Consider the following 56,800-nt stretch of genomic DNA (forward strand, 5'->3'; position numbering starts at 1 on the left):
CTCTTCCGATTGATGAAAACGCGTTGGTTAATCCTTGGTATTTTCCTTTCACTGCGACTGGTGTTAATTCATTTACTAACGCTGGAATCGACGGAATTACCGATGCTTCACCGATTGTTAGTACTACCATTGATAAGACAAATCCTGGATAAGTTTTCGTGAAAATCAATGTAAAGAACGATAACCCGATGAATAAAATCCCCAAGTAAATTTGGAAGTATAAACTATCATGTTTTTGCGCAATCCAATTAATTACCAATTGGAAGATTACTAATAAAAAGGCGTTTAGTGTCCATAATAAGCTATACATTGATAATGGAATTCCAGATCCGGTAATGTAGACCGACATGTTGGATACCCATTGTTCGTAGACAATCCAAATGATTGATAATGTGAAAAAGAATGTCGCAATAATCGTAAGGTTAGGTTTTGGTAACTTCACTTTAACCGTTTTTTCCTTATCCCGTTTAGCAGGGTAAATCGATCCTGGTTTATGGTAAGTTAAAACCGCGCTAATGCCATAAATGATTAAAATAACGGTCGATAACATGAAGACATATCCAATCCCAATTGGATAAATGAAGCCAACCGCAATTGTTCCGAATACAACCCCCACATTTTGCGCTAAATACAACATGTTAAAGATGAATCGTCCCGATTTTAAATGGACAGTTGTTCCTAGCGAATTAATCATTGTTAAGTTCCAACCGGTCGTAAAACCAAATAAAACTAACCCAATTGGGTAAAATGGCCATCCATTAAAAAAGATCAATCCTAATGAGATTAAGATAGAACCTATAATTCCTAAAATTGTCAAAAAATAACGGTTATGACGGTCGAATAACTTACCTGAGATATAATTACCCAACACATTTGAAGACGAGTATAGGAATAAAATTATTCCCACCTCGGTTAAGCTCTTCCCCAATGCATCATGCATATATACCGTAGTCAGCGGCCATACGGTACTAACCGCAATATTATTAATTAACGAACCTAGAAATAACCAATGCAGCTTAATTTCATTCATCAAGTCACCCCCATATTTTTACAAAAAAATCCTTAGCTATGCTAAGGATTTAGTTTTCTCTAACCTTGATCATCTGGATTGTATGCAATCGATGAAAATTTATTATGCGATTTAATGAAAAGTAATTTAACGGTTCCACGAGGACCTGAACGGTTCTTTTCGATAATTACTTCAACTTCACCAACATCTTCATTTGTTTGTGTTTCTGAAGGTTCATCGTCATCTTCTTCACCTTCACGTTCATAATAATCATCACGGTATAAAAAGGCAACGATATCGGCATCTTGTTCAATTGAACCAGATTCACGAATATCAGATAAGACCGGACGCTTATCTTGTCGTTGTTCCACACCACGAGACAATTGTGATAGCGCAATTACTGGGACACCCAGTTCTTTGGCAATCTTTTTCAATTGACGTGAAATGTATGAAACTTCTTGTTGACGGTTTTCTTGGCTTCCACCATCAACTAATTGCAAATAATCAATAACAATTAATCCAAGGTTATTAGTATCTTTAGCTAAACGACGAGTTTTCGCTCTAATTTCGGAAATCTTAGTTCCGGCAGTATCATCAATGTAGATTTGGGCTTCACCCAAACTACCAGTAGCCACGTATAAATTGTTTAATTCTTCCGGACTCAATTGACCCGTTCTTAAGTGATTAGCATTGATGTTTCCTTCTGCACAAATCATACGACTAACTAATGATTCGGCACTCATTTCCAAACTGAAAATAGCAACTGCTTTACCGGATTTAGTCCCCACGTTTTGTGCTAGGTTAAGTGCAAACGCAGTTTTACCAACGGCAGGACGCGCAGCTAGGATGATCAATTCATCATCATGAAGACCAGTGGTCATCTTATCTAGCGCCGGAAATCCGGTAGATAGTCCGGTAATTTCTGATTTTTGTTTTGATAAATCTTCAATGTCTTGCATCGTAACTTGCAAAACATCAAAAATTGATCTGAAATCAGTACTATTACGATTTTCGGAAACATTTAAAATTGAGCGTTCCGCATTATCCAGCACTTCATCAATATTACCGTCATTGTTATAACCTTCAGCAACAATGTCGCTGGCAGTTTTAATCAAACGTCTTGCAATTGATTTTTCGTGAACTGACTTGGCGTAAGCTGCAACGTTGGCAGCACTAGGGGTGGTAGTTGCAATTTCAACGATGTATTCGATATTTCCTGCATCTTCTAAATTGTGTTCACCTTCCAATTGACTACGTAAAGTCGTAGCATCAATTGGATCACCCTTATCACCCAATGTTTCCATCGCAGCAAAAATCAAGCGATTTTTATGACTGTAGAAATCGTCAGAGGTAATAAACTCTTGTGATTCAGCTAATCTATCATTATCTAGTAAGACCGCCCCCAAGACAGCCTTTTCTGCAGCGATATCTTGAGGTGGCATTGAATTACTATTTGTTAAATTGTTATTCATATTACCCCTCGATTTCTTGAAACTTATTATTGTTCACTAACATGGACGCGCAAAGTTGCGGTAACTTCCTTGTGTAGTTTGACTGGAACATTAGTGTAACCCAATGTTCTAATTGGATTTCCTAATTCAATCTTTCTTTTATCAATCTTAATGTTATGTTGTTTTTCCATTTCTGAAACGATTTGTTTTGATGAAACTGAACCGAATAGACGACCGTCAGCACCAACTTTAGCAGTTAGTTCAATTACGCATTTGTCATCTTCGATTGTTTTCTTTAAGTCTTTTGCTTCAGCTAGTTCGGCAGCAGCTTCTTTGGCTTCAGCTTTCTTTTCACCATTTAATTGGCTCATTGCTGAGTTAGTTGCTTCCTTCGCTTTACCTTGCTTAATTAAGAAGTTTTGTGCATATCCGTCTGAAACGTTCTTGATTTCTCCACGTTTACCTTTACCACGAACATCTTCTAAAAAAATAACTTTCATTCAAATCACTCCTCTTAATGTCTTTATATTATTATAAACTCTCTAGGCGCTTTTTTAAATGAATTAATTGTCTTCAGATTCTTCTGGAGCTTCCTCATTTTTAACTTCATTGATTGAGTCCATTAGCATAGCAACAACTTCTTCAATTGTCTTGTCAGCAATTTGAGTGGCACCACTAGATAGATGGCCACCACCACCTAGTTCTTCCATCACTCTTTGCACGTTGACTTCACCGTTACTTCTAGCAGAAATCCCGACTAAGTCTTCTGGACGACGAGTAATTACAAATGAAGCATCAACTCCAGACATGTTTAACATTGAATCGGCTGCTTGCGCAGCAGTAACTGGGTCATAAGTTAAGTCTTGTTCACCAGCAACATACATCATGTTTTCATGGCCTTCAATCACTTGGGCTTTAGAGATCAAGTGCATTCTAGCCATATAACTGTCTGGGTTTTCACGCATAAATTGTTGCATTTCTTCCGAATCAGCACCCGCTGAACGTAGATATGATGCAGCATCAAAGGTTCTAGTTCCAGTTCTTAATGTGAATTGTTTAGTATCCACAAAGATACCAGTTAACATTGCAGTTGCTTCTAGCTTGCTTACTGGTTGTGCATCTTGTGATTGGTATTCGAACATTTCAGTAATCAATTCACATGTTGATGATGCGTATGGTTCGATATATACCAAGACTGGGTTTTCTGGGAATTCTTCACCACGTCTATGATGGTCAATAATCATGACTTTGTTTTCTAAACGTTCATATAATTCTTTTGAAACACTCATGGATGGTTTAGAGTGATCGACCATAATTAATAAACTATTATCAGTAGCGATTTGAAGAGCTTCTTCTGGTGTAATGATATCTTCAGATAGAGTCTCATCTTCCTTAGTCTTATCGATCAAGCGTTGAACATCAGAATGGAAAGTACCATCAGGAATAACAACGTAACACTTCTTATCATTCATTTCAGCTAAACGATGAATCCCTAAACCGGCACCAATAGAATCCATGTCAGGTTGACTATGTCCTTGAACAAAGATGGTATCGGCTTCTTTGAATAATTCTTGTAGCGCTTGAGAAATCATACGAGCACGGACTCTGGTTCTCTTTTCCATTGGGTTGGTTTTTCCACCATAGAAACGAGCTTCATGGTCTTTGGCTTTGACCACCACTTGATCCCCACCACGACCTAGCGCTAAGTCTAAATCACTTTGTGCTTGTTCTGATAAATCATTTAAGTTGTCTTCACCATAAGCAATCCCAATACTTAATGTTAATGGGTAGTTTTGTTTAGATGTTGATTCACGAATTTGGTCTAAGATACTGAACTTATCATCTTCGATGTTTTTCAAAATCTTAGAATAGGCCATCATAATGTAGTGATCTTCATCAACTTGTTTGATGAAGAAACCAAATTCTTGGGCCCATTTAGTTAATTCGTTAGTAACATAGTTATTCAAATTAGAAATTTCTTGGTCGGTCATTGATTGAGTAATTTCATCATAGTTATCCAAGAAAACTTGACCAATCGCGATTTTTTCATCGTTATAGTCTTTTTCAATTTGATAATACTTAGTAATATCCATCATATAAATGGTGCGATATTCCTTTTGGACTAACATTGTAAAGTAATGATCATTCCACTTAATGGTTGCGTAATCTGGATTATCCCAGTTGTTTTCAACGATAGTGGCTAATTCTTCATTTACTTCTTCAATTGTCTTACCAAGTAAATCTTGGTCACCAAAATAAGGGGTTAAGTATGGGTTAACCCATTCAATAGCTCCTGTTTCACTGATCATTAAGACACCGACTGGCATTTCCAAAAGGGTTTCTTGTTCGCCACGGTGCATACGATATGATAAATCTGAAATATAATTATCGGTACTGACGCTTAGATCATTCATCTTTTTGAAGATATAAGATAGTAATGAACAAACGCACACTAGAAATACGATTCCGGCAGTCAAGTTATATAGGAAGGATACAACCAATCCGAAAATTGACAATACCGTTAAAGCTAACGCAATCCACCTTAAAACATTATTCTTTAAAAATGGTGGGAGGTTAGTTAATGAGAACAATTTCTTCATTGTAACTCCTCTTTTGCTATTTTTTTATATCTATATTTTATCACATTCGGCGACTAATCAAAAAAATGGAATACAATCATTAATTGTATTCCATCTATTCTTGAAATATTATCACATAAAAAAACTAGGACTGAATAGTCAGTCCTAGCCAAAATTTATTTTTAGTCTTCTGAAACGAATGGCATTAAGCCCATGATACGTGCACGTTTGATAGCAAGAGTTAACTTACGTTGGTTCTTAGCACTAGTACCAGTAACACGACGTGGTAAAATCTTACCTCTTTCAGATACGAAACGACTTAATAGGTTAGTATCTTTGTAATCGATGTATTCGATGTGGTTTGCGGCGATGAAGTCAACCTTACGGCGACGACGGCCACCTCTTCTTTGTTGAGCCATTAGAATTTCCCTCCTCTTTTATTTACACATTAAAATGGTAAATCATCATCGGAAATATCAATTTGATCACCTGAATTAGCGAATGGATCTGCTGCATTCCCACCGTTTGATGGTTGTGATTCAAATGGATTGTTATTTCCTGCATTGTTTTGAGGAGCATTGTTGCCCATGTTGTTTCCGCCTTGGTTACTTGAACGAGGTTCTAGTAAAGCAAAGTTTTCAACAACAACTTCAGTAACGTATACTCTTTGACCTTGTTGATTTTCGTAATTTCTTGTTTGAATACGACCATCAATTCCAACCAAAGAACCCTTGTGGGTGAAGTTAGCAAAGTTTTCAGCGGATTTACGCCAGATAACACAGTTAATAAAATCCGCTTCTCTTTCACCTTGTTGGTTCGTAAAAGAACGATCAACGGCTAAGGTAAAGTTTCCAACGGCAGAACCGCTTGGAGTGTATCGCAAATCAACATCCCGTGTTAATCTACCTGTTAAAGTTGTACGATTAATCATGCTGAAAATTACTCCTCTCTTTTTAAACGTTTAAATTTAAATTATCTTCTTACAGTCATTTGACGTAGAATGTCATCACTGAATTTTGATTGACGGTCAAATTCGTCTAGAGCTGTTTTGTCAGCAGTAGTCAAGTTAACAATGTGGTATACACCTTCATTGAAACCGGCAATTTCGTAAGCTAGGCGACGTTTTGCCCAGTCTTTTGAATCAGCAATCTTAGCACCATTGTCAGTTAGGATTTTGTCGAACTTAGCAACTAAATCGTTCTTAGCTCCTTCTTCCATATCTGGACGAATGATGTAAGTAATTTCATATGTGTGTTCTTCCATGAATTACACCTCCTTGTGGACTTTAGACCCAACCTCTTGGGTTGAGTAAGGAGTACTAGTTATTTATAACAAATACTCACGTTCCATAAGTTTACCATTAAAAACTAAATTATTCAATACAAAAACGGGAATGTTTTTTCGCGATACGTTTGTAAATACGCGAAGCATCTCCGTTTCATTTTTTAAAAGTTTTCAATTGTAAATAATTGAGCACCACGAATGGTCATAATGTATCCAGTTCCGCTGCTAGTGAACGCTAATCCTTCAAATTCTAAATTAGTGCCGAAACGAGTGGTTCTGACATCTTTATTCTTTAAATGACCTAACTTGCTAACTGGAACAGATGTGATGACCCCATCCGAAATCAAATATAGACGATTGTTAGCTGGATTGTAACTCATCCCTTGAGTTTGCACCCCAGGACCGTTGGCAATTCCTTGTTTGATAGCTCTAAACTTAGCAGACTTAGTATAAATTTTTCCTTTAAAGATAACGATGCTTCCCGCATGTCTTCTGGATGGACGATACTTAACATAAGTGTATGCATTTCCATTATTATCAAACGCCAATTCATTATTGATTGAATATGAGTGGCTAAATGTGGTTTTAATTTCTTTAATTGGTGCCAATGTATTGGCGCTTACTTCTACAAAGACTGGGCGTCTAGTAACGACGTCCATTCGGATGAACCAAAGACGATTGGTTTTAGGGTTTAGTGCTAATGATTGGCCGTGACCAACATTTAAACTAGGACCAAATTTCACCGCTTCCATGATTTGCGGATCACGACGCTTGAGACCGTATCTTAACGCAGCCATATTAGTAGTGTTGACGCCTAAACTGTTTAGTTTCCATAAGTCATATCTCACAATCCCACTACTAAAACCAGGATACATTACGTAAGCGTATTGACCAGATTTTGAAACGGCAACACTTTGTGGGTTAGCCATATCACCACTAGAATTATATGAAACTGGTAAATAGTAACTAGTTTTGGCATTACGACGGAAGTTACCACCGATAGCTAACATATAATATGGTTGGTTTTGATAGGTACCACTTTCGTAATAACCATTACTGGATCCATAACTGTACTTTGGAACGATTGCGTAATTAGTGTTGTTAACGAAATAAGTTGCTGTTCCGCCACTAAGCGCTACGCCCTTTTGCGTGTAAGTTCGGACACCCGCGTGAGCATCTACGCCGAGTACCAATAGTACTAGTGTTAAACCTAAAAATAAGATAGTTAATAGTTCTCTTCTATAATTCATCTGTAATTTCCTTTCAAAATATCAACTATAATTCTAGCATTGATACCCTGTAACAAATAAAAAAATTAGGTTACATTTTGGTAACTAAAAAAGCCATCATCGCAATAATGACAGCTACTTTTTCATCATTTTTTTATAAACAACAAATAGGATGTAAACAAATACCATTTGCAGGCTAATTGATGGGAACGTGTATTTATAGAAATTAACTATAAAGATGATTACGCTCCCCAGAGGCCATTTTAAAACTTCTTGATCAATCCAATTTAAACCGACAACCAATAAATAACTTAGGGCAATAGATACAGTTGTATATATGATGAAACTCTTTGATATCACGATTTTACTCATATTGAAAAAATCATTTTTATCGAATGCGACGGCAGCGAAAATGACCATACTGGTGGTTGCTGAAATAAATAAGACGTTCGCTAAATCCATTTTGCCCCCACGCTCAATGAAGTCATAAATGTCATAGCATAGTGATAATAAAATGACGTTTGCAATCGCCACCTTAGTATATTGTAAAAACTCTTTAATCCGTTTTCTGACTTCTGGTGATCGTTGCATTTTTCCTTTGCGCATAGGCTCATCTCCTCAATTATTATCCATTATAAACTAAAAACGGTTAGATTAACTCCAACCGTTTTTTATTCATTAACTAGATGATTTTGAACATACAAATCGTCCTTTTTAATATTTTTAATAAAAGTTGAAACGCTAAATAATGCGTATATGATTAGTAGCACTCCACTGATAATCATAATGTAACTACCATCAGAGAAGATATCGAACAACAAAGTATAAACCAGTGTTCCAAATGGCATAATGGCGAAACCAACCGTGTATAGTGTTGAACTAACTCGGCCTAAAATATGATGTTCAACCGTGCTTTGGAGACGAATCTCAATTGCCAAATCAAAAATGGCGAATGATAATTCCATCATTAATGATAGTAACATTCCAATCACTGAAACAATCATTTGGTTATTGGTTAGGAAGAATAATACTCCTAATCCCGATAAGCTGACTCCGACTAGGATTAATGTCGTGATAATCTTAGTTGCGAAATGGCGTTGTTCCTTTAATTGGCTAGTAATCAAACTACCTAATAAATAACCGATTGAATAACCAGTTTCAGTCCAAATTACGACTGAATTAGGTAGTCCCAGTTGATTGACGATAATAAATGGACTTCCAGTTACCACCGCAGTATAAAAAAAGTTAACCACGATTTCAGCGATAATACTGTCACGAATAAACGGGCGCTTTTTAACATAATCGATAGTTTGTTTGAACTGTTCTTTTTGTGAAAGGCGTTCTTTTTGTTCGTTTTCAACACGATTGAAATGGAGAGTCATCATAATTGCCATTGCGATGATGGTAGCTAAGATTTCTAAGCCGATTAAGCCTTCGACACTAATTAAAGCGTATAAAGTGATTCCTAACACCGGCGATAAAATTCTAGACGCGGATGCTACAGCGGTCGTTAACGACGTTAGTTTGGCGACATCCGATAACTTCACTAATTGACGAATCGATGCAGAATAGGCCGTATTTCTTAAGTTCACTAGGATGGAATCTACGGCGATAAAGATTGCCACTGGAATCAATAATGCTGTTCCAGAGAAGAATGGCAATGCCAATGCAAGCAAAGCAAACCCAATCACTCTTAGTAAATACCCCCAAAAGATGATCCGTTTATGATTATGGGTATCAACGAAATTACCAATTGGAATAAACGTTAATAGACTAATCAATGGACCTACCGCAATATTCATCCCGAAACTAAGTGGTGAATGGGTGGCATGAAGGAGCATGAAACTAATCCCGTATTGGAAAATTCCATAACTGAAAGCACCTAATCCGTTACTAGTAAGCGACTTGATCATTTGAAGATTAGATTCGCTTTGTGTCATCTTCTTGTTTTCCATTTAATCACCACCGTTTCTAGTTTTTTTAGCATTAGAATTCAATTATAAATCAGTTATATTTCAATTACAAACAATTTTCTTTTTTATTTTAAATATACAAAAAAGCCACCCAACATAAGTTGAATGGCTTTTAATTTATTTCTAATTATTCTTCATCATCGTTTGATTCGATTTCAGTCGGTTCTGCTGGAGTAGAAACTTCTGCTTCTTCTTCTTCAGATTCTTCTTCCTTTTGCACTCTGGCAACAGTAGAAACTCTAGAATCTTCATCAATCTTGATTAAGTGAACCCCAAGGGTTGCACGTCCAGTTTGTGAAACGTCAGAAATACTAAATCTGATCATGACACCTTTGTCAGTAACTAACATGATGTCTTCATCACCGGCAACAGTAGTTAATCCAGCTAATGGACCATTCTTTTCAGTCACGTTAACTGTCTTAATACCTTTACCACCACGACCCTTGATTTGGTATTCTTCAGCTGGCGTTTGTTTACCATAACCATTTTCAGAAATTACAAAGACGTTATCATTTGGATTTAAGACATCCCCACCAACAACGTAGTCATTATCTCTTAGACGGATACCACGCACACCGGTTGCTGAACGTCCCATTGAACGAACGTCTGCGACCTTGAAGCTGACACAGTAACCCAAGTGAGTTCCAATAATGATGTTTTGGTCTTCGGATACAGTTGAAACACGCATTAGTTCATCTTCATCCTTAAGGTGAATTGCCTTTAGACCATTACTTCTAATGTTTTGGAATTCTTCAACAGGGGTTCTCTTTACAGTCCCCTTTAGGGTTGTAAAGAATAGGTACTTACCATCGTTATTTTCATTTTCATCAATGGTAATCACTGCTTGGATCTTTTCGTCAGTATCAATGCCTAGTAGGTTGATAATTGGAATTCCCTTGGCAGCACGACCGTATTCAGGAATTTCATAACCCTTCATACGATATACCTTACCTAGGTTAGTAAAGAATAGTAATGAATGGTGGGTAGTTGTTCCTAATAGTTGTTCGATGAAGTCATCATCATGAACACCCATTCCTTGAACTCCACGACCACCACGGTTTTGACTCTTGAATTCTGAAGTAGCTGTACGCTTGATGTATCCATTATGAGTTAAGGTAATCATAATGTCTTCTTCAGCGATTAAGTCTTCATCTTCAATACTTAAGACTTCACCAACACGTAGTTCAGTTTGTCTTTCATCACCATATTTTTCTTGAATTTCTAGTAATTCTTGGTAGATTAATTCGTTAATCTTATCACGACTTGATAGGATTTCTTTTAAGCGACCGATTTCTTCTAATAGTTCGGCATGTTCGCTAACAATCTTATCGCGTTCCAAACCAGTTAAACGAACTAAACGCATATCCAAGATAGCTTGAGCTTGTTTGTCACTTAGGTCAAATTCACTCATTAATTGGTCTTTAGCGATAACTGAAGTTTGTGATTCACGAATAATGGTAATCACACGGTCGATATTATCTAAGGCCACAATCAAACCGGCTAAGATGTGAGCACGGTTTTCAGCTTTAGCTAATTCGTATTCAGTACGACGTTTAATAACGTTAACTTGGTGTTCTAGATATTCGTTTAAGATTTCCTTCAAGCTTAAAATCTTAGGAGTTCCATCAACGATGGCTAACATGTTAAAGCTAAAACTAGTTTGCATTAAAGTTAGCTTGTATAGGTTGTTTAAAACAACTTGTGCTGATGCATCACGACGAACATCAATCACGATTCTCATACCATCACGGTCAGATTCATCATTGATATCAGAAATTCCTTCTAGTCGTTTATCACGAACTAAGTTAGCGATGTGTTCGATCAACTTAGCTTTGTTAACCATGTATGGAATTTCAGTAGCGATAATACGTTGTTTACCACTCTTTTGTTCTTCGATTTCAGTCTTGGCACGAAGCACGATGCTTCCTTTACCAGATTCATAAGCTCTTCTGATTCCAGACTTACCTAACACAACTCCTCCAGTTGGGAAATCAGGTCCAGGTAAAACTTCCATTAAATCAGCAGTAGTTGCTTCTGGGTTATTCATTAACACATGAATAGCAGAAATAACTTCACTTAAGTTGTGTGGTGGAATGTTAGTTGCCATCCCAACGGCAATCCCGGAGGCACCGTTAACTAATAAGTTAGGGAAACGAGATGGTAGTACTTCAGGTTCTCTTTCACTTCCATCAAAGTTGTCTTGGAAATCAACAGTATCTTTATTGATATCTCTTAGCATTTCCATCCCAATTTTACTTAGTTTTGCTTCGGTATAACGCATTGCGGCTGCGCCATCACCATCGACAGAACCAAAGTTACCGTGTCCGTTAACTAATGGATATCTGTAACTAAAGGTTTGAGCCATTCTAACCATTGAACCATAAACGGCAGCATCCCCATGGGGGTGATACTTACCTAGGGTGTCCCCTACGATTCTGGCAGACTTACGGAATGGTTTGTCCGGAGTAAGTCCTAGTTCACGCATATCATATAAAATTCTTCTGTGAACTGGTTTCATTCCGTCTCGAACATCAGGAAGGGCACGTGCCACGATAACACTCATGGCATAGTCCAAGAATGATGTTTTCATTTTTTCAGACAAGTCAACATTTTCAATACGATGGCTTGATAGGTCTTCATTATTGGCCAATGTTTTTACCTCCAATTCATGGTCACTACATTAAAATGTTTCATGTGAAACATTTGTCGTTAAATATCCAAGTTTTCAACAAATGTTGCGTTTTCTTCGATGAACTTACGACGTGGTTCTACCTTGTTACCCATTAGCATGTCAAAGATTTCTGAAGCTTTCGCTGCATCTTTGGCTTCAACACGTTGTAGACGACGGTTATCAGGATTCATAGTTGTTTCCCAAAGTTGTTCCGCATCCATTTCACCAAGCCCTTTGTAACGAGAGATACTTGGTTTAGGTGAAGCTGGTAGTTGTGCTTTCCATTGTTCTAGTTCTTCATCATTTGCGATATATCTAATCATCTTACCTTGTTGTAAACGATACAAAGGTGGTTGAGCGATGTATACATATCCCGCATCAATCAATGGACGCATGTAGTTGTAAATCAATGTTAATAATAGTGTTTGAATATGAGCACCATCGACATCGGCATCGGTCATAATGATTAATTTGTGGTAATGCACTTTTTCAATATCAAAGTCATTACCGAAACCAGTTCCCATGGCAGTAAACATTGATCTGATTTCTTCATTAGCTAGGATTTTATCCATAGTTGCCTTTTGAACATTCAAAATCTTACCTCTAATTGGCAAGATTGCTTGGGTCAAACGAGAACGACCTTGCTTTGCAGATCCTCCCGCGGAGTCCCCTTCGACGATGAATAGTTCTGAAATTTCAGGATCACGACTAGTATTGTTAGCCAATTTACCTGGTAGATTGGAAATTTCCAATCCTGATTTCTTTCTAGTAACTTCACGAGCACGTTTAGCAGCGGCTCTAACACGAGAAGCTAATGCCCCTTTTTCGACGATTTGTTTACCCAATGTTGGGTTTTCAAATAAGAACTTAGAGAAATGTTCTGAGAAAATGTGGTCAGTAGCAGCTCTGGCGTCTGAGTTACCTAACTTAGTTTTAGTTTGACCTTCAAATTGAGGGTCTGGATGCTTAACTGAAATAACGGCAGTTAGTCCTTCACGAACATCTGGACCAGTTAAGTTTTCATCTTTTTCTTTTAGTAGGTTGTTCTTACGAGCGTAATCGTTAATCACACGAGTTAATGCACGTTTGAAACCTTCTTCGTGAGTTCCACCTTCGATGGTGTGAATGTTGTTGGTGAATGTTCTCATTTCACTGTGGTAATCATCAGTGTATTGAAGAGCAACTTCAACTGAAATATCGTTTTCCATACCTTCAACGTAGATTGGTTCTTCAAAAAGTGGTTGCTTGTCTTTGTCGATGTATTCAACATAGTGCTTAATTCCACCTTCATACAAGAATTCTTCGTATGTAGGTTCTTCTTGACGATTATCACGAAGAGAAATCTTTAGTCCTTTATTTAAAAAGGCAAGTTCTCTAATTCTTTCAGTCAAAGTTTTGATGTTGTAAGTAGTAGTTTCTGTAAAAATATCTGGATCTGGAACAAAGTGGACCTTAGTTCCGTGATTATCTGGATCATCGTCACCAACGAATTTCATTTCAGAAGCAACGTGTCCACGCTTGAAGTCCATGTAGTACTTCTTACCATCACGGGTAACAGTAACGTCTAGTTCTGTTGATAAGGCATTAACTACTGAGGCTCCCACCCCATGTAGACCCCCAGAAACTTTGTATCCGCCACCACCGAATTTACCTCCGGCATGCAAGACTGTGAAGACAGTTTCTAGGGCTGGCTTACCTGTTTTCTTTTGGATATCAGTTGGAATCCCACGTCCATTATCGACAATGGTAATACTGTTATCTTTTTCAACAGTTACGTGAATGGTATCGGCGAAACCAGCTAAGGCTTCATCAATCCCGTTATCAATAATTTCCCATACTAAATGGTGGAGACCTTGGACACTAGTTGATCCAATGTACATCCCTGGACGCTTACGAACAGCTTCTAGACCTTCTAGAACTTGAATTTGGCTGGCATTATATTCGTCAGCTTTTTTTCTTTGTTCTTCTTTTTCTTTATCAGTCAACTTTATTCCTCCCTTAAGTCAGACTATTCTTCCGATTCGACTTGCCCGCTGGAAATATTGAAGATTTTAGGGTCCTCAATTAAGTCACGAGCAATGCCGCTTAGGCTGGTAGTCGTCAAAAACGTTTGCACTTTATTTTGAATTGATTTTAGTAAATGAGTTTGGCGATTATCATCTAATTCAGATAAAACATCATCCAATAGGAGCACCGGATATTCGTTGGTCTCTTCTTTCATTAAATCAATTTCAGCTAGTTTCACTGAAAGTGCGGATGTTCTTTGCTGGCCTTGTGAGCCGAACGTGGAAACATCTTTCCCGTTAATAATAAATTGTAAATCATCCCGATGTGGGCCGTATAACGTACTTCCCTGGCGGATTTCTTTTTGCTTATTTTCAGCAAACAGATTCGTTAACGCTTGGTAAATATCGTCTACGCTAGTTTGGTCTTTTTTCTTTAATGCACATACATATTTAAATTTCAGTACTTCTTTATCTTGTGAAATTCCAGCGTGGATTTTAGCAGCCCATCCCTGTAATTTTTCAAGTAATTCTAAACGTTGAAAAATGATTTTAGCTCCATACGCCGCTAATTGATCGGACAAGACATCTAAGTACAATTCGTCTTTAGCTTCTTTCATCTGGAGCTGTTTTAAATAATTATTTCGTTGTTTTAAAATTTTGCGATACTGAGCATTATTGTATAAATATTGATTACTCATTTGACCGAATTCCATATCCATAAAGCGGCGTCTTATCGTTGGTGCGCCTTTTACGATTGATAGGTCTTCTGGGGCGAATAAAATCACGTTCAATTCACCTACATATGAAGATAGCTTGGCTTGTTCAAGATGATTAACTTTAGCTTTTTTACCCTTTTTACCCAAATCAATTTCTAGTTTGGTCGTGCCAAGTTCCTTTTCAATTTCGCCATAAACTTGTGCAGATTCGCTCTGCCAGTTTATTAGGTCACGATTATTACTAGTTCGATGGCTCCTAGTTAGCGCTAACACGTAGATTGCTTCTAACATGTTAGTTTTCCCTTGAGCATTATTCCCTAATAAGACGTTAATCGAAGGTGAAAAGGTCACTTCAACATCGCTATAATTACGAAAGTGTCGTAATTTTAGTTCTTTTAAATTCATAACTAACGCCTACTTTTTGCGAATAAAAAACAAACCAACATCAATTACTTCGACGTTGTCACCGTCGTATAATTTCTTACCACGACGATCTTCAGGTTCGTCATTTAGCTTCACTGCATGATCTTTTAAATACCACTTAGCTTGGCCACCAGAAGAAACAACATCTTCTTCTTTTAACAACTGTCCTAAAGTAATATATTCGGTATCGATGAAAACATTCTTTTTCAAAACTTCACCCACCTTTACTTATGTATTATTATACCCTTTTATAGGCCAAAAGTATAGTTTACAAGCTAATTTTTGCCATTCTCAGCAATTCTAAATTTAACTAGACCAGTTGATTTAAATTACGTCAAAATCGCTAAAATCTATCAAAATTGACTTTATAAGCAAAATAAACCCCTTAGATTTCCATCTAAGGGGTTTATTTATTATAAATATTTAATTTCTTTAGGTGTGTGGGTAAATGGCTTGCATCCATCTTCAGTTACATAGACACAATCTTCAATTCGAACCCCAGCAAAACCGGGAACATAAATTCCTGGTTCAATTGAGAAACACATCCCTGGTTTGATTTCCATCTTGTTACCTTCCATGATTGATGGGAATTCGTGTTCTGACATTCCCATTCCATGACCTAATCGGTGAATGAAGTACTTACCATAACCAGCTTTATCGATAATATCACGCGCTACTTTATCAATTTGTTCAGCAGTAACACCTGGTTTAACGAATTCCATTGCAGCTAATTGCGCTTCTAAACAAACGTCGTAAATGTCTTTTTGTTTATCGTCTAATTTACCAACGGCAATAGTACGAGATGCATCTGAAATATAACCATCATGAACAGTTCCTAAATCAAATAGCACCATTTCGTTGTTTTGGATCAAGTTATCACTAGTAGCACCATGTGGTTCAGCAGCATGCGCACCGGCTTGAACCAAGGTGTCAAAACTCATTTCCATAACACCCTTTTGTTTTAGTGCATATTCTAATTCAGCTACGACTGATTTTTCTGATTTACCAGCTTGAATGGCTGCGAATCCTTTTTCAAAAGCAAAGTCAGCTTCCTTACCAGCTTCTTTTAATTTTTCAATTTCATCTTCTGATTTGATTAAACGCATTGTATTTAAGAAATCGGTAATGTCAGTTTCAAACTTCACATTTCCTAACTCTGCGTGTAAGTTTTCTAGTCGCGCAACTGTCAAACTTTCTTTTTCAAGTCCAGCGGCTTTAGGATTATCAACTCGTTGTTTTACATGAGCTGCAATCTTTTGCCATGGATTTTCATGGTCTAAATATCCATAGACATCATATGGAAAACCCGTATCTTTAATTGCTTCAACTTCCAATGCTGGAGCGAACATAAACGGTTCCTTTTCAGGGAACACAATTAAAGCTAGCACTCTTTCCACCGGATCACTGTAGAATCCAGTTAAATATTGAATCGTCTTTGGATCACTTAAATACGTGAAATCTAATCCATTATTGTAAGTCCAATCCTGGATTGACTTTATCTTAGACATGTAAATCCCTCCTCTTTTAATCTATCTTAGCCCAAATCAGTAAAAATTAAAACAAAAATTAGATTTTAAATTAAAAAAACACGCCACTTTATTAGATAAAGGACGAGTTTTATGAGAAATATTATTAGAAAGTACGAACTGGTGTAATCAATTCGATAAAGTTTTCAGCATCTTCGGATGGAACTAATGTAAATGGACGTAATGAAGTTGTGAATGACACATTAATCATTGAGTGACCAAATGCACGTAGCGCATCTTTCATGTAATCAGGGTTAAATGAGATTTCTAAATCATTACCTGATAATTCTTTGCTTTCAACGTCTTCTTCAACATTACCAACGTCTGGTGAGTTACCTGAAATAGTAACCTTTTTGTCATCAGTCTTGATACTTAGTTTAACAACATTGTTTCTTGATTCATGTGATAGAAGAGAAGCTCTTTCAATCGCACCTAGTAATTCGTAAGCTTCAAATTGAACTTGAGTTTCTGATTCATTTGGAATCAAACGAGAAGTATCTGGGTAAGTTCCTTCTAGTAAACGTGAGTAGAAGTATGTGTCACCAATTGTAAATAGCACTTGGTTGTCAGTGATCTTCATTTTCACGTTTTCGGTTTCGTCTGAAATCATTTTTGATAGTTCAGATAAACTGCTACCAGGAATGATAACGTCGTATTCACCTTGGTTATCAGGTAAAGCCACTTTACGTTGACTTAGACGATGAGAGTCTGTAGCGACAGCAAATAAAGTACCATCTTTTAACACAAAGTGAACCCCAGTAAGAATTGGACGACTTTCTTGAGTTGAAACCGCAATTACAGTTTGGTTAATGATTTCCTTGAAGACGTCACCTGAAAGTGAGATTTCATTATCATTATCAATTTCTGGTAAGTGTGGGTAATCTGCAGCATCTAAACCATTAATAGTAAATGATGATGTTCCAGAAGTGATTTCAGTTTGGAAACCATTAGTAACAGAAAGTGTCATTGTATCGTTAGGTAATTTTTTTACGATTCCACTGAAGAATCTAGCAGGTAAAACAATTGAACCTGGTTCTTCAATGATTAGTTGGTTGTCAGCATCATTTTTATCAATCACTGTTTCAATTGAAATATCAGCATTGCTTCCAGTTAGGATTAAAGCATCATTTGAAACTGTTAGTTTTAATCCAGTAAGAATTGGAATAGTAGTTTTAGATGAAATTGCTCTAGAAACCATATTAATTCCTTGAATGAAAGCTGATCTCTTGATTGAAAATTTCATTATTCATATCTCCCCGTGAGTGTATTTATATAAATTTAATATATATAGTTATATAAAGCAGTAATAGAACCTGTGTATTCTGTGGAAAAGTTAACTCATATAAAGCGTATCAAAGTTTTTCACATGTGGATAACTTGTGGATAACTTTATCATTTTTCCACATTAAGAATACTATCTTTCGATGGTTTCTTTCAATTCATCTACTTGATTTTTTAGTGTTGAGTCAGATTTTATTGCATCAGCAATCTTATCGTAAGCATGAATTACCGTGGTATGATCCTTACCGCCAAACGCAGTTCCAATCTTAGGAAGAGAACTGTTAGTCATAGTTCGGCAAAGATACATTGCAATTTGTCGTGGTGTGACAATCGTCTTAACTCGTTTTTTCCCTTTTAAATCATCAGTTGAAACATTAAAGTAAGTCGAAACTGATTTAATGATTTGTTCAACTGTAATTTCGGGTTTTGAATCCCCCTTATTTAATCCGCGAAGCGCTTCAGACACTAAATCTGTAGTAATTGGAACTTGTTTGAATCTAGCAAATGCTTGTACTCTCGATAAAGCACCTTCTAGTTCACGAACGTTAGAATCAATTTGACCAGCTATGTATGTAAGCGTATCTGTTGGGACTTTAATCATGTCAGCTTCAGACTTTGTACGTAAGATTGCGATTCTAGTTTCTAAATCTGGTGGAGTAATATCTACTGATAATCCCCATGCGAAACGAGAAACCAATCTATCTTGAAGTTTTGAAATTTCAGATGGTAGTCGATCTGAAGTTAACACAATTTGCTTTTGATTATCATATAAAGCATTAAATGTATGGAAGAACTCTTCTTGAGTGGCATCTTTATCAGCGAAGAATTGGATATCATCAACTAATAAAACGTCAACGTTTCGATATTCAGCTCTAAAGTTTTCCGTTTGGTGATTTTGAATTGCATTAATGAAGTCATTCGTAAATGATTCAGAAGTAACATATTTAATATCAGCTTGAGGATCTTGCTCTAGAATTTTATTTCCGATGGCGTGCATCAAGTGGGTTTTTCCTAGCCCCACGCCTCCATATAAAAGAAGCGGATTATACATTTTACCAGGATCTTCAGAAGCAACCAAAGCAGCAGCATGTGCTAGTTGGTTCCCTTTTCCGATAACGAAGGATTCAAATGTATAGTTTGGATTTAAAGGGGAACTGCGCAAAACTTCATCAACATGATTAGGTTGAGTTGAATCATCAGAGCTATTTTCATTAGTAGAATTTCGAAGTTCTCCTTCTAAAATGAAATTAGGAACGATATCTTTCTTAGTGATTTGGTATGCATATTCTACAAGCGAATCAGAAAGTTTATCCTTCCAATAATCACGATGGAGAGGAGAAGGAAGTTCTAATGTTAACTTATTATCAACTAAGCTAATTGGATTAACTGTTTCAATCCATGTTGAATAGGTAGTTGGTGAAACATCTTTTTCAAATGCTTCACTGATTGCTTCCCATAATGAGTCTTTATCCATGAATCATTTCCTCCCGTTAAAAATCTTTAGTAATTTTACCATTAAAAAAAAAAGTTTTCCACAAGTTGTTTTGATTGTGTATAAATGTTTCACACATTGTTGATTGAAAATCTCACAAACTGTGCATAACTTATGAAAAAACGAAAAAAATAATAGTTTTCCACAAAATGTTGTTAATAATCCACAGGCTATGATGATTGATATAATAATAATAACCAAAAGTTATACACATCCTGTTAATAAAAATAATAACAATGTGTTGAATTGTGGATAACTTGTGGATAACTATGTGGATTTGAAAAAATAAGTCCACAAGAAACCATCAAAAATGTGTATGAAACAAAATAAAATGTGGATAAAAAAGCAGATATTTAGCGATTAAATCTCAATTTTTATGTTCCATCCATTTTGGTTTTGTGTTATTATATTTAAGAAATGTATTTGACATAGAAAAGAAACATACAAAAAACATATAAGGGAGGGTTAGTAATGAAGAGAACTTACCAACCAAAGAAACGTAAGCACGCACGTACTCACGGTTTCCGTAGTCGTATGAGCACTAGCAACGGTCGTAAAGTTTTAGCTCGCCGTCGTAAAAAAGGTAGAAAGTCATTGACTGTATAGACCACTGACCATTCAGTGGTCTTTTTCATTATATTGAACAAAATTTAATGGAGATGGATTATGCGTAAGTCATATCGCGTCAAAAAAGAAGCAGAATTCCAAAGTGTTTTTGAAAAACATAATTCAGTTGCTAACCGGACTTTTGTCATTTATCAAATGGAAAAGCCTGATCAACCCCATTTTAGAGTCGGAATTTCAGTTGGAAAAAAGATTGGTAACGCCGTACACAGAAATTGGGTTAAGAGACGAATAAGACAAAGTTTGACCGAATTAAAGCCACATTTAAAGTCAGAAGTTGATTTCTTAGTGATTGCTCGCCCAAGAGCTGACATGTTATCAATGGAAGAAGTTAAGAAGAACATGGTTCATGTTTTAAAATTGGCAAACTTGCTTGATTCTGATTATGTTGAGGGAGAAGACTAATGAAAAAATTTAAGAAGTATCTTTCACTAACTTCAATTTTAGGACTAGTATTCTTTTTAACTGCATGTAGTAATAAACCAATTACTTCACACAGTACTGGTCTATGGGATGGAGTCATCGTATTAAATTTCTCAAGAGCCATTATTTGGTTAGCTAAATTATTTGGTTCTAGTTATGGAATGGGTATCGTTGCCTTCACTATTATTGTAAGAATTGTGATCTTGCCTTTGATGATTTATCAAACCAAGAGCATGAAAAAGACTCAAGAATTACAACCTAAGCTAAAGGAATTACAAAAGAAGTATTCTTCAAAGGATACTGAAACTGTTAAGTTGCTTCGTGAAGAACAACAAAAACTTTATGCTGAAGCTGGTGTTAACCCAGTTGCTGGTTGTTTACCATTACTTGTTCAATTGCCAATTCTTTGGGCATTGTATCAAGCAATATGGCGTACTGAAGCTTTGAAACTAGGTCACTTCCTATGGTTACAATTAGGACATCGTGATCCTTACTTCGTAATGCCAATCCTAGCTGCATTATTCACATTTATCAGTTCATGGTTGTCAATGAAGTCACAACCAGAACAAAATGGAATGACTAAAGGAATGACATATGGAATGCCACTAATTATCTTCTTTATGGCATTAAATATTCCTGCCGCTATTTCAATTTACTGGGTAGTAACTAATGCATTCCAAGCTGGACAAACATTAGTACTTCAAAACCCTTGGAAAATTCAAAAAGAACGAGAAGCAAAGCTACGTGCTGAAAAAGACCGTAAGCGAAATGTTGAAAAAGCAATTCGTAAAGCTAAGAAATCTCGTCGTAAATAAACAAAAGCGTCTGATTTTAATATCAGACGCTTTTTTATGTATCATTATGACGCGGTTTTATGATATGATAGTTAACATAGTTTATTTTTAAAGGAGTCCCCACATGTCAACATTTACTGCTGAAACAGTTAATGATGCGATCGAAGAAGGACTAAAGTCACTAAACATCGATAGAAGCAACGCTGAAATCAACGTTGTACAAACTAATCGTAAGGGCTTTCTAGGAATCGGAAAACGTGATGCAATCGTCGAAATCGACGTTAAAAACGTACAAACAGCATCAAACTCTCAAGATATCGCAACAACAACTAAAACCATTAACAAAATTGATTTAAAACCAAGTAACAACACCGAAAACACACGTAAACACTCTAATGAACAAGCCATTGAAGACTTAATGGCTTATTTGCAACCGATTGTAGAAGAATTAGGGATTACAGCAGAGCAACAACCTAAGATTATGAATCGTAAGTTTGCTCGTATTAACTTTAAGACAGAACAAGAAGGACTATTAATAGGAAAACATGGTCTAACTATCAATGCATTACAAGATTTGGCTCAAATCTATCTAAATCACATTGGCTACAGCCGTCTATCAATCCAATTGGATACTGCTGACTATCGTCACCGTCGGACAGAAATTTTGAAGAAATTAGCTGAAAAGACTGCCAGAGAAGCAGTTGCGACAGGGCAACCAGTGTATCTAGATTCAATGCCTTCTTTTGAAAGGAAGGTTATTCATACTCAATTAGAAGATAATGGATATGTTAATACCTTTTCATCTGGACGCGAACCCTATCGTGCCGTGGTTGTAGAACCACAAAATGTATAGTCATATAAATTGACAAATCAGATAAAAATTTTTATTATATACTATATAATTTAAATCAGATAATAAATGAAGTAGTGAAAGTGCTTTATTCATGCTGTGTTTTTGGCGTGGAGTGGGCACTTTTTTTGTGCATTTAGATTGAAAATAGATCTATTCGGATTTAGAAAGGAAGAATAAAATGGCAACAACAACAGATTTTGATACAATTGCAGCGATTTCAACACCACCTGGTGAAGGAGGAATCTCGATTGTTAGAATTAGTGGAGATGATGCCTTAAAGGTAATTAGTAAGATTTTCCGTGGTAAGGACTTGAATAAAGTTGAATCACATACCATTAACTATGGTCACGTTTTTGATCCGGATACTAAAGAAGATGTCGATGAAGTAATGGTTTCCGTGATGAGAGCACCTAAGACATATACTTGCGAAGACGTAATCGAAGTCAACTGTCATGGTGGAATTTTAGCTACTAATACTATTTTGCAATTAATTTTGAGTTATGGTGCTAGATTAGCTGAACCAGGTGAATTTACCAAGCGTGCGTTCTTAAATGGACGAATCGATTTATCACAATCTGAAGCGGTTATGGACGTAATTGATGCGAAAACAACCCGTTCAATGAAGGCTGCTGAAAGTCAATTAGAAGGAAATCTTTCAAGATTGATCAGAACGCTAAGACGACAAATTTTGGATGTATTAGCTAATGTTGAGGTTAATATTGATTATCCAGAATATGATGATGCAGAAGTTGTTACTTCTAAGTTGTTAAGTGATAACGCAATTGATTTACGAGCTAAGGTCGAAAAGCTACTAGAAACTGCTAAACAAGGTCAAGTTTTAAGAGATGGTTTAGCCACTTCTATCGTGGGACGCCCTAATGTTGGTAAATCAAGTATCTTGAACCACTTATTACATCAAGATAAAGCGATTGTAACTGATGTTCCAGGGACTACTCGTGATGTGCTAGAAGAATACGTTAACGTTAAAGGGGTTCCTTTGAAACTAGTTGATACTGCCGGGATTCGTGAAACTGATGACAAGGTTGAAAAAATCGGTGTAGAACGTTCTAGAAAAGCAATTAGTAGTTCTGATTTGGTGCTATTAGTATTGAACTATTCAGAAATTCTTTCTGACGAAGATCGTCAGTTGATTGAGTTAACCGATGATACTAAACGAATCGTTATTTTAAACAAGACTGATTTACCTCAACAAATTGATGTTGATGAAGTTAAAAAATTAGTTGGTGCTGAAAATGTGATTACCACTTCAGCAATTCAAGATAACGGAACTGAACCATTGGAAGAAATGATTGCGAAGTTATTCTTTACTGAGGGAATTCAAAGTTCACAAAATGATGTAATGGTAACTAATGCTAGACACGTTAGCCTGTTACACAATGCTAAAGAGTCACTAAATAACGTAATTAATGGATTAGAAGAAGGCTTACCGGTTGATTTAGTACAAATGGATATGCACGCATGTTGGGAATCATTAGGTGAAATTACAGGAGATAGCTACAACGGTGAACTGTTAGATCAACTATTTAGCCAATTCTGTTTAGGAAAATAGAAAAATGTTTCATGTGAAACATTTTGAATGGAGGAAGAAAAAATGAGTCAAGTCGTAAGTGACGAAACGATTCAATATGAAGCTGGTCAATATGATGTTATCGTTGTAGGTGCCGGACATGCAGGTAGTGAAGCAGCGCTAGCTTCAGCTAGAATGGGTAATAAAACCATGTTAATTACCATTAACTTGGACATGGTGGCATTCATGCCATGTAACCCTTCTCTAGGGGGACCAGCTAAGGGAATCGTTGTTAGAGAGATTGATGCTTTGGGTGGAGAAATGGGTCGTAATATTGACAAAACATACATCCAAATGAGAATGTTAAATACAGGTAAAGGTCCAGCTGTGCGTGCCTTACGTGCACAAGCGGATAAGCATGCTTACCATCGTGCAATGAAGGAAACAATTGAAAACCAACCAAACTTGGATTTAAAACAAGGGATTGTTGATTCATTAATCGTTGAAGATGGTGTCTGCAAGGGAATCGTTACCTACACTGGTGCGAAGTACTACTCAAAGACTACTGTTATTTGTGCCGGAACAGCTGCTCGTGGCCGTATTATCATTGGTGAATTAATGTACTCATCAGGTCCTAATAACTCTCAACCAGCAATGAAGCTATCAGAAAACCTAGAAGAATTAGGTTTCGAATTAAAGCGTTTTAAGACAGGTACTCCACCACGTGTTAATGGTCGTACAATTGACTTTTCTAAGACAGAAGAACAACCTGGGGATGAAGAAGTAAATCACTTTAGTTTTGAAACTTCAGATGATGACTACATTCCAGTTAAAGATCAACTATCATGTTGGTTAACTTATACTAACGAACACACTCACCAAATTATTAAAGATAATCTAGATCGTGCACCAATGTTCACTGGAGTGATTGAAGGGGTTGGTCCTCGTTACTGTCCATCAATCGAAGATAAGATTGTGCGTTTTGCTGATAAGAACAGACATCAAGTCTTTTTAGAACCTGAAGGAAGAGAAACTAATGAATACTACTGTGATAGTCTTTCAACTTCTCTTCCTGAAGAAGTTCAACAAAAAATGCTACACTCTGTTGCTGGATTGGAACATGCAGAAATGATGCGTCCAGGATACGCAATTGAATATGATGTTGTCGCTCCTTATCAATTAAAACCAACTTTTGAAACTAAGATTGTTAAGAACCTATATACAGCTGGTCAAACAAACGGAACTTCTGGTTATGAAGAAGCTGCGGGTCAAGGTTTATATGCTGGTATCAATGCCGCTTTACGCGCTCAAGGAAAAGATCCATTGATTCTAAAACGTAATGAAGCTTACATTGGTGTTTTAGTAGATGATTTAGTTACTAAGGGTACCAATGAACCATACCGTTTATTGACTAGTCGTGCTGAATATCGTTTACTACTTAGAAATGATAATGCTGATTTCCGTTTAACTGAAAAAGGGCATGAATTAGGACTAATTTCAGATGAACGATATAACGAATTCTTAGCTAAGAAACAAGCGGTATTAGAAGAACTAGAACGTTTGGATCATACTAGAATCAAACCTAGTGACGAAGTGAACGATTTTGTTGAAGAACATGGCGACAAGCCACTTAAAGATGGAATTTTAGCATCAGTATTCTTACGTCGTCCATATGTAACTTATAATACTTTATTGAAGTTTATCGAACCTGCTGAAAAACCATTAGGTCGTCGAGTGATTGAACAAGTTGAGATTAGAACTAAGTACGCCGGATATATTAAGAAGGCTGAAGAAAACGTTGCTAGAATGAAGAAGATGGAAGCTAAAAAGATTCCAGATGACATTGATTACAACGCCATCGATAGTTTAGCTACCGAAGCCCGTCAAAAACTTGAAAAGATTAGACCACAAACAGTTGCGCAAGCATCTAGAATTTCAGGAGTTAACCCTTCTGATGTTGCAATCTTAGGTGTTTACATTCAACAAGGCAAAATCGCTAAAGTCAAAAAAGACTAAAATAAAAACCGTCTAAACATTGTTTAGACGGTTTTTTTAATGTAAACAACTATTCATAAGAGAGAATAGAAATGCAGCAATAACTCCTGGAATCCAAAATCTTTTTAAAAGGATAATGTTGTATTTTAAGTATTCTGATGTCTTTTGGTTGTTTATTTTAATTGATCGATGTTTTAGAATTGAGTGGTTTGCACAAATAGTAAAACAAATAATCGCAATAGTTAATAGAATCCACATAGTACCCAAAAAAATAGCATACAGGTATTTTCCGGATATTATACAGATAAGAGGTGCGGAAAGATTTAAAGCGTCCACAAACACGACATATATCGAAATAAATGCTAAAAAAATTCTAGTTCGCATCAATGAGATAATTATGTATAAGATGCCGGCTTGAATGAGGATTGCCATTTGTGGTAACGCAGTATTTAAATCAATGCGGAATGTAATTCGTTCGGTTAATATTTCTTTATCAATTGCGAACAAACCCCATAGAACAGAGAGTAAAAACCACACTAAAAATGCACCTAAAATATTACGATGAATATTTAGTTTATTAATGTCTAGTCATTCCTTTATCATTTAGTGAAGATATTAACGATTAAATTATACTTATAATTTAACCTTAATACAAGAAATTTTATTTAATCAATTAGTTGAAATAATGATACAATGGTGTTATTCGATAATTAGGAGTAATAAAAATGAAAAATAAGGATAAAAAAAGTAGCTTATATAGAAATTTTTCTAGTTACATGAGCGAGCATAAAATTATAAAAGAAGTATTAAGCTGGGGATTATATGTTATTTTCTTAATTTTAGCATACTTAACTTTCACACACTTTGTTACAACAGCAAATGTAGACGGTCATTCAATGGATCCTAATCTACATAATGGTGAAAAGATGTTAGTGTTAAAAAAAGCAACAGTTAAAAGAAATAGCGTTATCGTTTTCGATGCGCATGGTGAAGATCCTACTGCTACTACTACTAATTACTATGTTAAGCGTGTTATTGGTCTTCCAGGCGATAATATTGCCTATAAAAATGGTAAGTTATACGTAAATAACAAGGTATTCAATCAAAGTTATATTAGCAATCAAGAACTAACTGTTGGAACGAGATATTTCGATGATAATGATAAGCAAATTAAGAATTGGGATATTGCAAGCCTATCTAAAACTAAATGGGTTTATAACCAAAACAAAACAGTCGTACCAAAGGGTAAGTACTTTGTTTTAGGTGATAACCGTTCAATCTCTAATGATAGTCGTTACTGGGGATTTGTTGATAAGGACAAAATCTTAGGGGTAGTTAAACTATTCCCATGGTCTGGAACGAAGACAGAACGTCATAACATTAATGATTTAGCACAATAAAAAAAGCACTCGATTAAATTCGAGTGCTTTTTTACTACTTGTTAACAGTGGTGTTGTTAGAACTGGCATTAGCAGTTGTAGAAGCGCTAGTTGCGGTTGTAGTTGTTGTGGGTTTATTAGGAACTTCAGGTTTCTTCTTATCATCATTATTTTTAGTGATGGTAATCGTCTTGCTTACTACAACAGTCTTAACTGACTTGTTCTTTTTAGTCTTAGTTTTGTATGTTTTGATCTTCTTTTTGACTTTGATAGTCACAGAATTATTTGATTGAGCTTCAGGGGATGCAGTTCGACGAGGCATAACCTTACGTAGTTGGTATTCTGGAACGTAACCACCTAACTTAGGAACAAATAAGAAATCGTAACCATTGAAGTGAACTCGACCACCCACACGGCTTTTACCAACACGCTTGTAGTATCTAAAACGTTTCATAGTAAAACCTTTACGTTGCTTGATGTATTTGTAAACATTAGTGAATTCACTGCGGTTAGTATATGTTTCAGCAGCTGAAGCCTTAGTTGTAGTTACCGTTACAAAAATGGTTAAAGCAGCAACTAAAGCAGTCGCGATTTTTTTCTTCATGTTGATCCTTCTTTTCCGTTATTAACTATAATTTATCTATACTATAAATGTACCAGTAAATCAGAAAATATCAACTGTAATTACTGATTTTTAAGCTTTTTTATCTAAATTACAAAAGTTGACAAGCTATTTTAGTAATATATAATTAAATTTAAATTAGAAAATGATTAGATATACATTTTTTAGTTTCAAATACTAATGGAGATTGTTTTGAAACCATCAAAACCATACATAAATTTAGCTAAATGTTTGTTAAAACAATATATTTTAACTATCATAAATGATATGGAATCAAGAATAGGGGTGCAATTATGGTAGAAACAAAGTTAACGCAAGCAGATTTTGATGCCATGCGTGAACAATATGATAAAAATCCTAAGAACAAGATATTACAACGTTCTGTTATGAAAAATGGAATCAATAAGACTGCTAAGGATAACCAAGTAGTCGCTAAGTTAAACCATACCTACTCAATTGAAGTAGATACTGGTAAGGTTTCAAATCAAAAGAGATCCGGCCGTTGTTGGCTGTTTTCACTATTAAATGTGTTAAAGCACGACTTTGCTAAGCGATATGATGTGAAGGACTTTGAATTATCACAAAGCTACTTATTCTTCTGGGATAAGATTGAACGTGCCAACATTTTTTATGACCGTATTATCGATACAGCAGACAAGCCATTTGATGATCGTGAAGTTCGTTGGTACTTAGAAGGACCAGGTGCTGATGGTGGTGAATGGGCAATGGCAGTTTCACTAGTGCAAAAGTATGGAGTAGCACCTACTTCAGCATTCCCTGAAAGCAACGTGACTGAAAATACGACTGACTTAAAAGAAGTTTTAAATCGTAAGTTACGTCGTGATGCTAAGGTATTACGTGATATGGTCAATGCTAACAAGAGCGATTCAGAAATTAAAGAACAACGTCATGCGATGTTAAAAGAAGTATATCGAATTGCGGGTTACGCATGTGGTGTTCCACGTGAAACATTCGACTTTGAATACCGTGATGACAAGCAAAACTACCATGTTGATATTAACATCACACCTAAAGAATTCTTCGATAAATACTTTGAAATTGACTTAGATGATTACACAGTATTAGGGAACTATCCTAACTTAAAAATGAATCAATTATACTTACACCCGGCCGGCGATAATGTCGTTGGTGGAAAGCATGTTGATTTCTTAAACGTGGAAATGGACGTTTTAAAACAAGCTGCTGTTGAATCACTAAAAGATGGTGAAACAATGTGGTTTGCTAATAACGTTTCTGAACAATCAGACCGTCAAGGTGGAATCTTAGATGACACCTTATACCGTCGTGGTGAATTGTTTGATATCGATTTAGATATGACAAAGGGTCAACGTTTAGAATACTTAGATAACATTCCTAATCATGCAATGACTTTAACTGGTGTCGACATCGTTGATGGCAAGATTACCAAGTGGAAAGTTGAAAACTCATGGGGTGAAAAGGTCGGCGAAAAAGGATACTTTGTAATGTCTGATAACTGGATGGATAACAACGTTTTTCAACTAATTGTTAATAAAAAGTACCTAACAGATGCACAAAGAGCATTACTAGATAAAGAACCAGTCGTCTTAAAACCATGGGAAGCATTATAGGAGGGAGTGTTTACAATGACTGAAACAAAGATTACAGCTGAAGATTTAAAAGATTTTAGATCAGCATATAACGAAAATACGATTAATCGTGTGTTAGAACGCTCTGTTACCGAAAACGGAATTAACAACGCTGCTTACGATGCGAAAGCAATCGAAAAATTAAATCCAGTTTTTTCTGTTGAAGTAAAAACTGGTAAAGTTTCAAACCAAAAACAATCAGGTCGTTGCTGGATGTTTGCATTATTAAACACATTAAAGCATCAATTCGGTGAAAAATACGATGTTAAAGACTTCGAATTATCACAAAATTACTTATTCTTCTGGGATAAGATTGAACGTGCTAATATTTTCTTTGACCGTATTATCAATACTGCTGATAAGCCATTAGATGACCGTGAGGTTGAATTTTATTTAGCTGGACCTGGTGCTGATGGTGGCCAATGGGCAATGGCAGTTTCATTGGTTCAAAAATATGGAGTGGTTCCCACCACTGTTTTCTCCGAAACTAGCGTTTCAGAAAGTACTGGTGATTTAAATAGCATTTTGGATTACAAGTTACACAAAGATGCAATGAAATTACGTAACATGGTAGATGATAAAGTCAGCGAAGAAGATATTCACGAAGCACGTGAACAAATGCTAGCAGAAGTATATAAGATTGCAGCATTTTCACTAGGTGTTCCACCAAAGACTTTCGATTTTGAATACAGGGATGATAAGGGTAATTACCACATTGATCGTGATTTAACACCAAAATCATTCTATGAAAAATACTTTAGTGACGCTGATTTAGATGATTACGTAGTCTTAAGTAATGCTCCTGATAAGGATTATGAAAAGATGTATCGTTTAGCATCTCAAGAAAACGTCGTTGGTGGTAGAAAGATTGAATTCTTAAACTTACCAATGGAAGACTTAAAGCAAGCAGCGGTTGCACAATTAAAAGATGGCGAAGCTGTATGGTTTGCTAACGATATTGCAAGACAATCAGACCGTCAAAAAGGATTTTTAGCAGAAAACCTATATCACTACGATGAATTATTTGACGTTGATCTTTCAATGACTAAAAAAGATCGTTTAGAATATCATGAAGCACAAGTTTCACATGCTACAGCACTAACTGGTGTTGATTTAGTGGATGATCAACCAACTAAATGGAAGGTTGAAAATTCATGGGGTGAAAAGAATGGTGTGAACGGATATTACATCATGGATGACGGTTGGATGAATGAATATGTGTACGAATTAGTCGTAAATAAAAAATATTTATCTAGCGAACAAACCGCACTGTTAAGCCAATCATCGATCGAATTAGACCCTTGGGATTCATTAGAATAAAATTAAAGGGTTGCATTTTTTATTAGAGGGTATTAGTATTAGTAACAATCAAATAGACGTTGAACAGGAATTTTAATTATTGAGTGTTTCACAGAAAGCTCCAAACAAGTGAGAAGGAGTATCACGGTAATTAAATCGTACCTGAGAGTCATTTTTCGAAATGAGTAGAAAAAATCGTAGGCGGCGTTAACGCAGAAGTTATTTAACTTCGTGAGCTGACATTCGTGAGAATGTTGGAAATTGAGGTGGCACCGCGATTTATTCGTCCTCTTGGAAATGTTATTCCAAGAGGATTTTTTTATACCTAAAATTAATAAACAAACGATGATTAGGAATTTTAATTACGCTAGTTATTTACAGAGAACTTAGTAAAACCGGGTGAGAGCTAAGGATAATCGTAATTAAATCGTACCTATGAGTTTTAATTTGAAATGAGTAGAATTAACCGTTAACGCGTTATAGTTAAAGTTTGTAAAAACTTTGTGAGCTGATGTTTGTGAAAACATCAGAAACTGAGGTGGAACCACGATATAATCGTCCTCTAGGAATTATTCCTAGGGGACTTTTTTAGTTTAATAAAAAGAAATTAGATCAAGAATTTAATTAAATCAATCATTTACAGAGAATTTAACATTGATGAGAGTTAATAATGACATTTAATTAATCGTACTTGAGAATGTTCTTCGAAATGAGTAGAAGAAACGTTGGCGGCGTTAACGTAGAAGTTATTTAACTTCGTGAGCTAGCATTCGTGAGAATGTTAGAAATTGAGGTGGCACCGCGATAAATTCGTCCTCTAGACATTAGTCTAGAGGACTTTTTTTTAAAAAGAAAAAGGAGATGTTTCATGTGAAACAATCAAAGAAAATTGTATTAGCTTACTCCGGTGGATTAGATACATCGGTTTCAATCGCTTGGTTAATTGAACAAGGTTTTGATGTTATTGCTTGTTGCATTAACGTTGGTGAAGATTATGGTGAACATAAAGATTTAAACCAAATCAAAACCAAGGCACTTAAGGTTGGTGCCATTAAGTCATATGTAGTTGATGCTTTAGATGAATTCGCTGAAGACTTCTTATTAACAGCATTGGATGCTAACGCTATGTATGAAGGTGAATATCCATTAAGTTCAGCTTTATCTCGTCCGTTGATGAGTCAAAAACTAGTTGAAATTGCTCATCAAGAAGGTGCCGAATACATTTGTCACGGTTGTACTGGAAAAGGAAATGATCAAGTTCGTTTCGATGTTGCGATTCATTCACTTGACCCAACCATTGAAGTGGTTACGCCGGTTCGTCAATGGCATTGGAACCGTGAAGAAGAAATTGAATTTGCTAAAAAATATAACATTGAAATTCCAATTGATTTAGATTCACCATATTCAATCGACGCTAACATTTGGGGTCGTGCAAATGAATGTGGAGTGTTGGAAAATCCATGGAACCAAGCACCAGATGATGCGTTCGATATTACTAAACCAATCGAAGATACCCCTGACACGCCAGCTTATGTTGGAATTGGTTTTCATCAAGGGAAACCAGTTAGCATTGATGGACAATCAATGAGTTTCGTTGACATCATTGCTCAAATTAATTTATTAGCTGGTGAACACGGAGTTGGTCGAATTGACCATATTGAAAATCGTTTGGTCGGGATTAAATCTAGGGAAGTTTATGAAGCTCCAGGTGCAACCGTATTGATTAAGGCACATCAAGCAATGGAAAACCTAACAATGGAACGTGACTTAGCTCACTTCAAACCAATGATTGAACAACAAATTGCTAATTTAACATACAACGGATTGTGGTTCTCTCCATTGATGCAATCTTTGAAGGCATTCATTAAGACATCTCAAGAAACTGTTAGTGGAGTAGTCAAATTAAAGTTATTTAAAGGAAACGTTTCAGTTGTTGCTTCTAAGTCAGACGAATCACTATATGATGAAAACTTGGCCACATACACATCATCAGATTCATTTGATCAAGATGCCTCAGTTGGTTTCATTAAATTATGGGGATTACCAACCCAAGTTGCTTCACAAGTAAAACAAAAGAATTTACAAAGTGCTTTTCTCAAAGATGTTTTAAAAGAACAATCAAAGGAAAAAGTATTAGTAGCTAACCAAACAAAGGGTGATGTTAATGAGTGAAAAATTATGGGGCGGTCGTTTTAGCGGCGATGCCAATGATTTATTTTTAAAGCTAGGTGCCTCCATCAACGTCGATATTAAGATGGCAAACGAAGATATTGATGGATCAGTTGCTCATGCTAAGATGCTCAACCACAGCGGAATTATCACTGATGATGAGCTTAATCAAATTGTTTCTGGTTTATCAGAAATCAAAACAGAATTTAACAACGGTGATTTGGAATTCAGCTACCAAAATGAAGACATTCATATGAATGTTGAATCTGTTTTAACCGAAAAGATTGGACCGGTTGCCGGGAAACTACACACGGCAAGGTCTAGGAATGATCAAGTGGCATTGGATTTTCACCTTTATTTAAAAAATCGATTGCCAGATATCATTTCATTAATCAAAAAGTTTCAAGATGAGTTAGTTAACTTAGCAGATCAAAATGTTGAAACGATTATGCCAGGATACACTCATTTGCAACACGCACAGCCAATCTCATACGCCCACTATTTGATGGCTTACTATGAGATGTTGCAAAGAGACGTGGAACGTTTTGAATTTAATCAAAAGCATACCGACTTATCACCAATTGGTGCGGCAGCACTGGCTGGGACAACGTTTCCAACCGATCCGCATTACACGGCAGGTCTACTTGGTTTTCAAAAACCATATAATAACTCGATTGATGCCGTATCCGATCGTGATTTCGCCATTGAATTTTTAAGCAATGCGTCGATTCTGATGATGCATTTATCAAGGTTATGCGAAGAAATATGTTTATGGTCTAGTTACGAGTTTAAATACATTGAATTATCAGATGAGTTTAGTACTGGTAGTTCGATAATGCCCCAAAAGAAAAACCCAGATATGTGTGAGTTGATTCGTGGTAAAACCGGCGTTGTCTACGGTCATTTAACGGCACTATTGGCAACGATGAAATCATTACCGCTTGCATACAATAAAGATTTACAAGAGGACAAAGACGGGGTATTTGATACAGTAGAAAACATTGCACCAATTTTAACTTTATTGACCGAAATGGTCGCAACAATGAAAGTTAATAAAGACAAAATGTTGGAATCTGTACAGACTGACTTTTCCAACGCTACTGAACTAGCTGATTATCTATCAGCCAAAGGGTTACCATTTAGGCAAGCACACCGCATTGCCGGTGAATTGGTAGCAGAATGTATTAACCAGGGATGCTACCTACAGGATTTATCATTAGAAAAATTACATAACTATTCAGAACTATTTGAAGCGGATATTTATGAGGACTTAAAACCAGACGTCGCTATTCAAAGGAGGCGAAGTTTTGGTTCCACCGGTTTTACCGAAGTCCAAAAACAAATTAATAATGCAAAATTAAAAGGAGATCATTAATTATGAAAAATATAATGAAACATTCAGTTATCGTTACGATTTTAGTAATGATGGCGACATTATTTATGACAGCTTTTAGCTCACCAAGTGTTAACGCTTCTGCAGCTGATAATTCAGTGCAACAAATTAAGAAAAAAGGATACATCGTTATGGGAACTGCCCCAGATTATCCACCATATGAATTTATTGGAAAAGATAACGGCACATCACATGTTTACGGTGCTGATATCGAATTAGGTAAACAAATTTCTAAAGACCTAGGCGTTAAACTAAAGGTTAAATCAATGGGATTTGATTCACTATTAGTTGCACTACAAACTAAGAAGGTTGATATGGTAATTGCTGGAATGAACAAGACTCCAGAAAGAGCTAAGAGTGTTGATTTCAGTAATTCATACTACTCATCAGGAACTAGTTTAATTATTAGTAATTCTGAAGTTGGTAAGATTAAGTCATACAAAGATTTAGCACATAAAACAATTGGAGCCCAAGTTGGTTCTGTTCAATATGATGAAATTAAGCAAGCAGTAAAAACAGCTAACATTAAAGGGATGGAAAACATCAACGATTTAATTTTAGCTTTGAAATCTGGTAAAGTTTCCGCAATTCCAATGGATACAGCGGTTGCTCAAGCTTATGCCTCACACAACACCGGTTTAAAAATCATCGATGCAAAGATGAAAGGTGTTAACAGTGATAACAACGTTGCTTTTGCTAAAGGAGCAACTGGTTTAGTAAACATTGCTAACAAGACTATTAAAAATGTTACCAGCCATAATTTATACATCAAAAAATTCGTCCCCGCAGCAGCTAAACATTTAACTAACAACAAGGATTCATCATCAGCTTCTAGCATGTGGCAATACAAAGGATTCTTCATTTCAGGTATCGAATACACAATGATCATCTCAGTGGTATCAGTATTCTTCGGTATCATCTTAGGGGTTATTTTTGCCCTAATGAGATTAAGTCACAACTGGCTATTACACGCAATTGCCGTTTGTTACATTGAATTTATTCGTGGGACACCTCAATTAGTACAAATTATGTTCATCTACTTCGGTCTAGGAACTGTCGTAAACGTTCCAGCGCTAACTTCTGGAATTATTGCAATTTCAATTAACTCAGGGGCATACGTTGCAGAAATCATTAGAGGGGGAATTAATTCTATTTCTGATGGTCAAAGCGAAGCCGCATTATCACTTGGTTTATCCAAACATCAATCAATGAAATACATCGTGCTACCACAAGCATTTAAAAACATTTGGCCAGCACTTGGTAATGAATTAGTTACTTTAATTAAGGATAGTTCACTAGCTTCTGTAATCGGTGTTGGTGAATTAATGTATCAAATGAGAGCTGTTCAAGCTGATACCTACCAAGGGGTCGCTCCAATTGCAGTTATTATGGTAATTTACTTCGTAATTACATTTACAATTTCAAGAATTATGAAACATTTAGAAGGGAAGATCAGCCATGGAACCAATGATTAAGATTGAAAACCTAAGTAAAAAATTTAAAAACAACACTATCTTTTCGGATATTAATGCAGAAGTGCATAAAGGGGATGTCATCTCATTACTTGGCCCATCCGGTGCTGGTAAGAGTACCTTCTTACGTTGTATTAATATGCTGGGCGAACCTACCTCAGGAAAGGTTTTACTAGATGGAAACGATTTAGTATCCAGCACTGATAAAGAACTAACTGAACTAAGAACTCATATCGGAATGGTATTCCAAAACTTTAACTTATTTGATAACAAAACAGTTATCGATAACATCACATTAGCACCTATTAAGGTAAAGAAAATGAGTAAAGAAGTTGCTGAAAAACAAGCACATGAATTATTGAAAACAGTCGGACTAGACGATAAAGCAAACGTATATCCAAGTAGTCTATCTGGTGGTCAAGCTCAACGTATCGCGATTGTACGTGCGTTAGCAATGGACCCAGAAGTAATGCTATTTGATGAACCAACATCTGCATTGGATCCAGAAAAAGTTGGTGAAGTTCTTTCAGTAATGAAAGACTTGGCTAAAAAAGACATGACAATGATTATTGTTACTCACGAAATGGAATTTGCGAAAAACGTTTCTGATGAAATTTGGTTTATGGATGAAGGAAAGATTCAGGAAAAGCAATCTCCTATAGATTTTTTCGCTAACCCACAAACTGAAAATGCACAACGTTTCTTAAGTAAAATGATTTAAATGTAAAAAGGCTTACCATAAGGTAAGCCTTTTTTGATTATTCCTTTTTTATTTTGTACAATGAAAGTATCAACGACACTTTTTGAGTTAATCCGAGGAGGAAATCAATTGTCTAAACGTTTTAAATTAGTTGAAGAATCATTTACAGGAGTATCAATTTATATTGATCAAAGAACCGGTGTTGAATACGGTGGTTATGGAAGTACATTAACTCCATTACGTAATCCTGATGGAACATTATTTGTGGACCCAGCTGAAATTGATGACGATTACGAACATAAAGAAAAAGACAAATAATCGAGGAGGTTTCCACCATGTTTTTATGGATACATTTAATCGCTGCGATGCTGCTAATTGTATTAGTATGCGTTTCTTTGCTTAAAAAGAGTGGTTATAAGCCTTATATGATGATGACTAGGATTAGTTATCTAGTTTTTATTGTGACCGGTGCGGTGCTATTTATGAAAGCATTTAGTCGCGATGCCATTTTCACAATTTTAAAAGTTGCAATGGCAATCTTTTTAATTGGGCTAATTGAAATGTCATATGCTGAAAAGACTAAACGTCATTTAACCAGAGGGTTAGTGGTTAGCTTAGTTTTAGTATTTGTTTTGGTGATTATCATCGGTTTAATTATTGCTGGTGGACGACCATTTATTAATTTCATCTAAAAAAGAGAACTCTGAAGAGTTCTCTTTTTTTATATGTGGAATTAGACATCATACTGTGGTTTTATTAATGTTGGATGATAAAAAGCCCGTTAAATTGCCATATACTATTAATTATTGGTAGAATATAGGTGTAGTTTATTAAGCAAAAAGAGAGCAACCCCTATGGGTTGCTCTCTTTTTTTGCTTATTTAAAATCTTGTAGTGCAAGTTCAGCGTAAGTTAATCTGGCAAAAGTATCGTCAGTTGCTAAACCAGCATTTTCAAACATGTTAGCGAATAAAATGTATTTTGGTTGATCACTGTATTCACCACAAATTTCAATTAAGCGTTGTAGTTGATTAATACGGTTAGCTAAATCATCGATATGATTTAAGTTTAAATCATTCTTAGCAGCATCGTAAATAATCTTGTAAGTTTCAGTATTTGTAAGTAGTTCTAAATCCTTAACTTGTTGCATGAAGTTATCAAATTGTTCGTTTGATAGTTGTTCACGAACTGATTGCAAGTCAACGATTTCTTCACTAAAATCTTGTGCCCATTCATTAATAATAGGTCTTAGTTGTATGTCTGACATTGTTAAAAAATCCTCTCCTAATTCAGATGATGTTTTAGACTATTCTAGTACAACAATCTAAAAGTGTGTTTAGTTTTTTCATTTATAATGTCATTAAATGGGTGCTAAAAATCAAATAACACCGATTGTATTATCTCACAGATTGGTTTAAAATTGCAAAAAAAGAGTCTGTGATTTTATAGATAAAACAATGGGATAGCTACCACAATACAATATAAGGATTGGTGATGGCAAATGGCAACAAGAGTTGAAAAGACACGTGCAAAAATGAAGGAAAACGGCATCGATAATTTGATTATCGTCGACCCCTTCAACTTGCAGTATTTAGCTGATTTTGGTGGATTAGCAGGTGACGGATGTTTGGTGATTAATGCTGATGAAGCAGTCTTAATTACAGATGCTAGATATGAAATCGAAATGGGCGAAAAACAATTAGATGACGTTCAAGTCGTAATTAATGCTAATTATTACGGTGAAGCCGTTAAACATATTAGGAGTGGCAGTCACAATATTGGTTTTGAAGATCGCATGCCATTTGCAATCTATGACAAAATTAATCAACTAGTTGATTTACCACTGGTTTCACAACATGATTTAATTGAAAAAATCAGAGTAGTTAAAGATGAAACTGAAATTGCTAAAATTCAAAAGGCGTGTGATTTAGTCAGCCAAGCGTATGAAGAATTATTAAAATACGTTCAAGTTGGGATGACCGAAAAACAAGTCAGTTTCTTCCTACATGAATGGTTGGTTAATCATGGTGCGCAAAAGCCTAGTTTTGATACGATTGTTGCATCTGGATACCGTAGTGCGTTACCACACGGGGATGCAACGGATAAAAAGCTCGCCCCCAATGAATTGGTGACCATTGATTTTGGTTTTTACTACCAAGGATATACATCAGATATGACTAGAACGTTTGCGATTGGTGATCCTGGCGAAGAATTAAAACACGCTTATGAAATTGTTTATGGCGCCCAAAAAGCAATGATTGCTTCAATGGTGGATGGCGTTGATGGAAAAGATGTCGATGCTGCCGCTAGAAACTACATTGTTGAACGTGGTTATGGCAAAGAATTTAATCATGGTAGTGGTCATAGCATCGGATTGGATATTCACGAAAATCCAATTACTAACCGTAGCTGTAAAGATAAGTTATATAACGGTTTCATCATGACAGCAGAACCGGGAGTATACATAGCCAATAAAGGCGGCATTCGAATTGAAGATGACGTCTTAATAACTCCAGAAGGTCCAAAAGTGTTAACGAGTGCACCCAAAGAATTAATTATTTTATAAATAAAAAACACCCTTGAATTAATCAAGGGTGTTTTCTTTTAGAATTTTAAAGTAATTGCGGCAACATCTAAGTGCATTGGCATTTGTTTTTTAGGTAAGATAATTACTTCTCCCGCAAAACCAATTGTAGTAATTGCGAGATCATTTAAGGTCTTATCATAGTCTTCGTCACTGATGTATAGAGTATCAATTTTACCTGAAATTGCATTGGAAATGATGTCTCTTAAATCGGTTGCAACTTGGTGGTTGCTGCTTGCGGATTCATACTTAATGTTGTTATCCTCCGCTAACTTGTTTAAGAATGATTGATTGAAATGTTCAATGATGTCATTTAATTTTTCAGCATCAATGTTCTTATCGTTAAAGTCATAGCTGATGTCTTTAGATAAGTTCTTAAGCGTAGTAAGTTGAGTGAATAATTGACGATTTTCATCATTAGCCACAATCACAGTTGGCAAGTAGTTGTCGTCGCCAAATAATTCTTTGACGTATTCATCAACTAATTTGTAGTATTTTTCTTTGTCGTTATCGACTAGTACTGATAGTGGCTTGTTAGCGGTATTAACAACACTGAAATTACCATTATCAACACGGAAAACCTTGAATTCGTCATCGAATAACGCCAATACGTGGTAATGTAATTGGCTTTGAATTTCCTTCACTAGTTGTGAAATATTCATGGTATCTTCGATGGAAATTTGTGTTTTCACAGGTTGTGCTAAATCAAATGAGTGAATGGCTTTAAAACTAACGTAGATCGCTACACCAGTACCGTTACCAATGTGTTTTGCACGATCAAAATTGAATCTTCTTAGTTTTCTTTCGTATCTAGGCCAGACAATTTCGTCGTGTTTTGTAGTGAATGCATCTTTGATTTTGTCGATTAAATTTAAGTATTCGTTTTTGTTACTAATTTCATTAAATGAAACAAATAATGAGATGAAAGGTCCTACTTCGTAATCTAAAGTAAGAGTGTTTCTAAGCTCGATAGTGGACGTCATGGTCTAACCTCCTAGTTTTTATATAACCATAGTATATCATGATGAGCTAAAAGCGAAATATATTGTGCTATAATTATCGCTATAAACATAAAAAGGAGGGATAAAATGCTAATAACAATTTTGGATATTATTGTTTTAATTAACGAAATTTTTGCTTTAATCACCGTTTTTAGAGAAGAACGTGATATTTCTGCAACTTGGGCATGGCTGTTAGTTTTATCGTTCCTTCCCGTTTTTGGTTTTTTGATCTATGCGTTTGTGGGTCGAAAACTGCCTAAAAAACGTTTATTCCGTTTCCAATATAAAGACAATAAACGAATGTTTCATCTTTTAAGAAAACAAGCCAAATTACATAACAACCCTGAAAAAATTAACGCTGATGAAGTTTCATATGCTTATCGAACACTAGTTAAGTTATTCAAGACTTCTGATGTTACCGACTTATCCCGTCGAAATCACGTTAAGATTTTTACTGAAGGAAATCACTTATTCGATCGAATTATTGATGACATTAAAAAGGCAACAAGTTCAATTAACATCGAATTTTATACTTTTTATGATGATCAAATCGGTCACCGCGTTTTAGAAGAACTAATCAAAAAAGCCAAAGAAGGCGTCAAGGTTCATGTCATTTATGATAGTTGGGGGTCAATGGGGAATAAGCACAAATTCTTTGACCCATTAAAAGAAGTGGGTGGCTTTGCTGAACCATTCCTACATACCCATTCAGCAATCATGGATTTCCGTTTGAACTTTAGAGATCATAGAAAAATCATCGTGATTGATGGTAAATATGGTTACATTGGTGGTTTTAACATTGGCGATCAATATTTAGGACGCAAGAAGAAATTCGGCCACTGGCGTGACACTCATCTACGCATTTCTGGTTCCGCTGTTCATCATTTACAAGCCCAATTTATTTTGGATTGGAACGTAACTGATATGGAACATAAGATTGATGTTGATGAAACCAAGGGCTTTTATTTCCCACGGGTTTGTCAGCAAGGTTCAACCAATATTCAAATCGTATCGAGTGGACCTAATAGTGACTTACAACAAATCAAATTAGGTTACATCAAGATGATTCAAAATGCTAAAAATTATTGCTGGATTCAATCACCATATTTGATTCCAGATGATAGCGCGCTGGATGCCATTAGAACAGCTGCTATGTCTGGTGTTGATATCCGCATTATGATTCCATGTATGCCTGATCATCCGTTTGTTTACCGTGCTACTCAATATTATGCTAAGCAACTATCTAAGTACGGCGTAAAAATCTACTTCTATGATGATGGATTTATTCATGCTAAGACGGTTTTAGTTGATGGTAAAATCGCATCTGTCGGTTCAGCTAATATGGACTTTAGAAGCTTTAAGTTAAACTTTGAAATCAACGCCTTTATGTACGATGAAGGGATTGCTGAACAACTACATTCAATCTATGTGAATGATATGCGCAGCAGTACCTTAATGACATATCAAGACTTTGATAAACAATCACATTGGTTAAAATTCAAACAAGTTTTCAGTCGACTATTTTCACCAATTCTATAAAAAAGACCGTTTCCGCGGCCTTTTTTATTTACCCCAATTCCAAGGGTCATCACGCCATTGGCGAAGAGTAGCTAAATCTGATTCAGAGATACTACCTTCACTTTGCGCTTGTTCAATAATGGTTGAATAGTTAGTTAGGGTTGCAAAATCAATGCCAGCTTCGGCAAAGTTTTTACGACAGTCAGGTAATTCGTATGAGAAGATTGCAACCACTCCAATGATGTTGTATCCATCGTCAGTTAAAGCTTTGGCAGCGTTTAGAACACTCTTTCCAGTTGATAATAAATCATCAATTAAAACAATTGATTGACGCTTGTCAATACTACCTTCCATTTGTTTTCCACGACCGTGATCCTTTGGCTTGGAACGGACATAAATCATTGGTAAGTCCATCTTGTCTGCGACGATGGCAGCATGTGGAATTCCGGCAGTGGCGACACCACCAATGACGTCTACTTCTGGGAATTTATTTTGAATTAATTCGGCTAAACCAGCTTCGATATGATTACGCACATCAGTAAAACTAATTGTAATGCGATTATCGGTATAAATGGGAGCTTTCATTCCAGAAGCCCAGGTGAATGGGTCGTTAGGTGCTAAGGTTACCGCGTTAATTTTTAGTAAGTCTGAAGCGATTTGATTTTGATTATTCATTAGTTATTCCCTCCGTTAATCGTGTTGTAAATGTCTTGATATGTTTTGACTGGGTCATCTGATTGGGTGATGGTACGGCCGACGACAATCCCATAAGTGCCTAATTGGCGTGCTTTTTCTGGGGTGACCACTCTTTGTTGATCGTCGTGATTGTTATTAAATAAACGAATGCCGGGATTGATACAGATAAAATCGGCATTTATTTGTTGGTGAATGAATTCATCTTCTAATGCTGAACAAATCACGCCATCCGCACCGTTGTTATGAGCTAAATTCGCTAAGTGGGCAACGGAATCTGTAATTTTACCTTCAATTTGTTCTTCTTGATTTAATTGTTCTTTTGAAGTGGAGGTTAATTGAGTGACTGCCAATAATTTGGGAGCAATATGACCGCTAGTTTTAGCACCGTCGTCTAGACCGGTTCTGGCTGCTTGAATCATTTTACTGCCGCCCAAGGCATGAATCGTGGTGTATTGAACATCTAATTGGCTAATTTGTTTGGCAGCCTGTTGTACTGTATGCGGAATATCGTGTAGCTTTAAGTCTAAAAAGACTTCAATGCCAAGGTCTCTCAATTCGTAAATAATGCTAGGGCCTTCTTTATAAAACAATTCCATGCCAACTTTGACAGCAAGATGGTCAACGTTTGCAAAAGGTTCTAAAAAAGAGATTGCAGTTTGCTTATTTTTGAAATCTAGTGCAATGAATACTGGTTTCATAAGTTTTCCTCCAACAAAAAAATCGTATAGCCAAGAGGACTATACGACAAATTAGGGTTCACTTATTCCGTTCGTCGATTTACTAGCCTCTCTGGACTAATTTAAAATCATATGTTGATTTCAATATACGCTTTTTTTTAAATAAAGCAACCCAAAAAAAATGAGGTTGCATTAAAAAAATATTAAGCGTATCATTTTATAAAATATCTTATTAAAAGATATGTCAAAAAAATAAGGAACGTCAGCGAGCGTTCTTTTTGGAGGAATTGAATATGGAAAACACGCAAGACCACGCTACAACGAATAAGACCCAAAAATGGGTTTTGGCATCGACATCAATTGGACAAATGCTAGAAAGTATGGATATTTCATTCATTTCATTCGCAATGTCTTCAATTATTATCGGTTTACACATTAGTACGGCAGCCGCAGGAATGCTTTCTACGGTGACTACTTTTGGTTCGTTGATAGGTGGTATTTTATTTGGCCTTTTGGCTGATCGTTTCGGTCGTGTAAGAATTTTAACTTACACCATTTTCATTTTCGCCATTTCAACTGCAGGGATTATGTTTGCCCAAAATTTCATTACTTTTGCTATTTTACGTTTTTGTGTCGGCTTAGGTGCCGGGGGTGAATATGGTTCAGGTGTTGCAATGGTAGCCGAATCATTTAAGAAAAAACAATTAGGAAAATCAGTGTCATTAACCACAATTGGTGGTCAAGTTGGTTCAATGCTAGCCGCTATTTTAGCAGCCATCATGATTCCAACATTTGGTTGGAGATCACTATTCTTAATTGGTATTATTCCTATCTTCTTTGCCTTCGTGATTAGAAAGAACCTTACAGAAAGCCAAGATTTCGTCGATACAATGGAAACTGGCAAACGTCCTAAGGTATCTGTAAAGAAGTTATTTGCTACTCCTAAGTTAGCATATCAAACTGTTGCTTTAATCATCATGGTAATTGTGCAAATTGCTGGATACTATGGGTTAATTAATTGGTTACCATCAATTATGCAAAAGAAACTTGGATTAAGTGTTTCTGGTTCATCACTATGGACAATCGTTACGATTGTTGGAATGAGTTTTGGAATGTTAACATTCGGTGCAATTTTAGATAAAATTGGCCCAAGAAAAGCGTTTGGATTATTCCTATTAGTTGCCTCAGTGGCAGTTTATGGGATTACATTTGCTTTCAATGGTTTTACACTATTATTTGCATCAACAGTGTTAGGATTCTTCTCTAACGGGATGTATGGTGGATATGGTGCCGTAATTAGCCGTCTATACCCAACAGAAGTTAGATCTACAGCTAACAACTTCATCATGGGATTCGGACGTGCGATTGGTGGATTCTCACCAGCCATCATCGGTTTGTTGATGGAAAGCCACTCATTGTTAGTAATTATGGCAATGTTATCAGTGCTATATCTAATCAGTTTTATTACTATGATGACAATTCCAGCATTCAAGGAATTATCTAAGTAATAAGCATAATTTAAAAGAAAATAAACGATTCATGTATAATGGATATAAATAAAAAGCCTCCCTTTTGGGGAGGTTTTCTTTTACATATTTAGGAGGCGCGAAAATGTTATTTGGGTTAGGGATATTAGCTGGATTGGTATTGCCAATTCAAACTTCAGTGAATACTAATTTGAAAAATAGAGTCGGTGGATCGCCATTTTTAGCATCAATGCTATCTTTTACGATTGGAACCGTCGCATTACTATTAGCTACCGTTATTAGTGGGCAATCATTATTGTTTAGCACTAGTTTATTTACCCATCAACCAATGTGGATTTGGTTAGGTGGAGTTTTTGGGGTCATTGGATTAACCACCAACGTGTTAATTTTTCCATATTTAGGAGCGGTACAAACAGTGATTATGCCAATTGCGGGCCAAATTATTATGGGGATGATTATTGATAACTTTGGCTTGTTTGATGCCGAATACCATGGATTTACCCTTTTAAGATTGTTAGGGGTTATTTTACTGATTGTGGGAATTTTGATGGTAGTAATGGATCGAAAAAATGGTGATCAAAGTGATAAGGCTAAACAACTACCATGGCAAATTTTAGGAATTGTTGCGGGTATGTTTCAGGCTTCTCAAGCTCCAGTTAATGGTCATTTAGGGGTAGTATTAAATTCTCCAATTCATGCAGCCTTTATCTCGTTTTTAGTGGGAACGATTATTTTATTTATCATCACAGGATGCGTTGACCACAGTTATAAAAAGACATTTGATGCAATCGGTAGTGGGAATCCATGGTGGATTTGGTTAGGTGGAGTGTTAGGAGCGATTTTTGTGTTAACAAATGCCTTCTTAAGTCCACAAATTGGTGCTGGTACTACCGTAGTATTGGTTCTATTAGGTAACTTGTTTGGTAGTATTTTAGTCGATAAGTACGGATTGTTGAATTCACCTAAAAAACCAGTTGGCGCAATGAAATACATTGGATTGATTGTAATGTTAATCGCTGTATCAATTATTAAACTATACTAAAAAAAGAGACCTTGATAGGTCTCTTTTTTATTTACAGATTAAATATCGCGGAAATTAATCTATCAATTAAATAACCCAGGAATAGTCCAGATTCAAATACTATTAGACTAATTTGATATTGCTTGTCTGTGAGTGGATAAAACTTTTTACAAGATTCATAAAAGATAAATAAGGCGAGAATAATTGCTGAAGCGAAAAAGATGGTTTGATAGATATCTAAAACATCTTTTGAAATAAAAAAAGCCTTAATAAAAATATCAATCAGTTCAAAAATTATTCCAGTTGATAGTCCTAAAATAATCATGTTCTTGATTCTTTTTGAATTTTTGTGTTCCACGATATATTTCCCCCTAATGAGATGATATCAATTTTGATTATAGTCCAAATTTAGTAACTTATCAGATTATTTAATAATTGTTTAATTTTCTTAAGAATAATTTATGAAAGTAAGCACATTTTCCCAATAATTTTTGTTAATTTGTCTATATAATTTTAAATTATTACTATTTAAAATTAATAGACATAATTATGAATAATAAAAAAACCTGATTAAAATCAGGTTTTTTTAGATTATCTTTCAGATAAAGTTAATTGCATTCGGTTTAAAATGATCTGTGTAGCAACAATCATTACGATGGTGATCAAAACGCCAATCCCGATGCTGGTAATATTGAAATTACCATATGCAATACTTCTTATAGCGTTTAATTGATATGTAAGTGGATTGATACTAGTAAGCATCTTTAATAATAGTGGTGCATGATGTGGTAATACGTATAGCGTTGGTGCCGCATATGAGACGGGGATGAAAACGAGAGTAATAATCAAGTCTCTTTTTTGGTATGAAGAAATTTTAGTACTTATTAAAATTCCCAGTGATGACCAAAACTCTAAAATGATTAAAGCAAAAACTAATGCGATAAAGTAATAAACAACGTTATAAATCCCACTAGAAAGAATTCCTAATATAAATAGAATAATTGATTGGAAAATAAATCCAAGTGATGGGAAAAGGCTCATACCGCATAGGTATTGCCAAGGTTGCACCCCGTTTAAGAACTTAATGGCTAATAAGCCATATTGCTTATCGACTGTGGCACGATACATGGCTTGTGACATTTGCGTAGTCATAAAGAAAGCCAAAATTCCGATCAATGCGTATTGATTATATGGAATCACGTGTCCTGCGTATTTAACTGAAGAAATATTAGTGCTCAATGCTAAAACTAACAGTCCATACATCATTACTGGTTGCATTAACATTGAAACTAAGACTCCCTTATTTGTTGTAAATGCGCGCCATTCGTTGTTAGCAACGATTAGAATTGATTTTAACCCTAATGAATGATGTCTAAATGTACTAGGATTCATGCTTATCACGCTCCTTTAAGTAAGTTTCTCTTAGACTCGCGTTAGCAGTGAATTCTTTTAATGAACCAAAGAATATTTGTTGATTGTGATCAATAAATAAGACTTTATCTACATATTCATCTAATAGTGTTAAGTCATGTGAAGAGGCAATCACTAAATTACCATTATCTGAACGTTCTTTTAGATATTGGAATAGTTTTTCTGATGACTCAACATCCAAACCAGTAGTCGGTTCATCTAAGATGTAAATATGTGGTTGACGAGCAATTTCACGGGCAATTTGAATTCGTTGTTGTTGACCACCAGATAAATGATCGACGGGTTTGTCTAATAAGTTGTCAATGTCTAACAAATTAGCGGCTTGTTTGGCGAATTCTTTAGATTCGTGAAAACTAAATCCAGCTAATAGCGGCCCTTGTAAAATATTATCGAATGCTGTTGTAAACCAATCGATAATCTGTGTCTGTGGACTGAATCCGGTAATCCTAAATGGATTATCAGCATTAAAGTCCGCCCAATTAATTTCGCCATCAATTATTGGTAAAACCCCAATTAATGATTTCAATAGTGTTGATTTACCGGCACCATTCGGTCCGATTAATGCAATAAAGTCACCCTTTTGAATCGAAAAATTCAAGTCTTTAACCACTACTTGATGATCATAGCCAATATTGGCATTAGTTACTTTAAGTGGCATATTCCACCTCCTAAACTTATGGAATGATTAGATTATACCATAATTATTAAAATTAGATTAGAAATATGTTAATGCTTTTTAAATTTGCTGTTATAGATGCGATAAAAGCAAACAAAAAAAGCCCGGTTTCGGACTTTTATCTAATTTTTCCAGGGTATGTTCCAACTAATAGTGCTGGAATATTAGCGTAAACTGGATTCTTGATTCTATTTTTAAGTTGTTTAATGGATTGATTGGCAATTTCCTTATTATTGCCTTTTAGCTTTTTAGCAATTTTTTGGACTTGCTCTAATTTTTGATTTGCACGTTTAGAATCGGGTTCATTGATAACCTTTAATTCAGCATTGATTAAATTTTTGAGTGCTTTTTTATTAACGTTAATGTTGTAAAAAGTTGTGATTGGATTAACCCATCTTTTCCTCCTAGTTTGCTTACTTTGAATTAAAGCAGTGGCGCCGTTTCTTATACTTTTTACTTCAATTACACGGTATGTATCTTTCTTTCCAGGAATTTTATAAGCGTATCCGGCACTGGCGAGATGGTTTGTCCAACTACGATTGTATTTAGGCTTGATATTATTGGCTTGAACCGTGACTACACTTAAAACGACGCTCATTGTTAGAAAAATAATAATAATGATGGATTTGTAAAACTTATACATACCTAATCCTCCTGAAAATTCAATATTTCAATTATAAAGAAAATGACTTTATAATTCAGTTTAATTCCGCGGATTTAATAAATTCTTAAAAAACAGCAATAAAAAAGACTGAAATATTTTCAGCCTTTATAAAATACCTTTTCCTATGAATCCACCTAGAACAATTGAAACATCGAATAGCAAAAAACTGGTTAAATACCGATAATTATACTTATAAGGATATTTCCTAACTACTTTTAAGTAAAGATATAGCAATATAACACTAACAATTGATAATGATAAGATTGACGCAATAAAATAAACTTTAGGACCTATTAAACTTTTGTTTGCCAATGAAAATAAAAAAGTTAACACCAACTCAGCAATAAAACCGATAGAAATTCCAATAATTGTGAGAATCACTGAACGGATTATGTTGGGATGCTTCATTTTTTGCGCCTCCTTACATTTTAACTAATTTGTAACGAATAAATTGTATTTAATTATAATTGAAAAATTATAATAATACATTAGCATTTTACTAAAAAAAGATTAAGATTTTCTTAACAAGACAATAAAAAATACGACTATAATTAATCGTATTTTTAGTTGTTGAAATATTTAGCTAAAGATTTTGCAATATCTTTAGCAACTGATTGTTGGTATGAACTGGATTTAATATATTTCAAATCATGACTACTGTCCATAAATCCCATTTCGCATAAAATGGCCGGGCGGTTATTGTCACGAAGAACATAATAATTACCGATGGAAACGCCACGACTGCTAACGGGGAGGTTATTTAAGCCATCGTTAATTGTATCGGCGACCTTGTCAGCGTCTGAGTAATACTTATATACCCCGTATCCGCTGGCCTGTCCCATACCGTTATCTGAATTGAAATGAAAACTAATAAAGAGGTCAGCATGTGCAGATTGCGCAATTTGCGTTCGTTTTTTAAGCGTAACATAGTGGTCAGAGGTTCTAGTTATGATGACGTTCACGTGTTTTTGTTTTAATTGTGCAGCCACCTTTTTAGCGGTTAATAAAGTATATGTTTTTTCCATATCCTTTTGATCCATGGATAAAGTACCAGAGTCGCCGCCACCATGACCAGGATCAATGACGATTGTCTTTTGCGCCAATTGATTTGCTCCTTTGGAATTATAACCATTAACTGATACTAACCATCCAGGAATCCAACCATGTTCATTATTATATTTTATGTACCACCAGTTGTGATTTTGTTTAATCACTTTTACTCTCTTTCCATGGGGGATTGCGGTTATAATATGTGATTCATCATTGGGGTTATTTCTCATAAATAAGTTTTTGGCTTCTACTTTGGGCCACGCAAGAAAGCGCGTAAATTCAATTGTTAGCATTAAGATTAAGATAAACACCACAATGATTCGATAAATTAATTTTTTTCTAGGTGTCTTTTTCAATCTTTCTATAATATTATTGATCAAATTTTCCACCTCGATTATGTAATGTATGTTAAAATCAATTATATAACAAATTTTAATATATATCTGATGTTTGATTGTTTCATTAATGAGACTACAATGTATAGATAAATAACCTAAAGATTGCGAGGATTAATTATGAATAACGAATCCAATGCACTACTTTCAATTAGCCACCTAGACGTTAACTTGAAAGATCGTTCATTAATTCATGATTTATCATTCGATATTTTACCATCCACACTGACATGTATCACAGGTGAAAATGGTGTTGGTAAGACGACTTTGATAAAGACTATTTTAAAACAATTTAATAAAAATGAACACGTAAAAGCACAAATTAAGCGAAGTGAAATGCAATATATTCCACAATTAAGACAAATTGATGATGATTATCCATTGACTGTCTTTGATTTTATCGGTTTGGGACTACAAAAATCATGGCTACCATGGTTAACTAAAAGAGAAAAACAACAAGTGCAACGCGTCATCGAAATGACTAATTTAAGTGATTTAGCCAATACGCCATTAGGCAGTTGCTCTGGTGGTGAACAACAACGTGTCTACTTAGCACAAGCACTGGTATCACAACCCAAGTTATTTATCCTAGACGAAAGTACCGCTAGTTTGGATAAGGAAGCAAAGTTTGTTCTACTAGATGCTGTTAAAAATGTCATCAAACAAACTGATGCAGCTGCGATTTTTATTACTCACGATCCAGTTTTAGTAAAAGAATATGGTGATTACGATTTAAATATCGCTAATCAAACTGGTCATATTAATCGCGTGAAGGAGGTCTAGAGAATGTTAGAAATGTTTAGTTATCCATTCATGCAATATGCATTTATCGCTAGTTTTTTCATCTCAATCTTATGTGGATTAATGGGTGTCTTCGTTGTCGCCAGAAAGACCGCCTTTTTCACCCACACCCTATCTGAAATTAGTTTTTCTGGGGCGTCTTTTGGGGTCTTCTTAGGCACTAATCCGATAATCGGAATGTTATTATTCACGATTTTAAGTTCTTTAATGATTGGAACGGTGGGTTCTAGAGTTAGTCGCCGTGAATCATCAATTAGTGTGTTCTCGGTTTTCTTTATTGGATTGGGAATTTTATTCCTATCTTTAGCGAATACACAATCCAGTTATGCTACCAATATTTTATTTGGTAGCATTGTTGGAATTAGTTTAGGCAACGTTCAAACCCTTGTAGGATTAAGTGTTTCAATTATTATTATCACGACTTTAATTTACCGAAAATTAAAATATAATTCATTTGATAACGTTGGGGCTTCGTTTAACTCACGTTCCAATACGTTCGTCTCAGTTATCTTTTTGATCTTATTAGCATGTACCGTTAGTGTGACAGCACAGATAGTGGGGTCACTTTTGATATTTGCGTTATTAACAATTCCAGCCTCATCAGCACGCTACTTTACGCATAGTATTAAATCAATGACGATTTTAACGTTTGTCTTTTCTTTAATTGGAACTTGGTTTGGTTTATACTTAAGTTATCAAACAAATCTACCCGTCAGTTTCTTTATTGCAACAATCGAAACGATAATTTATATTGTTGCGGTAGTTTATGATAAAGTAACAAGAATTTAACAAAAACTTTATGAATTTAATGTTTAATTTTTGTTATACTAAGCTCAAATAGTTTTATTTAAGGAGATGTCCGATAATTATGAAAGCATGGAAGAAAATTTTACCAGCAATCGCAGTATTAGGTTTAGTACTAACTGCATGTGGACAAAAAAATAGTGACCAAGCTAGCTCAAGTTCATCCAGTGAACAAAGTAGTAAGGTTAATTCATCAAGCTCAGATAAAATTTCAAATAAATTGGGCGATGAAAAATTACCTCAAAACAATGGTATTGATGAAAATAAGTCAGTTGACACAAAAGTAGACGGTGATAAAGATAACTTCACTATTAGTTACATTTCAAATGGTAAGACATATGCAACATATACTAAGCATACTTACGGTTCAGATAGTGCTGCAATGCAACAAGTTGGCTATGAATCATCAAATAATGTAACTGGTTTACCAAAGGTTGATTTAGGTAGCAATATTACAGGTTACTCAGATAGAGGAGCTGGCCAAGAATATATCCAAGCTAACTTCGGTAACTGGTCATTATTAACTCATGGTAGTAACTTCGGTAAGACTGAAGGTTTAGCAACTAAGCAAGGAAAAGATGTAGTTGCATTTATTCAAAATTACCAACTTCCAATTCCTAACAAGTACGGAAGTATCAGTGTTAACATTGATAACACTGCAACGATTACTTGGCAAAACGGTAATGACGTATACTCAGTAAAAGCAAATACTGTAGATATCGCATTGAAGATGGCAACATCACTTAAATAGTGAGAAAAACCAGGTTATGAGAGCCTGGTTTTGTTTTACATAAATGAGAGAGTTTAGAAAAGAGATAGAGTAATGAGTAGTGGAAATAAAATCAAAAACATCTTATTTTCTGCGGCATTAGGAACCACAATTGCGTTAAGTGCTAACGCAGTGAAGGCCAATGCTGATGATACCCAGACTTTTAAACCGTATACACCGGTCGCATATGATATTTCTGAGTATCAAGGTCGATTAACTGATCAACAAGTGATTAATCTGAAAAGTGAAGTTAAATTTGTGATTTTACGAATTCAAGATGGTCAATATCACGACCCACAAGTCGATAATAATATTCGATTGATGGAAAAGTATAACTTGCCATATGGTGTTTATAGTTTTAGTCGTTATACTAATGTTCAACAAGCGCAACAAGAAGCACAAAGACTATATAGTTTAGCACCTAGAGCGAAATTTTATGTTAATGATTTTGAAACTAAATACACTAATGCGTCTGACCAGTCAGCGGTCAGTTGGGCAGTTCAAATGAAGGGACTAACTAAACGTCCTGTTATTTTGTATGGTTCTCAATCAATGTTAGATCGTTTTAATGCGAATACCTTGAAATCATATAGTGCGGTGTGGTTGGCTAGCTACAATAAGTATATGCCAAACCCAAGTTACAACTATGATCTATGGCAATATACTGATAAGTATCAAAGTAACGCATTAGGGAAAAAACTGGATGCTGACACAATCCCAGTTGGTGCTAAAAAGATTACTTTTTGGACTGGGACAACTAGTCGTGTAAAGAAGACGGCAAAAAAAGCGGTTAAGCATACCGCTGTGGTACACACTCTAAAGAAGAAAACGACTAGTGCTAAACCAGCTACTTATCAAGTTAAGAAGACAACCAAACGAGTAGTTACCAAGACCACCGCAGTCAAACATAAGCCAAAGGTTAGTTACAGTAATTTAAATTATAAGCCTAAGCAAGTTGCCAAGACTCGTCAAAATGCGCTTAAGGTTACTAAGAAAGCGCCTGCGAAAAAAGTGGTAGCGGCTAAGCACGTCGCCACTAAGTATGTTGCAAAGCATGCGAAAGTGGCGAGACACGCTAAGGTAGCTAAACATGCTAAAACCACTACCGCAGTCCAAAGAACCACGACGAAATTTAATCGAGTTACCAAGCCCAAGACTAAAAAAGTAACTAAAGCTAAGTCAGTTGTTACCGGTAAAAAGATAGTTCAACATAAACAAAAGACATATACTGTTAAACCAACAGCTAAAATCAAGAAAACTAAGTTGAACGGTTATAAGAAAGTTTCAAAGACCACTACTAAACATCACTCAAAAGAAGTTAAGCCAAATGTTAATAACAAATAAAAGCTCACCACATTGGATGGTTGGGCTTTTTTTATTGCAATTTTAGAACTTATCTTATACAATAATGACCAATGGTCAGTTTAGAATAATAGGAGTTTACTATGAACATTAAAACCGCAGATCAAAAGCAACGAAAACAAGCATTAATTGCTAATACAGCATTAAAAATGTTTGCTGAAACTAATTTTTATGATATCTCGATCAATTCAATTGCCACCCGCAGTGGTGTCGCAAAAGGAACTGTATTTAATTATTTTAAAACCAAAGAAAATATTTTTATGCATCTTTTGTTGGTCGGATATCAAGAATTTTTCACGAAAACAATTAACCAATTTAATGAAAATAAAATCAGTGATTTGAATGGTTTAAAGACTTTCTTATTACGTAACACCGAAGACTTGATCGATAATCATTTAACACTCATCAAGTTAAACGCATTACGTGGTCCAATTCTAGAAGGTAAGGCGTCAATGGAAGAAACCATTCAAGGTCGCAAAGATTTATACCAAATTCACGAGAGATTAGCGACTGATATTCACGATTTATTTGCTGAAATCAGTGTCACAATGGCAAATAAAATCTTTATAGTCCAAAGTAGCATCGTTAGCGGTCTGATTAATTTGTCAGAATTAGATTCATTTAATCAACAACCAATTAATAATGACTTATCTGATTTCACTGTCAGTATTAAGGATGATGCTTTAACGACATTTGATTGTTATTTGACAGGTCTCTTTTTAAAACTAAAGGAGTCTTAAAATGAAACAAAATTTAATTCGTAATTTTTCCATCGTTGCCCATATCGATCATGGGAAATCAACATTAGCAGATCAAATTATGAAAATGACAGATACTTATGATTTTCGAAATCATCAAGAACAAGTATTGGATGACATGAAGGTCGAACAAGACCATGGGGTTACCGTCCGTTCTAAAACGGTGCGAAATATTTATCATGCCAAAGATGGCAATCAATATGAATTAAATTTGATTGATACCCCGGGACATGTCGATTTTCATTATGAAGTCGAAAAAAGCTTATCAGCCAGCGATGGTGTTATTTTATTGGTAGATGCAACCAAGGGAGTTCAAGCACAAACGGTTGCTAACTATCGGATTGCTAAAGACAATAATTTAGTGATTATTCCAGTGATCAATAAAGTCGATAATCAAAATGCCCAAGTTGATATGTGTGAACAACAATTATATGAATTGGATGAATTGTTTTTAGAAAAAAACATCATTCACATTTCAGCTAAGACAGGCTATCATGTCGATGAAGTTTTAGAATCTATTGTTAATGATATTCCGAGTCCCATAGGGGATGTGAACCAACCACTAAAGGCGTTGGTATTTGATTCTCATTATGATGCATATCAAGGAGTAGTCGCATACGTTAGAATCATTGATGGTCAGGTTAACACCAATGACAAGCTCTTATTTATGAATCAAAACGTTAAGTTTGAAGGTAATGAAATCGGGATTTTTAACCCGCAATTAGTACCGCAAGACCAGTTAAATCCAGGAGATATTGGTTATATTATTACTGGAATTAAAGATCCAAGCGAAGTGAGAGTTGGTGATACTATCACCACGGTTGCTAATAAAACCAGTTCTGCAGTGGCAGGATATCAACCAGCGAGCGCAGTTGTCTTTGCGGGAATTTATCCTAAGGATGCTGATTTTAAGGACTTAAGCAGTGCGATGGCTAAACTAAAGCTAAATGATTCATCAATTGAAATGGTCGAACACGTTTCTGAATCATTAGGGATGGGCTATCGTTGTGGCTTTTTAGGGATGTTTCATTTACAAATCGTCCGTGAAAGATTAGTTAATGATTTTGGTATGGAAGTAATCGTGACGGCACCAAACGTTAACTATCGCTATACATCAACTAAGGATGCGGAGTTTAAGACGATTAATAATCCTAGTGATTTACCGGATTTTTCTGATTTAAAGGTGGTTGAAGAACCAATCAACCAAATGATTATCGAAACGCCTAGTGACTCCGTAAACGATATTATGGCACTTGTAACCAAACATCGTGGTGTTTTATTAAATATGGATAATCATAATCAAATGGTGAGATTAACTTATCATGTACCATTGGCTGAAATCGCATTTAACTTTTTTAACCAATTAAAGTCCATTTCACATGGGTTTGCGACCTATGATAGTAGCTTTGATTCCTATCAACCATCTGATATTGTTAAGATTACGATTGATGTCAATTACGCTCCAGTAGAGGAATTAACGTTCTTAGCTCATCGTCAAAATGCATTTGATTTAGCACAAGAAATCGTGCATCAGCTAAAATACGTGATTCCGCGTCGCCTTTATCCAATGCCTGTGCAAGGATATATTGAAGGAAGAGTTGTTGCGAGAGTCGATGTTCCACCGTTGAGAAAGAATGCTGCGGTTAGTGGGGATGCGAAAAGTGTTTCTAAGAAGCAAGCACTATTACGTCGCCAAAGTTTGAATAAACGAAAGAGTGCTGCAGATGCAGTCCAATTACCACAATCAGTTTTTGATGCGATATTAAATATAGAATAAAAAAGACCCAAGCGAATGCTTGGGTCTTTTTGATCGATTAAGTTAGATTATTTAATAATTTGGCAGAATTCGATCTTTTCGTGATTAGGACCTTGAATATTGAAGAAACGAATACCGTTATCCCAGAATGATGGAATTGATTGGATTTCGTCATCTAAGACATCGAAGCCTTGTTCTTTAGCAGCTTCGAAAGCCTTGTCAACATCAGTACAGTTCATAGAAATGTGGTTGATTGAACCATTTTCCATAGCAACTGGATCGCCTTCCCATGTTTCAACAGTTAAATTACCGTATCTCATGAAGGCACAACGGTTATCACCGTTGTGGAATAAACCAGCTTGTTCAAAGCCAAGTGATTTGTAGAATTCAATAGTTTTGTCTAAGTCTTTTGATGGAATACCAACGTGTTGTAAACCATCGAAGTAGTCGTTTAAAGCCATAATAAAGCCTCCAAAAAATGATTAGTCAGAAACCTTAACCACACATTTACCAGTTAGGTTTGAAGTACCGTCTAGAACACTTTCAACATCTTCTAGTGAGATGACGTTGTCGATGATCTTTTCAACGTTAACCTTACCACTTTGTAGTAAAGCAATTGCGTCTTCAAATGAGTTAGGGTTAATGAAGGCACCTTGGATAGTTAATTGTTTCTTGAATACTTCGTAAGTGTTCATGCTGAATTTTTGATCAGGAGCACCTACACCGAACATTAATACTTGAGCACCTTTAACAGTTGCTTCGATAGCTTGTTCTTGAGTAGCTGGTTGACCTACGGCTTCGATAACGATGTCGTATTCAGCAGGAATTTCTT

General features: G+C 35.6%; 55 protein-coding genes and 2 other annotated features. Of the genes, 25 read left to right on the forward strand and 30 right to left on the reverse strand.

Features of this window, described 5'->3' with window-relative positions; genetic code table 11:
- The 17 genes from ABWU86_RS01100 to dnaA form a co-directional block, all read right to left on the reverse strand.
- A partial coding sequence (locus ABWU86_RS01100; protein WP_353320996.1) for an MFS transporter occupies window positions 1-1,030 on the reverse strand: 1,030 nt, incomplete at its 3' end.
- 59 nt (window positions 1,031-1,089) lie between these two features.
- Window positions 1,090-2,481, reverse strand: a complete 1,392-nt coding sequence (gene dnaB / locus ABWU86_RS01105) for a replicative DNA helicase (RefSeq protein ID WP_293793356.1) — start codon at window positions 2,479-2,481, stop codon at window positions 1,090-1,092.
- Between the two features lie 26 nt (window positions 2,482-2,507).
- The gene (gene rplI / locus ABWU86_RS01110; protein ID WP_293793359.1) at window positions 2,508-2,960 is read right to left on the reverse strand and encodes a 50S ribosomal protein L9; all 453 of its coding nucleotides are present in this window, start codon (window positions 2,958-2,960) and stop codon (window positions 2,508-2,510) included.
- 63 nt (window positions 2,961-3,023) lie between these two features.
- A complete protein-coding gene (locus ABWU86_RS01115) occupies window positions 3,024-5,060 on the reverse strand; it encodes a DHH family phosphoesterase (RefSeq protein ID WP_293793361.1) in 2,037 nt (678 codons plus the stop codon).
- Window positions 5,061-5,221: 161 nt separating this feature from the next.
- The gene (gene rpsR / locus ABWU86_RS01120; RefSeq protein WP_034530639.1) at window positions 5,222-5,458 is read right to left on the reverse strand and encodes a 30S ribosomal protein S18; all 237 of its coding nucleotides are present in this window, start codon (window positions 5,456-5,458) and stop codon (window positions 5,222-5,224) included.
- A gap of 29 nt (window positions 5,459-5,487) precedes the next feature.
- The gene (gene ssb, locus ABWU86_RS01125; RefSeq protein ID WP_053949427.1) at window positions 5,488-5,970 is read right to left on the reverse strand and encodes a single-stranded DNA-binding protein; all 483 of its coding nucleotides are present in this window, start codon (window positions 5,968-5,970) and stop codon (window positions 5,488-5,490) included.
- A gap of 41 nt (window positions 5,971-6,011) precedes the next feature.
- The gene (gene rpsF, locus ABWU86_RS01130; protein WP_053949426.1) at window positions 6,012-6,302 is read right to left on the reverse strand and encodes a 30S ribosomal protein S6; all 291 of its coding nucleotides are present in this window, start codon (window positions 6,300-6,302) and stop codon (window positions 6,012-6,014) included.
- A gap of 182 nt (window positions 6,303-6,484) precedes the next feature.
- Window positions 6,485-7,573 (reverse strand): hypothetical protein, encoded by a 1,089-nt coding sequence (locus ABWU86_RS01135; protein WP_353320999.1) that lies wholly within the window; start codon window positions 7,571-7,573, stop codon window positions 6,485-6,487.
- Between the two features lie 114 nt (window positions 7,574-7,687).
- Window positions 7,688-8,158 (reverse strand): hypothetical protein, encoded by a 471-nt coding sequence (locus tag ABWU86_RS01140; protein WP_293793402.1) that lies wholly within the window; start codon window positions 8,156-8,158, stop codon window positions 7,688-7,690.
- Between the two features lie 65 nt (window positions 8,159-8,223).
- Window positions 8,224-9,507, reverse strand: coding sequence for an MFS transporter (locus ABWU86_RS01145; protein WP_293793403.1), 1,284 nt, complete (start codon window positions 9,505-9,507; stop codon window positions 8,224-8,226).
- A 145-nt stretch (window positions 9,508-9,652) separates the two neighbouring features.
- Window positions 9,653-12,115, reverse strand: coding sequence for a DNA gyrase subunit A (gyrA, locus tag ABWU86_RS01150; protein WP_435370525.1), 2,463 nt, complete (start codon window positions 12,113-12,115; stop codon window positions 9,653-9,655).
- Between the two features lie 119 nt (window positions 12,116-12,234).
- The gene (gene gyrB, locus ABWU86_RS01155) at window positions 12,235-14,181 is read right to left on the reverse strand and encodes a DNA topoisomerase (ATP-hydrolyzing) subunit B (RefSeq protein WP_053949420.1); all 1,947 of its coding nucleotides are present in this window, start codon (window positions 14,179-14,181) and stop codon (window positions 12,235-12,237) included.
- A gap of 23 nt (window positions 14,182-14,204) precedes the next feature.
- Window positions 14,205-15,323 carry a DNA replication/repair protein RecF gene (gene recF, locus ABWU86_RS01160; protein WP_293793409.1) on the reverse strand — a complete coding sequence of 373 codons (1,119 nt, stop codon included), beginning with the start codon at window positions 15,321-15,323 and terminating at the stop codon, window positions 14,205-14,207.
- A gap of 9 nt (window positions 15,324-15,332) precedes the next feature.
- The gene (yaaA, locus tag ABWU86_RS01165; RefSeq protein ID WP_187155851.1) at window positions 15,333-15,551 is read right to left on the reverse strand and encodes a S4 domain-containing protein YaaA; all 219 of its coding nucleotides are present in this window, start codon (window positions 15,549-15,551) and stop codon (window positions 15,333-15,335) included.
- 203 nt (window positions 15,552-15,754) lie between these two features.
- Entirely contained in the window at window positions 15,755-16,849 is a 1,095-nt protein-coding gene (locus ABWU86_RS01170; RefSeq protein ID WP_293793411.1) for a M24 family metallopeptidase, read from the reverse strand.
- Between the two features lie 124 nt (window positions 16,850-16,973).
- On the reverse strand, window positions 16,974-18,110 hold the full coding sequence (dnaN, locus tag ABWU86_RS01175) for a DNA polymerase III subunit beta (RefSeq protein ID WP_053949417.1): 1,137 nt from the start codon (window positions 18,108-18,110) through the stop codon (window positions 16,974-16,976).
- Window positions 18,111-18,281: 171 nt separating this feature from the next.
- A complete protein-coding gene (dnaA, locus tag ABWU86_RS01180; RefSeq protein WP_353321003.1) occupies window positions 18,282-19,622 on the reverse strand; it encodes a chromosomal replication initiator protein DnaA in 1,341 nt (446 codons plus the stop codon).
- Between the two features lie 489 nt (window positions 19,623-20,111).
- Here dnaA and rpmH point away from each other — a divergent pair, with 489 nt between their 5' ends.
- The 7 genes from rpmH to lepB all read left to right on the forward strand — a co-directional run bounded on the left by rpmH (window position 20,112) and on the right by lepB (window position 27,257).
- On the forward strand, window positions 20,112-20,246 hold the full coding sequence (gene rpmH, locus ABWU86_RS01185) for a 50S ribosomal protein L34 (RefSeq protein WP_034530627.1): 135 nt from the start codon (window positions 20,112-20,114) through the stop codon (window positions 20,244-20,246).
- 60 nt (window positions 20,247-20,306) lie between these two features.
- The gene (gene rnpA / locus ABWU86_RS01190) at window positions 20,307-20,669 is read left to right on the forward strand and encodes a ribonuclease P protein component (RefSeq protein ID WP_053950645.1); all 363 of its coding nucleotides are present in this window, start codon (window positions 20,307-20,309) and stop codon (window positions 20,667-20,669) included.
- Window positions 20,669-21,502: a membrane protein insertase YidC gene (yidC, locus tag ABWU86_RS01195; RefSeq protein WP_293793422.1), complete on the forward strand. Its 834-nt coding sequence runs from the start codon at window positions 20,669-20,671 to the stop codon at window positions 21,500-21,502. The genes rnpA and yidC overlap by 1 nt, the downstream gene beginning before the upstream one ends.
- 103 nt (window positions 21,503-21,605) lie before the next feature.
- Window positions 21,606-22,334 carry an RNA-binding cell elongation regulator Jag/EloR gene (jag, locus tag ABWU86_RS01200; RefSeq protein ID WP_293793424.1) on the forward strand — a complete coding sequence of 243 codons (729 nt, stop codon included), beginning with the start codon at window positions 21,606-21,608 and terminating at the stop codon, window positions 22,332-22,334.
- A gap of 178 nt (window positions 22,335-22,512) precedes the next feature.
- Entirely contained in the window at window positions 22,513-23,904 is a 1,392-nt protein-coding gene (gene mnmE / locus ABWU86_RS01205; protein WP_293793426.1) for a tRNA uridine-5-carboxymethylaminomethyl(34) synthesis GTPase MnmE, read from the forward strand.
- 42 nt (window positions 23,905-23,946) lie between these two features.
- Entirely contained in the window at window positions 23,947-25,878 is a 1,932-nt protein-coding gene (gene mnmG, locus ABWU86_RS01210; RefSeq protein ID WP_293793428.1) for a tRNA uridine-5-carboxymethylaminomethyl(34) synthesis enzyme MnmG, read from the forward strand.
- A gap of 704 nt (window positions 25,879-26,582) precedes the next feature.
- The gene (gene lepB / locus ABWU86_RS01215; protein WP_353321007.1) at window positions 26,583-27,257 is read left to right on the forward strand and encodes a signal peptidase I; all 675 of its coding nucleotides are present in this window, start codon (window positions 26,583-26,585) and stop codon (window positions 27,255-27,257) included.
- Between the two features lie 34 nt (window positions 27,258-27,291).
- Here the strand turns inward: lepB and ABWU86_RS01220 are convergent, their stop codons facing one another.
- Window positions 27,292-27,840: a hypothetical protein gene (locus tag ABWU86_RS01220; protein ID WP_293793429.1), complete on the reverse strand. Its 549-nt coding sequence runs from the start codon at window positions 27,838-27,840 to the stop codon at window positions 27,292-27,294.
- Between the two features lie 311 nt (window positions 27,841-28,151).
- On the opposite strand from ABWU86_RS01220, the gene ABWU86_RS01225 reads away from it, so the two are divergent.
- The 8 genes from ABWU86_RS01225 (at window position 28,152) to ABWU86_RS01260 (ending at window position 37,211) form a co-directional block, all read left to right on the forward strand.
- Window positions 28,152-29,468 (forward strand): C1 family peptidase, encoded by a 1,317-nt coding sequence (locus ABWU86_RS01225; protein ID WP_353321009.1) that lies wholly within the window; start codon window positions 28,152-28,154, stop codon window positions 29,466-29,468.
- Between the two features lie 15 nt (window positions 29,469-29,483).
- Window positions 29,484-30,806 (forward strand): C1 family peptidase, encoded by a 1,323-nt coding sequence (locus tag ABWU86_RS01230; protein ID WP_353321011.1) that lies wholly within the window; start codon window positions 29,484-29,486, stop codon window positions 30,804-30,806.
- A gap of 50 nt (window positions 30,807-30,856) precedes the next feature.
- Window positions 30,857-31,079: a binding site (T-box leader), on the forward strand.
- Between the two features lie 42 nt (window positions 31,080-31,121).
- Window positions 31,122-31,351: a binding site (T-box leader), on the forward strand.
- Window positions 31,352-31,655: 304 nt separating this feature from the next.
- Window positions 31,656-32,957 (forward strand): argininosuccinate synthase, encoded by a 1,302-nt coding sequence (locus ABWU86_RS01235; RefSeq protein ID WP_293793434.1) that lies wholly within the window; start codon window positions 31,656-31,658, stop codon window positions 32,955-32,957.
- Window positions 32,950-34,329, forward strand: coding sequence for an argininosuccinate lyase (gene argH, locus ABWU86_RS01240; RefSeq protein WP_353321013.1), 1,380 nt, complete (start codon window positions 32,950-32,952; stop codon window positions 34,327-34,329). Before ABWU86_RS01235 ends, argH begins: the two co-directional genes overlap by 8 nt.
- A gap of 2 nt (window positions 34,330-34,331) precedes the next feature.
- Complete coding sequence (locus ABWU86_RS01245) at window positions 34,332-35,822, forward strand: ABC transporter substrate-binding protein/permease (protein ID WP_293793437.1); 1,491 nt, start codon at window positions 34,332-34,334, stop codon at window positions 35,820-35,822.
- A complete protein-coding gene (locus ABWU86_RS01250) occupies window positions 35,806-36,540 on the forward strand; it encodes an amino acid ABC transporter ATP-binding protein (protein WP_293793438.1) in 735 nt (244 codons plus the stop codon). Before ABWU86_RS01245 ends, ABWU86_RS01250 begins: the two co-directional genes overlap by 17 nt.
- Before the next feature lie 108 nt (window positions 36,541-36,648).
- Window positions 36,649-36,837: a DUF6440 family protein gene (locus tag ABWU86_RS01255; RefSeq protein WP_053950633.1), complete on the forward strand. Its 189-nt coding sequence runs from the start codon at window positions 36,649-36,651 to the stop codon at window positions 36,835-36,837.
- A gap of 17 nt (window positions 36,838-36,854) precedes the next feature.
- Complete coding sequence (locus ABWU86_RS01260; RefSeq protein ID WP_293793440.1) at window positions 36,855-37,211, forward strand: DUF1516 family protein; 357 nt, start codon at window positions 36,855-36,857, stop codon at window positions 37,209-37,211.
- A gap of 184 nt (window positions 37,212-37,395) precedes the next feature.
- On the opposite strand, the gene ABWU86_RS01265 is transcribed toward ABWU86_RS01260, so the two are convergent.
- Entirely contained in the window at window positions 37,396-37,785 is a 390-nt protein-coding gene (locus tag ABWU86_RS01265; RefSeq protein ID WP_293793443.1) for a hypothetical protein, read from the reverse strand.
- Window positions 37,786-38,019: 234 nt separating this feature from the next.
- Here ABWU86_RS01265 and ABWU86_RS01270 point away from each other — a divergent pair, with 234 nt between their 5' ends.
- Entirely contained in the window at window positions 38,020-39,084 is a 1,065-nt protein-coding gene (locus ABWU86_RS01270) for a M24 family metallopeptidase (protein ID WP_293793445.1), read from the forward strand.
- Window positions 39,085-39,122: 38 nt separating this feature from the next.
- Here ABWU86_RS01270 and ABWU86_RS01275 read toward each other — a convergent pair whose 3' ends face one another.
- Window positions 39,123-40,085, reverse strand: coding sequence for a baeRF3 domain-containing protein (locus ABWU86_RS01275; RefSeq protein ID WP_293793447.1), 963 nt, complete (start codon window positions 40,083-40,085; stop codon window positions 39,123-39,125).
- Between the two features lie 105 nt (window positions 40,086-40,190).
- On the opposite strand from ABWU86_RS01275, the gene cls reads away from it, so the two are divergent.
- Window positions 40,191-41,642, forward strand: coding sequence for a cardiolipin synthase (cls, locus tag ABWU86_RS01280; RefSeq protein ID WP_353321018.1), 1,452 nt, complete (start codon window positions 40,191-40,193; stop codon window positions 41,640-41,642).
- Between the two features lie 24 nt (window positions 41,643-41,666).
- Here the strand turns inward: cls and pyrE are convergent, their stop codons facing one another.
- Entirely contained in the window at window positions 41,667-42,296 is a 630-nt protein-coding gene (gene pyrE / locus ABWU86_RS01285; protein ID WP_353321020.1) for an orotate phosphoribosyltransferase, read from the reverse strand.
- Window positions 42,296-43,015 (reverse strand): orotidine-5'-phosphate decarboxylase, encoded by a 720-nt coding sequence (pyrF, locus tag ABWU86_RS01290; RefSeq protein WP_353321022.1) that lies wholly within the window; start codon window positions 43,013-43,015, stop codon window positions 42,296-42,298. The genes pyrE and pyrF overlap by 1 nt, the downstream gene beginning before the upstream one ends.
- A gap of 272 nt (window positions 43,016-43,287) precedes the next feature.
- On the opposite strand from pyrF, the gene ABWU86_RS01295 reads away from it, so the two are divergent.
- Together ABWU86_RS01295 and ABWU86_RS01300 are read left to right on the forward strand one after the other, a co-directional pair.
- Entirely contained in the window at window positions 43,288-44,502 is a 1,215-nt protein-coding gene (locus tag ABWU86_RS01295) for an MFS transporter (protein WP_353321024.1), read from the forward strand.
- A 103-nt stretch (window positions 44,503-44,605) separates the two neighbouring features.
- Window positions 44,606-45,523: a DMT family transporter gene (locus ABWU86_RS01300; protein WP_293793454.1), complete on the forward strand. Its 918-nt coding sequence runs from the start codon at window positions 44,606-44,608 to the stop codon at window positions 45,521-45,523.
- A gap of 31 nt (window positions 45,524-45,554) precedes the next feature.
- On the opposite strand, the gene ABWU86_RS01305 is transcribed toward ABWU86_RS01300, so the two are convergent.
- The 6 genes from ABWU86_RS01305 to ABWU86_RS01330 all read right to left on the reverse strand — a co-directional run bounded on the left by ABWU86_RS01305 (window position 45,555) and on the right by ABWU86_RS01330 (window position 49,703).
- Window positions 45,555-45,860 carry a hypothetical protein gene (locus ABWU86_RS01305; RefSeq protein WP_293793457.1) on the reverse strand — a complete coding sequence of 102 codons (306 nt, stop codon included), beginning with the start codon at window positions 45,858-45,860 and terminating at the stop codon, window positions 45,555-45,557.
- 233 nt (window positions 45,861-46,093) lie between these two features.
- Window positions 46,094-46,894 carry an ABC transporter permease gene (locus ABWU86_RS01310; protein WP_293793459.1) on the reverse strand — a complete coding sequence of 267 codons (801 nt, stop codon included), beginning with the start codon at window positions 46,892-46,894 and terminating at the stop codon, window positions 46,094-46,096.
- On the reverse strand, window positions 46,884-47,591 hold the full coding sequence (locus ABWU86_RS01315; protein WP_293793461.1) for a metal ABC transporter ATP-binding protein: 708 nt from the start codon (window positions 47,589-47,591) through the stop codon (window positions 46,884-46,886). The genes ABWU86_RS01310 and ABWU86_RS01315 overlap by 11 nt, the downstream gene beginning before the upstream one ends.
- A gap of 136 nt (window positions 47,592-47,727) precedes the next feature.
- Window positions 47,728-48,252 (reverse strand): hypothetical protein, encoded by a 525-nt coding sequence (locus ABWU86_RS01320; RefSeq protein WP_293793462.1) that lies wholly within the window; start codon window positions 48,250-48,252, stop codon window positions 47,728-47,730.
- Window positions 48,253-48,378: 126 nt separating this feature from the next.
- Window positions 48,379-48,681: a hypothetical protein gene (locus ABWU86_RS01325; RefSeq protein WP_293793464.1), complete on the reverse strand. Its 303-nt coding sequence runs from the start codon at window positions 48,679-48,681 to the stop codon at window positions 48,379-48,381.
- 155 nt (window positions 48,682-48,836) lie between these two features.
- Window positions 48,837-49,703, reverse strand: a complete 867-nt coding sequence (locus ABWU86_RS01330; RefSeq protein WP_353321029.1) for an N-acetylmuramoyl-L-alanine amidase — start codon at window positions 49,701-49,703, stop codon at window positions 48,837-48,839.
- Between the two features lie 135 nt (window positions 49,704-49,838).
- Between ABWU86_RS01330 and ABWU86_RS01335 the strand changes: the two genes are divergently transcribed.
- The 6 genes from ABWU86_RS01335 to lepA all read left to right on the forward strand — a co-directional run bounded on the left by ABWU86_RS01335 (window position 49,839) and on the right by lepA (window position 55,989).
- Window positions 49,839-50,501, forward strand: coding sequence for a metal ABC transporter ATP-binding protein (locus tag ABWU86_RS01335; RefSeq protein ID WP_293793466.1), 663 nt, complete (start codon window positions 49,839-49,841; stop codon window positions 50,499-50,501).
- 12 nt (window positions 50,502-50,513) lie between these two features.
- Window positions 50,514-51,308, forward strand: a complete 795-nt coding sequence (locus tag ABWU86_RS01340) for a metal ABC transporter permease (protein WP_293793481.1) — start codon at window positions 50,514-50,516, stop codon at window positions 51,306-51,308.
- Between the two features lie 79 nt (window positions 51,309-51,387).
- Complete coding sequence (locus tag ABWU86_RS01345; protein ID WP_293793467.1) at window positions 51,388-52,074, forward strand: hypothetical protein; 687 nt, start codon at window positions 51,388-51,390, stop codon at window positions 52,072-52,074.
- A 72-nt stretch (window positions 52,075-52,146) separates the two neighbouring features.
- Window positions 52,147-53,436: a GH25 family lysozyme gene (locus ABWU86_RS01350; RefSeq protein ID WP_293793468.1), complete on the forward strand. Its 1,290-nt coding sequence runs from the start codon at window positions 52,147-52,149 to the stop codon at window positions 53,434-53,436.
- A 101-nt stretch (window positions 53,437-53,537) separates the two neighbouring features.
- Window positions 53,538-54,194, forward strand: coding sequence for a TetR/AcrR family transcriptional regulator (locus ABWU86_RS01355; protein WP_293793470.1), 657 nt, complete (start codon window positions 53,538-53,540; stop codon window positions 54,192-54,194).
- 1 nt (window position 54,195) lies between these two features.
- Window positions 54,196-55,989, forward strand: coding sequence for a translation elongation factor 4 (gene lepA / locus ABWU86_RS01360; protein WP_353321033.1), 1,794 nt, complete (start codon window positions 54,196-54,198; stop codon window positions 55,987-55,989).
- Between the two features lie 47 nt (window positions 55,990-56,036).
- Here lepA and ABWU86_RS01365 read toward each other — a convergent pair whose 3' ends face one another.
- A complete protein-coding gene (locus tag ABWU86_RS01365) occupies window positions 56,037-56,429 on the reverse strand; it encodes a VOC family protein (protein ID WP_053950609.1) in 393 nt (130 codons plus the stop codon).
- Between the two features lie 21 nt (window positions 56,430-56,450).
- Window positions 56,451-56,800, reverse strand: a 350-nt coding sequence (locus ABWU86_RS01370) for a zinc-binding dehydrogenase (protein ID WP_353317734.1), incomplete at its 5' end; no start/stop codon positions are given.

This window comes from Apilactobacillus pseudapinorum (assembly GCF_040369555.1).
Taxonomy (GTDB): domain Bacteria; phylum Bacillota; class Bacilli; order Lactobacillales; family Lactobacillaceae; genus Apilactobacillus.

Coding starts and splice junctions, on each gene's coding strand:
- ABWU86_RS01230 (WP_353321011.1), top strand. CDS start 29,484: ATGACTGAAACAAAGATTACAGCTGAAGATTTAAAAGATTTTAGATCA.
- ABWU86_RS01245 (WP_293793437.1), top strand. CDS start 34,332: ATGAAAAATATAATGAAACATTCAGTTATCGTTACGATTTTAGTAATG.
- mnmG (WP_293793428.1), top strand. CDS start 23,947: ATGAGTCAAGTCGTAAGTGACGAAACGATTCAATATGAAGCTGGTCAA.
- ABWU86_RS01350 (WP_293793468.1), top strand. CDS start 52,147: ATGAGTAGTGGAAATAAAATCAAAAACATCTTATTTTCTGCGGCATTA.
- dnaN (WP_053949417.1), bottom strand. CDS start 18,110: ATGAAATTTTCAATCAAGAGATCAGCTTTCATTCAAGGAATTAATATG.
- ABWU86_RS01355 (WP_293793470.1), top strand. CDS start 53,538: ATGAACATTAAAACCGCAGATCAAAAGCAACGAAAACAAGCATTAATT.
- ABWU86_RS01135 (WP_353320999.1), bottom strand. CDS start 7,573: ATGAATTATAGAAGAGAACTATTAACTATCTTATTTTTAGGTTTAACA.
- ABWU86_RS01220 (WP_293793429.1), bottom strand. CDS start 27,840: ATGAAGAAAAAAATCGCGACTGCTTTAGTTGCTGCTTTAACCATTTTT.
- ABWU86_RS01340 (WP_293793481.1), top strand. CDS start 50,514: ATGTTTAGTTATCCATTCATGCAATATGCATTTATCGCTAGTTTTTTC.
- ABWU86_RS01325 (WP_293793464.1), bottom strand. CDS start 48,681: ATGAAGCATCCCAACATAATCCGTTCAGTGATTCTCACAATTATTGGA.
- pyrE (WP_353321020.1), bottom strand. CDS start 42,296: ATGAATAATCAAAATCAAATCGCTTCAGACTTACTAAAAATTAACGCG.
- rpmH (WP_034530627.1), top strand. CDS start 20,112: ATGAAGAGAACTTACCAACCAAAGAAACGTAAGCACGCACGTACTCAC.
- lepB (WP_353321007.1), top strand. CDS start 26,583: ATGAAAAATAAGGATAAAAAAAGTAGCTTATATAGAAATTTTTCTAGT.
- ABWU86_RS01310 (WP_293793459.1), bottom strand. CDS start 46,894: ATGAATCCTAGTACATTTAGACATCATTCATTAGGGTTAAAATCAATT.
- jag (WP_293793424.1), top strand. CDS start 21,606: ATGTCAACATTTACTGCTGAAACAGTTAATGATGCGATCGAAGAAGGA.
- ssb (WP_053949427.1), bottom strand. CDS start 5,970: ATGATTAATCGTACAACTTTAACAGGTAGATTAACACGGGATGTTGAT.
- yidC (WP_293793422.1), top strand. CDS start 20,669: ATGAAAAAATTTAAGAAGTATCTTTCACTAACTTCAATTTTAGGACTA.
- pyrF (WP_353321022.1), bottom strand. CDS start 43,015: ATGAAACCAGTATTCATTGCACTAGATTTCAAAAATAAGCAAACTGCA.
- ABWU86_RS01295 (WP_353321024.1), top strand. CDS start 43,288: ATGGAAAACACGCAAGACCACGCTACAACGAATAAGACCCAAAAATGG.
- ABWU86_RS01250 (WP_293793438.1), top strand. CDS start 35,806: ATGGAACCAATGATTAAGATTGAAAACCTAAGTAAAAAATTTAAAAAC.
- ABWU86_RS01265 (WP_293793443.1), bottom strand. CDS start 37,785: ATGTCAGACATACAACTAAGACCTATTATTAATGAATGGGCACAAGAT.
- ABWU86_RS01140 (WP_293793402.1), bottom strand. CDS start 8,158: ATGCGCAAAGGAAAAATGCAACGATCACCAGAAGTCAGAAAACGGATT.
- ABWU86_RS01115 (WP_293793361.1), bottom strand. CDS start 5,060: ATGAAGAAATTGTTCTCATTAACTAACCTCCCACCATTTTTAAAGAAT.
- rpsR (WP_034530639.1), bottom strand. CDS start 5,458: ATGGCTCAACAAAGAAGAGGTGGCCGTCGTCGCCGTAAGGTTGACTTC.
- ABWU86_RS01170 (WP_293793411.1), bottom strand. CDS start 16,849: ATGTCTAAGATAAAGTCAATCCAGGATTGGACTTACAATAATGGATTA.
- ABWU86_RS01225 (WP_353321009.1), top strand. CDS start 28,152: ATGGTAGAAACAAAGTTAACGCAAGCAGATTTTGATGCCATGCGTGAA.
- rpsF (WP_053949426.1), bottom strand. CDS start 6,302: ATGGAAGAACACACATATGAAATTACTTACATCATTCGTCCAGATATG.
- rplI (WP_293793359.1), bottom strand. CDS start 2,960: ATGAAAGTTATTTTTTTAGAAGATGTTCGTGGTAAAGGTAAACGTGGA.
- ABWU86_RS01300 (WP_293793454.1), top strand. CDS start 44,606: ATGTTATTTGGGTTAGGGATATTAGCTGGATTGGTATTGCCAATTCAA.
- gyrA (WP_435370525.1), bottom strand. CDS start 12,115: ATGAAAACATCATTCTTGGACTATGCCATGAGTGTTATCGTGGCACGT.
- ABWU86_RS01275 (WP_293793447.1), bottom strand. CDS start 40,085: ATGACGTCCACTATCGAGCTTAGAAACACTCTTACTTTAGATTACGAA.
- recF (WP_293793409.1), bottom strand. CDS start 15,323: ATGAATTTAAAAGAACTAAAATTACGACACTTTCGTAATTATAGCGAT.
- ABWU86_RS01335 (WP_293793466.1), top strand. CDS start 49,839: ATGAATAACGAATCCAATGCACTACTTTCAATTAGCCACCTAGACGTT.
- ABWU86_RS01270 (WP_293793445.1), top strand. CDS start 38,020: ATGGCAACAAGAGTTGAAAAGACACGTGCAAAAATGAAGGAAAACGGC.
- ABWU86_RS01260 (WP_293793440.1), top strand. CDS start 36,855: ATGTTTTTATGGATACATTTAATCGCTGCGATGCTGCTAATTGTATTA.
- ABWU86_RS01365 (WP_053950609.1), bottom strand. CDS start 56,429: ATGGCTTTAAACGACTACTTCGATGGTTTACAACACGTTGGTATTCCA.
- rnpA (WP_053950645.1), top strand. CDS start 20,307: ATGCGTAAGTCATATCGCGTCAAAAAAGAAGCAGAATTCCAAAGTGTT.
- dnaB (WP_293793356.1), bottom strand. CDS start 2,481: ATGAATAACAATTTAACAAATAGTAATTCAATGCCACCTCAAGATATC.
- ABWU86_RS01145 (WP_293793403.1), bottom strand. CDS start 9,507: ATGGAAAACAAGAAGATGACACAAAGCGAATCTAATCTTCAAATGATC.
- ABWU86_RS01315 (WP_293793461.1), bottom strand. CDS start 47,591: ATGCCACTTAAAGTAACTAATGCCAATATTGGCTATGATCATCAAGTA.
- ABWU86_RS01320 (WP_293793462.1), bottom strand. CDS start 48,252: ATGTATAAGTTTTACAAATCCATCATTATTATTATTTTTCTAACAATG.
- lepA (WP_353321033.1), top strand. CDS start 54,196: ATGAAACAAAATTTAATTCGTAATTTTTCCATCGTTGCCCATATCGAT.
- cls (WP_353321018.1), top strand. CDS start 40,191: ATGCTAATAACAATTTTGGATATTATTGTTTTAATTAACGAAATTTTT.
- argH (WP_353321013.1), top strand. CDS start 32,950: ATGAGTGAAAAATTATGGGGCGGTCGTTTTAGCGGCGATGCCAATGAT.
- ABWU86_RS01345 (WP_293793467.1), top strand. CDS start 51,388: ATGAAAGCATGGAAGAAAATTTTACCAGCAATCGCAGTATTAGGTTTA.
- dnaA (WP_353321003.1), bottom strand. CDS start 19,622: ATGGATAAAGACTCATTATGGGAAGCAATCAGTGAAGCATTTGAAAAA.
- mnmE (WP_293793426.1), top strand. CDS start 22,513: ATGGCAACAACAACAGATTTTGATACAATTGCAGCGATTTCAACACCA.